The sequence below is a fragment of the Streptomyces sp. NPDC051286 genome, from assembly GCF_044455345.1.
GTDB lineage: Bacteria > Actinomycetota > Actinomycetes > Streptomycetales > Streptomycetaceae > Streptomyces.
In genome coordinates this window covers 1-57,671 of record NZ_JBITER010000016.1, presented here as the reverse complement: position 1 = coordinate 57,671, position 57,671 = coordinate 1, and the positions used below count along the sequence as shown (strand labels likewise).

50 protein-coding genes and 2 pseudogenes (1 of these 52 running past the window's edge) are annotated in these 57,671 nt (G+C 70.4%); 29 read left to right on the top strand and 23 right to left on the bottom strand.

Going from position 1 to position 57,671, the window contains the following annotated elements:
* The 4 genes in view from ACIBB8_RS18195 to gcvPA are tightly spaced (at most 47 nt apart) and all read right to left on the bottom strand, a layout consistent with a single transcriptional unit that may run on beyond the window.
* Positions 1-29, bottom strand: the 5' portion of a protein-coding gene (locus ACIBB8_RS18195; RefSeq protein ID WP_398953210.1) for an SDR family NAD(P)-dependent oxidoreductase. Its footprint begins 718 nt before the window's first position; 29 of the gene's 747 nt are visible here — the first part of the coding sequence; it begins with the start codon at positions 27-29; its stop codon lies off the left edge, out of view.
* A 47-nt stretch (positions 30-76) separates the two neighbouring features.
* Positions 77-1,501 (bottom strand): ATP-NAD kinase family protein, encoded by a 1,425-nt coding sequence (locus ACIBB8_RS18190; protein ID WP_398953208.1) that lies wholly within the window; start codon positions 1,499-1,501, stop codon positions 77-79.
* Positions 1,498-3,090, bottom strand: a complete 1,593-nt coding sequence (gene gcvPB, locus ACIBB8_RS18185; protein WP_398953206.1) for an aminomethyl-transferring glycine dehydrogenase subunit GcvPB — start codon at positions 3,088-3,090, stop codon at positions 1,498-1,500. Before gcvPB ends, ACIBB8_RS18190 begins: the two co-directional genes overlap by 4 nt.
* On the bottom strand, positions 3,087-4,478 hold the full coding sequence (gene gcvPA / locus ACIBB8_RS18180; protein ID WP_398953203.1) for an aminomethyl-transferring glycine dehydrogenase subunit GcvPA: 1,392 nt from the start codon (positions 4,476-4,478) through the stop codon (positions 3,087-3,089). Before gcvPA ends, gcvPB begins: the two co-directional genes overlap by 4 nt.
* Before the next feature lie 217 nt (positions 4,479-4,695).
* Between gcvPA and ACIBB8_RS18175 the strand changes: the two genes are divergently transcribed.
* The 6 genes from ACIBB8_RS18175 (at position 4,696) to ACIBB8_RS18150 (ending at position 15,629) form a co-directional block, all read left to right on the top strand.
* Positions 4,696-5,952: an ABC transporter substrate-binding protein gene (locus ACIBB8_RS18175; protein WP_398953201.1), complete on the top strand. Its 1,257-nt coding sequence runs from the start codon at positions 4,696-4,698 to the stop codon at positions 5,950-5,952.
* Between the two features lie 4 nt (positions 5,953-5,956).
* The gene (locus ACIBB8_RS18170; RefSeq protein WP_398953199.1) at positions 5,957-6,883 is read left to right on the top strand and encodes a carbohydrate ABC transporter permease; all 927 of its coding nucleotides are present in this window, start codon (positions 5,957-5,959) and stop codon (positions 6,881-6,883) included.
* Positions 6,880-7,737, top strand: a complete 858-nt coding sequence (locus ACIBB8_RS18165) for a carbohydrate ABC transporter permease (RefSeq protein ID WP_398953197.1) — start codon at positions 6,880-6,882, stop codon at positions 7,735-7,737. Before ACIBB8_RS18170 ends, ACIBB8_RS18165 begins: the two co-directional genes overlap by 4 nt.
* Positions 7,734-9,767: a beta-galactosidase gene (locus tag ACIBB8_RS18160; RefSeq protein WP_398953195.1), complete on the top strand. Its 2,034-nt coding sequence runs from the start codon at positions 7,734-7,736 to the stop codon at positions 9,765-9,767. Before ACIBB8_RS18165 ends, ACIBB8_RS18160 begins: the two co-directional genes overlap by 4 nt.
* Positions 9,764-11,947, top strand: a complete 2,184-nt coding sequence (locus ACIBB8_RS18155) for an MGH1-like glycoside hydrolase domain-containing protein (RefSeq protein WP_398953193.1) — start codon at positions 9,764-9,766, stop codon at positions 11,945-11,947. Before ACIBB8_RS18160 ends, ACIBB8_RS18155 begins: the two co-directional genes overlap by 4 nt.
* 298 nt (positions 11,948-12,245) lie before the next feature.
* A complete protein-coding gene (locus ACIBB8_RS18150; RefSeq protein WP_398953191.1) occupies positions 12,246-15,629 on the top strand; it encodes a pyruvate carboxylase in 3,384 nt (1,127 codons plus the stop codon).
* A gap of 243 nt (positions 15,630-15,872) precedes the next feature.
* Here the strand turns inward: ACIBB8_RS18150 and ACIBB8_RS18145 are convergent, their stop codons facing one another.
* Positions 15,873-17,093, bottom strand: a complete 1,221-nt coding sequence (locus tag ACIBB8_RS18145; protein ID WP_398953189.1) for a saccharopine dehydrogenase family protein — start codon at positions 17,091-17,093, stop codon at positions 15,873-15,875.
* A 137-nt stretch (positions 17,094-17,230) separates the two neighbouring features.
* Between ACIBB8_RS18145 and ACIBB8_RS18140 the strand changes: the two genes are divergently transcribed.
* Complete coding sequence (locus tag ACIBB8_RS18140) at positions 17,231-17,944, top strand: TetR/AcrR family transcriptional regulator (RefSeq protein ID WP_398953187.1); 714 nt, start codon at positions 17,231-17,233, stop codon at positions 17,942-17,944.
* 84 nt (positions 17,945-18,028) lie between these two features.
* On the opposite strand, the gene ACIBB8_RS18135 is transcribed toward ACIBB8_RS18140, so the two are convergent.
* Positions 18,029-18,451, bottom strand: a complete 423-nt coding sequence (locus tag ACIBB8_RS18135) for an Hsp20/alpha crystallin family protein (protein ID WP_398953185.1) — start codon at positions 18,449-18,451, stop codon at positions 18,029-18,031.
* A 250-nt stretch (positions 18,452-18,701) separates the two neighbouring features.
* Between ACIBB8_RS18135 and ACIBB8_RS18130 the strand changes: the two genes are divergently transcribed.
* From ACIBB8_RS18130 to ACIBB8_RS18120, 3 genes are all read left to right on the top strand, one after another.
* Positions 18,702-19,580, top strand: a complete 879-nt coding sequence (locus tag ACIBB8_RS18130; RefSeq protein WP_398953183.1) for a universal stress protein — start codon at positions 18,702-18,704, stop codon at positions 19,578-19,580.
* Between the two features lie 542 nt (positions 19,581-20,122).
* Positions 20,123-21,169 carry a M36 family metallopeptidase gene (locus tag ACIBB8_RS18125; RefSeq protein ID WP_398953181.1) on the top strand — a complete coding sequence of 349 codons (1,047 nt, stop codon included), beginning with the start codon at positions 20,123-20,125 and terminating at the stop codon, positions 21,167-21,169.
* A gap of 408 nt (positions 21,170-21,577) precedes the next feature.
* Positions 21,578-22,072 carry a lamin tail domain-containing protein gene (locus tag ACIBB8_RS18120; protein ID WP_398953179.1) on the top strand — a complete coding sequence of 165 codons (495 nt, stop codon included), beginning with the start codon at positions 21,578-21,580 and terminating at the stop codon, positions 22,070-22,072.
* A gap of 122 nt (positions 22,073-22,194) precedes the next feature.
* Here ACIBB8_RS18120 and ACIBB8_RS18115 read toward each other — a convergent pair whose 3' ends face one another.
* Positions 22,195-23,118 (bottom strand): pentapeptide repeat-containing protein, encoded by a 924-nt coding sequence (locus tag ACIBB8_RS18115; RefSeq protein WP_398953177.1) that lies wholly within the window; start codon positions 23,116-23,118, stop codon positions 22,195-22,197.
* A 57-nt stretch (positions 23,119-23,175) separates the two neighbouring features.
* Between ACIBB8_RS18115 and ACIBB8_RS18110 the strand changes: the two are divergent.
* The 7 genes and pseudogenes from ACIBB8_RS18110 to ACIBB8_RS18080 all read left to right on the top strand — a co-directional run.
* Positions 23,176-23,484: pseudogene (locus ACIBB8_RS18110) on the top strand (agmatine deiminase family protein); the annotation flags it as partial.
* Between the two features lies 1 nt (position 23,485).
* Complete coding sequence (locus ACIBB8_RS18105; protein WP_398953175.1) at positions 23,486-24,742, top strand: sensor histidine kinase; 1,257 nt, start codon at positions 23,486-23,488, stop codon at positions 24,740-24,742.
* Positions 24,714-25,409 (top strand): response regulator, encoded by a 696-nt coding sequence (locus tag ACIBB8_RS18100; protein WP_398953173.1) that lies wholly within the window; start codon positions 24,714-24,716, stop codon positions 25,407-25,409. Before ACIBB8_RS18105 ends, ACIBB8_RS18100 begins: the two co-directional genes overlap by 29 nt.
* A 149-nt stretch (positions 25,410-25,558) precedes the next feature.
* Entirely contained in the window at positions 25,559-26,497 is a 939-nt protein-coding gene (locus tag ACIBB8_RS18095; protein WP_398953171.1) for an ATP-binding cassette domain-containing protein, read from the top strand.
* Positions 26,494-27,306 (top strand): ABC transporter permease, encoded by an 813-nt coding sequence (locus ACIBB8_RS18090; RefSeq protein WP_398953169.1) that lies wholly within the window; start codon positions 26,494-26,496, stop codon positions 27,304-27,306. The genes ACIBB8_RS18095 and ACIBB8_RS18090 overlap by 4 nt, the downstream gene beginning before the upstream one ends.
* A gap of 431 nt (positions 27,307-27,737) precedes the next feature.
* On the top strand, positions 27,738-28,202 hold the full coding sequence (locus ACIBB8_RS18085) for a zf-HC2 domain-containing protein (RefSeq protein ID WP_398953167.1): 465 nt from the start codon (positions 27,738-27,740) through the stop codon (positions 28,200-28,202).
* A gap of 24 nt (positions 28,203-28,226) precedes the next feature.
* Positions 28,227-28,361 (top strand): hypothetical protein, encoded by a 135-nt coding sequence (locus ACIBB8_RS18080; protein WP_398953165.1) that lies wholly within the window; start codon positions 28,227-28,229, stop codon positions 28,359-28,361.
* Here ACIBB8_RS18080 and ACIBB8_RS18075 read toward each other — a convergent pair.
* The gene (locus ACIBB8_RS18075; protein ID WP_398953163.1) at positions 28,351-28,884 is read right to left on the bottom strand and encodes a SixA phosphatase family protein; all 534 of its coding nucleotides are present in this window, start codon (positions 28,882-28,884) and stop codon (positions 28,351-28,353) included. The two genes, ACIBB8_RS18080 and ACIBB8_RS18075, sit on opposite strands and share 11 nt — an antisense overlap.
* 683 nt (positions 28,885-29,567) lie before the next feature.
* On the opposite strand from ACIBB8_RS18075, the gene ACIBB8_RS18070 reads away from it, so the two are divergent.
* Entirely contained in the window at positions 29,568-30,752 is a 1,185-nt protein-coding gene (locus ACIBB8_RS18070) for an AI-2E family transporter (protein ID WP_398953161.1), read from the top strand.
* Positions 30,753-30,769: 17 nt separating this feature from the next.
* On the opposite strand, the gene ACIBB8_RS18065 is transcribed toward ACIBB8_RS18070, so the two are convergent.
* Positions 30,770-31,732: an aldo/keto reductase gene (locus ACIBB8_RS18065; protein WP_398953382.1), complete on the bottom strand. Its 963-nt coding sequence runs from the start codon at positions 31,730-31,732 to the stop codon at positions 30,770-30,772.
* A 323-nt stretch (positions 31,733-32,055) separates the two neighbouring features.
* Here ACIBB8_RS18065 and ACIBB8_RS18060 point away from each other — a divergent pair, with 323 nt between their 5' ends.
* Positions 32,056-32,187, top strand: coding sequence for a hypothetical protein (locus tag ACIBB8_RS18060; protein ID WP_398953159.1), 132 nt, complete (start codon positions 32,056-32,058; stop codon positions 32,185-32,187).
* 232 nt (positions 32,188-32,419) lie between these two features.
* On the opposite strand, the gene ACIBB8_RS18055 is transcribed toward ACIBB8_RS18060, so the two are convergent.
* The 4 genes from ACIBB8_RS18055 to ACIBB8_RS18040 form a co-directional block, all read right to left on the bottom strand.
* The gene (locus ACIBB8_RS18055) at positions 32,420-32,887 is read right to left on the bottom strand and encodes a DUF5709 domain-containing protein (protein WP_398953157.1); all 468 of its coding nucleotides are present in this window, start codon (positions 32,885-32,887) and stop codon (positions 32,420-32,422) included.
* Between the two features lie 324 nt (positions 32,888-33,211).
* Entirely contained in the window at positions 33,212-34,087 is an 876-nt protein-coding gene (locus ACIBB8_RS18050; protein ID WP_398953155.1) for a metallophosphoesterase family protein, read from the bottom strand.
* A gap of 214 nt (positions 34,088-34,301) precedes the next feature.
* Positions 34,302-34,697, bottom strand: coding sequence for a nitroreductase family deazaflavin-dependent oxidoreductase (locus ACIBB8_RS18045; protein WP_398953153.1), 396 nt, complete (start codon positions 34,695-34,697; stop codon positions 34,302-34,304).
* Between the two features lie 254 nt (positions 34,698-34,951).
* A complete protein-coding gene (locus ACIBB8_RS18040; RefSeq protein ID WP_398953151.1) occupies positions 34,952-35,854 on the bottom strand; it encodes a UbiA family prenyltransferase in 903 nt (300 codons plus the stop codon).
* 42 nt (positions 35,855-35,896) lie between these two features.
* Here ACIBB8_RS18040 and ACIBB8_RS18035 point away from each other — a divergent pair, with 42 nt between their 5' ends.
* The 4 genes from ACIBB8_RS18035 to ACIBB8_RS18020 are packed head-to-tail and all read left to right on the top strand — an operon-like array spanning position 35,897 to position 38,676.
* Positions 35,897-36,964, top strand: a complete 1,068-nt coding sequence (locus ACIBB8_RS18035; protein WP_398953149.1) for a type III polyketide synthase — start codon at positions 35,897-35,899, stop codon at positions 36,962-36,964.
* A 7-nt stretch (positions 36,965-36,971) separates the two neighbouring features.
* Entirely contained in the window at positions 36,972-37,508 is a 537-nt protein-coding gene (locus ACIBB8_RS18030; RefSeq protein ID WP_398953147.1) for an isoprenylcysteine carboxyl methyltransferase family protein, read from the top strand.
* A complete protein-coding gene (locus tag ACIBB8_RS18025; RefSeq protein WP_398953145.1) occupies positions 37,505-38,518 on the top strand; it encodes an NAD(P)/FAD-dependent oxidoreductase in 1,014 nt (337 codons plus the stop codon). The genes ACIBB8_RS18030 and ACIBB8_RS18025 overlap by 4 nt, the downstream gene beginning before the upstream one ends.
* Positions 38,519-38,532: 14 nt before the next feature.
* The gene (locus ACIBB8_RS18020) at positions 38,533-38,676 is read left to right on the top strand and encodes a hypothetical protein (RefSeq protein ID WP_398953143.1); all 144 of its coding nucleotides are present in this window, start codon (positions 38,533-38,535) and stop codon (positions 38,674-38,676) included.
* Between the two features lie 411 nt (positions 38,677-39,087).
* Here the strand turns inward: ACIBB8_RS18020 and lepB are convergent, their stop codons facing one another.
* The 5 genes from lepB to ACIBB8_RS17995 form a co-directional block, all read right to left on the bottom strand.
* Entirely contained in the window at positions 39,088-39,750 is a 663-nt protein-coding gene (gene lepB, locus ACIBB8_RS18015; RefSeq protein WP_398953141.1) for a signal peptidase I, read from the bottom strand.
* Between the two features lie 159 nt (positions 39,751-39,909).
* On the bottom strand, positions 39,910-40,500 hold the full coding sequence (locus ACIBB8_RS18010; RefSeq protein WP_398953139.1) for a hypothetical protein: 591 nt from the start codon (positions 40,498-40,500) through the stop codon (positions 39,910-39,912).
* Positions 40,501-40,837: 337 nt separating this feature from the next.
* Positions 40,838-41,536 carry an HAD family hydrolase gene (locus ACIBB8_RS18005; protein ID WP_398953137.1) on the bottom strand — a complete coding sequence of 233 codons (699 nt, stop codon included), beginning with the start codon at positions 41,534-41,536 and terminating at the stop codon, positions 40,838-40,840.
* Positions 41,537-41,561: 25 nt separating this feature from the next.
* Complete coding sequence (locus ACIBB8_RS18000) at positions 41,562-42,047, bottom strand: Lrp/AsnC family transcriptional regulator (RefSeq protein WP_398953135.1); 486 nt, start codon at positions 42,045-42,047, stop codon at positions 41,562-41,564.
* Between the two features lie 87 nt (positions 42,048-42,134).
* Entirely contained in the window at positions 42,135-43,553 is a 1,419-nt protein-coding gene (locus tag ACIBB8_RS17995) for an APC family permease (protein WP_398953133.1), read from the bottom strand.
* A gap of 652 nt (positions 43,554-44,205) precedes the next feature.
* On the opposite strand from ACIBB8_RS17995, the gene ACIBB8_RS17990 reads away from it, so the two are divergent.
* The 3 genes from ACIBB8_RS17990 to ACIBB8_RS17980 all read left to right on the top strand — a co-directional run bounded on the left by ACIBB8_RS17990 (position 44,206) and on the right by ACIBB8_RS17980 (position 48,610).
* The gene (locus ACIBB8_RS17990; protein WP_398953380.1) at positions 44,206-45,345 is read left to right on the top strand and encodes an MFS transporter; all 1,140 of its coding nucleotides are present in this window, start codon (positions 44,206-44,208) and stop codon (positions 45,343-45,345) included.
* 492 nt (positions 45,346-45,837) lie between these two features.
* On the top strand, positions 45,838-47,352 hold the full coding sequence (locus tag ACIBB8_RS17985) for an FUSC family protein (protein WP_398953131.1): 1,515 nt from the start codon (positions 45,838-45,840) through the stop codon (positions 47,350-47,352).
* Positions 47,353-47,554: 202 nt separating this feature from the next.
* Entirely contained in the window at positions 47,555-48,610 is a 1,056-nt protein-coding gene (locus tag ACIBB8_RS17980) for a lactonase family protein (RefSeq protein ID WP_398953129.1), read from the top strand.
* 100 nt (positions 48,611-48,710) lie between these two features.
* On the opposite strand, the gene ACIBB8_RS17975 is transcribed toward ACIBB8_RS17980, so the two are convergent.
* From ACIBB8_RS17975 to ACIBB8_RS17960, 4 genes are all read right to left on the bottom strand, one after another.
* Positions 48,711-49,634 (bottom strand): sirohydrochlorin chelatase, encoded by a 924-nt coding sequence (locus ACIBB8_RS17975; protein ID WP_398953127.1) that lies wholly within the window; start codon positions 49,632-49,634, stop codon positions 48,711-48,713.
* Between the two features lie 119 nt (positions 49,635-49,753).
* Positions 49,754-50,785 carry an N-acetylglucosamine kinase gene (locus tag ACIBB8_RS17970; RefSeq protein ID WP_398953125.1) on the bottom strand — a complete coding sequence of 344 codons (1,032 nt, stop codon included), beginning with the start codon at positions 50,783-50,785 and terminating at the stop codon, positions 49,754-49,756.
* Positions 50,782-51,459 (bottom strand): uracil-DNA glycosylase, encoded by a 678-nt coding sequence (locus ACIBB8_RS17965; protein WP_358860584.1) that lies wholly within the window; start codon positions 51,457-51,459, stop codon positions 50,782-50,784. Before ACIBB8_RS17965 ends, ACIBB8_RS17970 begins: the two co-directional genes overlap by 4 nt.
* A 34-nt stretch (positions 51,460-51,493) precedes the next feature.
* Positions 51,494-52,582: a WD40/YVTN/BNR-like repeat-containing protein gene (locus ACIBB8_RS17960; protein ID WP_398953123.1), complete on the bottom strand. Its 1,089-nt coding sequence runs from the start codon at positions 52,580-52,582 to the stop codon at positions 51,494-51,496.
* 274 nt (positions 52,583-52,856) lie between these two features.
* Between ACIBB8_RS17960 and ACIBB8_RS17955 the strand changes: the two genes are divergently transcribed.
* Positions 52,857-53,573: a cupin domain-containing protein gene (locus ACIBB8_RS17955; protein WP_398953121.1), complete on the top strand. Its 717-nt coding sequence runs from the start codon at positions 52,857-52,859 to the stop codon at positions 53,571-53,573.
* Positions 53,574-54,030: 457 nt separating this feature from the next.
* On the opposite strand, the gene ACIBB8_RS17950 is transcribed toward ACIBB8_RS17955, so the two are convergent.
* On the bottom strand, positions 54,031-56,766 hold the full coding sequence (locus tag ACIBB8_RS17950) for a SpoIIE family protein phosphatase (RefSeq protein WP_398953119.1): 2,736 nt from the start codon (positions 56,764-56,766) through the stop codon (positions 54,031-54,033).
* A gap of 191 nt (positions 56,767-56,957) precedes the next feature.
* Between ACIBB8_RS17950 and ACIBB8_RS17945 the strand changes: the two are divergent.
* Positions 56,958-57,108, top strand: a pseudogene (locus ACIBB8_RS17945) (hypothetical protein); the annotation flags it as partial.
* Between the two features lie 31 nt (positions 57,109-57,139).
* Positions 57,140-57,520 carry a hypothetical protein gene (locus ACIBB8_RS17940; RefSeq protein WP_398953117.1) on the top strand — a complete coding sequence of 127 codons (381 nt, stop codon included), beginning with the start codon at positions 57,140-57,142 and terminating at the stop codon, positions 57,518-57,520.
* The last annotated feature ends 151 nt before the right edge of the window (positions 57,521-57,671 follow it).

The following is a 57,671-nucleotide window of genomic DNA, read 5'->3' as shown; positions in this document are numbered from 1 at the left end:
AGGGCGCGCTTGCCGTCAAGAGAGATCATCTTGGGCTCCTTCTGGGACGTGGAGGTACGGGTTCAGAGGTGTCGGGTCAGGTCGCGAGCCGGTACAGCGACGTACGCCGCCTGCCGGTGATGACCGGGATGTGGCCGGAGAGTTCCGCATCGAGCGCATCGTCGCCGGTGTCGAGGAGAAGGGGGCGGCCGCCGAGCGCCGACAGTTTCTGTTCGGTGCACAGCACGAGCAGATGATCGCGGCCGCCCGCCGCGCGCAGGACCCGGGGCGAGATCTGCTGGTTGCCGCGGCCGACGAGGAAGCCCTGGCCCCCGATGGGGGAGAGCGCGATCCAGGCCGGACCGAGCGCGAGGAGGGTGTCCTCGGCGGCGTCGCGGGCCACGACGCGCGGCGGCTGACCGATGCGCAGGCTGAGCACGTCGACCCCGGTGAGGGTGACATCCGCGCCGAGCGCGGCCGCGACGGCGCGGGTGGTGCTCCCGGGGCCGAGTACCAGCAGCCCGTCGCCGACGCGCTCGGCAACGTCGGCCGCGATGCCGCCGACCGCCCCCGGCACGGTGGCGGTGCTGCCGGTCTTGCGCTGCTGTACGCGTACCGGCACGTCGGGGACGGGGAGCCAGCCGAAGAGCCGGGATGTGACGCGGCCTTCGCTCAGAGCATCCTCGTCGCGGTCCATCACCTCGGCGTCCCGCAGTCGTACGGCGCCCTTGCGGGTGACCCACGCAGCGGCGACCTCACCCGCGGCGCGCGGGCTGACGGCGAAGACGGCCGAGTGCATCTTCACACCGGTCGGCACGCCGAGGACGGGGCAGGGCGCGTCCCCGAGAGCGGCGAGCACGTCCCGCGCGGTGCCGTCGCCCCCGGCGAAGAGGAGCAGATCGACGCCCTCGGCGACGACGGCGCGCACCGCGGCTGCCGTGTCCGCAGCCGAGGTGTCCCGACCGTCCTCGGCCGCGTACACGACCCGCGCGGGAAGCCCGGCGGAGGCGGCGGAGTCGGCGCCCAGGGAGCCGGCGGCCGTCACGACGAGGATGCGGGAGCCCGGGGGTGGGCCGGCCGTGTCAGGAGGCAGCGCGCCACCGGGCCGGCCGTTGAGCGTGTCCGGCGCGGGATGCGCGGGGAGTCCGGCCATGCCGTCGCGTGCGTGGAGCGCGCCTGGGCGCGCGCCGTCCGGGACGTCGGACGGGGCATGCGCCGCGCCTGCTGACCTATCTCGGCGCCCGCCCGGGATACGGGTCGCCGAATTGGCGCGCACGTTCACCTGTTCGCCTGGGCCGGGGTCGCCGGGCACTTGGTGGGGGCGCCCCGACACCGTCAACTCGCCCAATCGCAGAACCAGTTCACCCAGCGCGGCCACCGCGCGCACCCCGGCCAGAGGGCGCGCCCCCAGTGAGAGTGCCACGCGGGGGCGCTCCGGGCCGTCGGTGCCGCCGAGGCCGACCCGGCCACCGAGGCCGGCGACCGGGTTGACCACCAGGCCGATCCTGGGCAGCCGGGTCAACGGGTCGCCTCGCCGAGAACCTTGCGACGGTAGGCGCGCCAGGAGACCGCCCAGGTCGCAGGGTCGTCGAGGGCCTCGGGGCGTACGCGGTGGATGGTCGAGCGGTGCGGCGCCGTGCGCACGGTCTCCGGGTCCTCGTAGGCCTCGCGGGCGATCTCCGCGAGGATCGCCGCGTACTCGTCGAGGTCGGCGCGCGTGTAGGACTCGGTCGGCTCCAGCGTCATGGGTTCGGGCACGACGTACGGGTGGTGGCTCGTCCAGTAGTGGGTGCCGAAGTCCGCGGCGCGCAGGCCGATGTCCTCGGAGTGCAGTCCGGTGTCCTCGTGAAGCTTCTCCCAGCTGTAGCGGACCTGCTCGACGCGCGGGCGCCCGGCCGCGTAGGGGATCGAGACGCCGGGGATCTGCCGGACCTTGTGGAGGAGGTAGTTGTTGTTCAGGACCGCCGTCTCGGCGGCGGCCCGCAGACCCTCCGCGCCGAGCGACATGATCCACGCGTAGGCGCGGACCAGGTTCGGCACGACCCCGTAGAACGGCCGCATCTTGCCGACCGACTCGGGCCGGTCGTCGTCAAGCCGGTAGGCGGACCCGTCGAACTCGACCGTGGGGCGCGGCAGATACGGGGCGAGGTCCGCGGTGACCGCGCACGCGCCGGCCGCCGGACCGCCGCACGCGTGCGGTGTCGAGAACGTCTTGTGCAGGTTGAAGTGGCACAGGTCGAAGCCTGCGTCCCGCGCCCGCGTGATGCCGAGGATGCCGTTGGCGTTGGCCTGGTCGTACGAGCACAGTCCGCCCGCCTCGTGCACGATCCGTACGAAGTCCTCGATGCGCGGGTTGTAGATGCCCGTGTCTTCGGGGTTGGTGATGAGGAGGGCCGCCGTGCGCGGGCCGACCGCCGCCTTGAGGGCTTCGATGTCCGGGTAGCCGTCGGCGTCCGGGTGGAGGGTGATGACCTTGAAGCCGGCCGTCTTCGCACAGGCCGCGTTCGAGGGGTGGGAGAAGATCGTCGTGATCACCTCGTCGCGCTGCTCCAGCTCGCCGCGCGCGGCGAAGTAGGCGCGGATCATGGCGACGTTCGTGTAGATCGCCGCGGAGCCCGCGCCCGGTTGGAGCGAGACCCGGTCCATGCCGGAGATCTCCTTCAGGAGCTGCTCGAGGCTGTGAATGATCCCGAGGACGCCCTGCACGGTGTCCTCGTCCTGGAGCGGATGCAGCGCGGCGATCCGTGGGTCGCGGACGAACTGGTCGTTGACCTTGGGGCTGTACTTCATGGTGCAGGTGCCCTGGCCGACGTCTATGTTGAGGTCCGCGCCCAGGTTTTCCTGCGACAGGCGCAAGTAGTGGCGCAGGACCTGCTGTTGGGACATTTCCGGCAGGGCGGGCGGCTTCGCACGGCGCAGTGCGGCGGGTATCTCGACCTGGTCGACCGACGGGTCGGCCGCCGGTACGAGAATGCCTCGTTCGCCCGGCGAACCCAGCTCGAAGATCAGTTTCTCGTCCCAGGAGGCCTGCTGGAAACGGCGGAGGCGCGGCTTGTCGGCGACGCGGGCCTCCTCGGGGGAGACGGACACGGGTGCGTGCGGGGCGCTCACTTGACGATCTCCTCGAGGGTCGCGGCGAGTCGGTCGATGTCGGCCTTGGTGTGGACTTCGGTCACGCAGTACGCGGCCTCGTGCGCGCCGGTCGGTGTGCCGCCGAAGATGCCCCGTTCCTTGAGGTCGGCACGGATCTCGGCGGCGGTCCTGTTGCCCGTGTAGCGGACGGTGAAGTCGGCGAAGTGCAGGGCGTCGCCGTAGGGGACCTCGATGCCGGGCACCTCGGCGAGGCGTCGGCGGGCGTACGCGGTGAGCGCGAGGATCGTGTCGCCGATCTCCCGCATGCCCTGCGGTCCCATCAGCGCGAGATAGACCCCGGCGCCGATGCCGTGCAGCGCGGCGGCCGTGCCGACCCACTCCTTGCCCTCCTCGCGCAGTGCGAACGACGTCCGCTCGTAGGCGACGTCACCGAAGCCGTACTCGCCCTCGACGGTCGTCGGCACGAGACCGAACAGGCGTGACGGGTACTCGGCGACCAGCGTCTCCTCGTCCCGTGTGGCGATGAAGCCCGCGTTGCCGCCGCCGAAGCTCTGGTGGAGGCCGAGCGGCTGGATGTCGCCGCACGCGATGTCCGCGCCGTACGCGGAGGGCGGTGCGAGCACGCCGAGCGTGAGCGGATTGCAGCCCACGATGTACAACGCTCCGGACTCATGCGCGAGTTCGGCGAGACGGGGTAGCGCCTCGTCGACGATGCCGAGCGCGGAGGGCGAGTCCGCGTACACGGCGGCCGTGTCGCCGGCGGCGAGCGCGGCGCGTACGGCGTCGAGGTCGGCGCAGCCGGTGTCCGGGTCGACGGGCACGACCGTCACGTCGTGGTCGGGGCGTACGTAGTCGCGTATCCGGGAGAGCTTGTCGTCGTCGACGGCCGTGGCGACGACAATCCGGCGGCGGCCCGTGATCCGGCCGGCCATCCGCAGCGCGGTTCCCGAGGCCTGAAAGCCGTCGTACACCGGGACGTTGACGACCTCCACATCGAGCAGCTCGGCCATCATCGACTGGTACTCCCACAGTGCCTGGAACCGGCCGTGGTCCTCGTAGGGCTCGCCCGCGTACGCCGTGAGGAACTCGCTGCGGTTGACCACCTCGTCCACGACCGCCGGTACGTGGTGCTGGTAGCAGCCGGATCCGAGGAAGCTGAGCACCTGCCGAGTCGAGGTGTTGCGGCCGAGCAACTCATCCATGTGGCGCGTGAGTTCGGTCTCCGAGCGCAGCGGGCTCGGCAGGTCGAGGGGGCGGTGCAGCCGGATGGAGTCCGGGATGTCGGCGTAGAAGTCCTCGACGCTTGCCGCTCCGATCTCATTGAGCATTGCCTGCCGCACGGCGGGGACCGCGTTCGGGATGTAGGGGTGGACGTAGGAGGGGGCGGATTCCTGGGGTGACGTCATGCCGCGCCTTTCGCGTGAGCCGACGGAAATCTGAACCACAGCAGCAAAAGTCTTTGGGTGTACGCCTCTTGACGGCGGGCTCCGTCATTCAGTGTTCTGAATACAGCATTAGGCATTCAGGCTCCAGGAGGCAAGAGTGTCAACGAGACCCACCCGAAGGGTTGTTCTGGCCACAGGTCTGGCAACCGCAGCAACGTCCCTGGTCAGCGCATGTGCCATGGGTGGTGCGGGCGGCGGAGGCGCCCGCGGCATCAGCGGCAAGGAGGGTGACAAGAAGGGCAAGGTCAGCGGAAAGATCACGGTCTGGTCGTGGGACGTGGCCGCCAAGGCCATGAAGCGTCTGGCCCACACCTTCGAGGAGCGCCACCCCGGCACCACCGTCGATGTCGTCGACATCGGATACGACAACGCCTATGACAAGATCACCGTCGGCCTGCGCGGCGGCTCGGGCCTCGCCGACGTCCTCACGGTCGAGGGCAGCTACATGCCGCGCTACACAGGTAACTTCCCGAGCGGCTTCTACGACCTGACGAGCCTCGGCGGCCGCTACGGCGGCGACTTCGACCGCGCCGCATGGCGCACCGTCACCGGCAAGGGGGGCGCCGTCCTTGCCCTGCCCTGGGACATCGGCCCCTGCGCGCTCTATTACCGAACGGACCACTTCCGCGCCGCCGGAGTCGATCCCAAGTCTCTGCTGACCTGGGACGACTACGTGGCGGCGGGTGTACGGATCAAGAAGGCCACCGGCCGCAAGCTGCTCATCACGGACTCCACCGACGCGGGCATCCTGCCGATGCTGCTCCAGCAGCAGGGGCAGTCCTACTTCAAGGGCGGCCGGGTCGCCGTCGACACCCCCGAGGCCGTGCAGGCCATGACGCTGATGAAGACCCTGCACGACAAGGGACTCGTCGACTACGAGAAAGGCTGGGACGGCCTCGTCACCGGCACCAAGGAGGGCAAGGCCAGCACCACGCCCACCGCCGCCTGGTGGACGGGCACGCTCACCGAGGAGATGCCCGAGCTGAAGGGGAAGTTCGGGGTGGTGCCCCTGCCCGGGTTCACCGCCGACGGCATCCGCACCTCGAACATCGGCGGCTCCACTCTCTGTGTTCCCGCGCAGAGCAAGAACCCACGCCTGGCCTGGGCGTTCATCGAGTTCCTGCTCACGGGCAAGGCGAACCAGGTTTCCATGCTGAAGCGCGAGGGCCTGTTCCCGGCGTATCTGCCCGCGCTCGACGACCCATATCTGAGCGCGAAACAGGAGTACTTCGGCGGCCAGGCGGCCCTCGACGTGTTCGCCCGGCTCGCCCGCAACATCCCGCCGGTCGAGAACAACAAGGACGACGCGAAGGCAACCGACATCATGATCTCCGCAGTCAACGGTGTGATGCTGCGAGGCAAGGACCCGCGCGCCACGCTGAGTTCGGCGGCGCGGCAGATCGCCGCGGCTACCGGCCGCGAGAGGGTGAAGTAGCCCGATGGCCGTCCACACCACCCACGACCGGCCGGTCGCACCCGCCCGTGCCCCCGCGGCCACCCGCCGCCGGCGCCCGCGTCCCGTCGCCTGGATCTTCGCCGGACCGGCCGCCGCCCTCTTCGCGCTCTTCTTCGTCTATCCGCTCGGCGCGAGCCTCCTGCAGAGCTTCACCACCGAGGACTCGGGCGCCACCCGCTGGGTCGGCCTCGACCAGTACCGGCGCATGATCCACGACCCCGCCTTCGTGGAGTCCCTGCTCAACACGGGGATCATCCTCGTCGTCCAGGTCCCGGTGATGATCGGCCTTGCCCTCGTCCTCGCTGTCCTCCTCAACCAGTCCTGGCTGCGCTTCCGTGGCACCTGGCGCGCGGTCCACTTCCTGCCCGCCGTCACCACACTCGTCGCGTACGCCGTCGTCTTCCAAGTCCTCCTCAAGACCGACGGCGGCCTCGTCAACCAGATGCTCGGCGCCGTCGGCATCGGCCCGATCGACTGGCTCAACAGCCCCACCTGGGCCCGTGTCTCCCTGATCGCGTCCCTGACCTGGCGCTGGACCGGCTACAACGCCGTCATTCTCCTCGCCGGGCTCCAGGCCATCGGGAAGGAGCAGTACGAGGCCGCAGACATCGATGGCTCCGGCACCCTCTCCACGTACACGCGCGTGATCCTGCCGCAGCTGCGTCCGATCGTCCTGTTCTGCGTGATCACCTCCACCATCGGCACGCTCCAGCTCTTCGACGAGAACTACGTCCTCACGCGCGGCGGACCCGACGACGCGACGCTCACCCCGGTTGTCTACCTCTACAAAGTCGGCTTCCAGCAGCTCGACTTCGGCTACGCCGCCGCCATCGCCTGGGTCGTCGTGGCCCTCATCGCCGCGGTCTCCGCCCTCCAGTACGTCGTCTTCGGAAGGGAGCGCCGCCGGTGACCGCCCTCCAGCAGGCCCCTGTACGCGTCCACCCCGCCCGGCGCGTCGGCCGCTACGCCGTGCGTCTGTTCCTTGCGGCGGGCGCCGCTGTCAGCCTCGTGCCGTTCCTGTGGATGGCGATCGCCGCGACGCACTCCACCTCCGAACTGTTCCACTCGCCGCCACCGGTCCTGCCCGGCGGACGCCTGCTCGACAACCTCGCACGGCTCCAGGACACCATCGGCTTCGGCCGTGTCCTCCTCAACAGCCTCGGCATCGCCGTCGTGCACACCGCGCTCAGCTCGCTGATCTCCGCCATGTGCGGCTACGGGCTCGCCAAGTACCGCTTCCGCGGCCGGGGTCTGCTGCTCGGTGCCGTACTCACCACCATGATGATCCCGTTCCAGGTGCTGCTCGTGCCGCTGTTCCAGATGATGGCGAGCGTCGGCTGGATCGACTCCTACCAAGCCGTGGTCCTGCCGTTCCTTGCCAACTCCTTCGGCATCCTGCTGATGCGACAGGGCTTCGTCGACTTCCCCGACGAGCTCATCGAATCGGCCCGCATCGACGGATCCGGCGAGCTGCGCACCTTCTACCAGGTTGTGCTGCCGTGCGTGCGCCCACAGCTCGGCGCCCTGGTCATCTTCACGTTCATGGCGCAGTGGAACAGCTTCATCTGGCCGCTGCTCATGCTCAATTCCGAGGACAAATACACCGTGCCCGTCGCGCTCAACACCCTCACGGGGCTCTCCCATGTCGACTACTCGGGCCTGATGCTCGGCTCGCTGCTTGCGACGCTGCCCCTCATGGCCCTGTTCCTGGTGTTCCAGCGGCAGTTCGTGGCCGGACTGCTCGGCGGGGCGGTCAAGGGATGAGCCGCCTGACCCGGGTACCGGGCGTCCTCTATGGCGGTGACTACAACCCCGAGCAGTGGCCCGAGAGCGTCTGGGCCGAGGACGCCGAGCTGATGCGCGAGGCCGGCGTCACCATGGTGACCGTCGGCGTCTTCTCCTGGGCGAGACTCCAGCCCGGCCCGGACACCTGGGACTTCGCCTGGTTCGACCGGCTCCTCGACCTGCTGCACGCCCACGGTGTCGCCGTCGACCTGGCCACCGCGACCGCGTCACCCCCCGCCTGGCTCGTGCGCGCCCACCCCGAGATCCTGCCGGTCACGGCCGACGGCGTACGTCTCGAATTCGGCTCGCGCCAGCACTATTGCCCGTCCTCGCCCGTGTACCGCGCCGCCGCCGTGCGTCTGACCCGCACCCTCGTCGAACGCTACGCACACCACCCGGCGGTCGCCCTGTGGCACATCCACAACGAGTACGGGGACCATGTCACCGAGTGCTTCTGCGCCCGCTCCGCCGATCACTTCCGTACCTGGCTCACTGACCGCTACGGCACGATCGACTCCCTCAACCACGCCTGGGGCACGGCCTTCTGGTCGCAGCGCTACGGCACATACGCCGAGATCGAACCCCCGCGCACCGCGCCCGGACCGGTCAACCCGACCCAGCTCCTCGACTGGCGGCGGTTCTGCTCCGACGCCCTTCTGGACTGCCACCGCGCCGAGCGCGGCGTCCTGAGCGAGCTGAGTCCGGACATCCCGGCCACCACCAACTTCATGTCGATGTTCAAGTCACTCGACTACTGGAAGTGGGCCGAGCACGAGGACCTCGTCTCCGACGACGCCTACCCGGACCCCGCCGACCCACGCGCTCACGTCGACGCCGCCCTCAACTACGACCTCATGCGCTCGCTCAAGGGCGGCCGCCCCTGGCTGCTCCTCGAACAGGCGCCGTCCGCGGTCAGCTGGCGCCCGGTCAACCTCCCCAAGAAGTCCGGCCTGCAACGCCTCTGGTCCCTCCAAGCCCTGGCCCGCGGCGCTGACGGCATCATGTACTTCCAGTGGCGTGCCTCCCGCGCGGGCGCCGAAAAATACCACAGCGCACTGTTCCCGCACCGCGGCACAGACTCCCGCGGCTGGCGTGAGACCGTCCGCTTCGGCACCGAACTCGGCCGGCTCGGCGAGGTCACCGGCGCCACCACCCCCGCGGACGTGGCGATCGTTCTCGACTGGGACTCCTGGTGGGCCCTCGAGGCCGACGACCACCCCTCGGCCCGCATGCGCTGGCGCGACCTCCTGCGCCCCTGGTATGCGGCGCTGCACGCCCGCGCAGTCACCGCCGAGTTCGTGCCCCCGCACGCCGACCTCGACGGCTACCGGGCAGTTCTCGCGCCCAACCTCCACCTGCTGCGCCCCGAGAACGCCGAACGCATCGCCGCGTACGTCCGGCGAGGGGGCCACTTCGTGTGCGGACCCTTCAGTGGCGTCGTCGACGGTGTCGATCACATCCACGACGGGGGCGCGCCCGGACCGCTGAGGGACGTACTCGGTGTGAGCGTCGACGAGTTCTGGCCGATCCCCGACGGCGAGGCGGTGCAGCTGGCCTCCGGCGCCGAGGCCACCCTGTGGAGCGAGTGGATCGAGACCGAGAGCCCGGAGACCGAGGTCGTCGACGCGTACGCGGCCGGAGAGCTGACCGGCCGCCCCGCCGTCACCCGGCACCCCTACGGCAGCGGCACTGCCTGGTACGCGAGTGCCCACCTCGGCCACGGCATCGGCGCCGTGCTCGACGCAGCCCTGCGGGAGGCCGGTGTGCGGCCCGTGCTCGACGTCCCCGAGGGGGTCGAGGCGACCGTCCGGACCGGCGAGCAGGGCACGTACCTCTTCGTCCTCAACCACACGGACCACGACACACAGACGCCATTGACCGGCGCCTACGCCGCAGGCGGCACCGATCTGCTCACCGGGACGACCGTCCGTGACCACGTACGCCTCGGCTCGCTCGGTGCCGCGGTCCTGCGCATCGCCACCGACTCCCTGGGAGGGACCCAGAAGTGACCGGAAACCGGCCCCTGAGAGCTCTGACCGCACTCCTGCTTGCCGGTGGCGCCCTCGCCGTGCCGCAAGCGGCCTCCGCCCATGAGCACCCGGCGCCGGCGTCCCCGTACGCCGACGTGCTCGACCTGCACGGAACCCCGGCCGCAGCCCTGCCCGGCGATGACGAGGACAACAACCCTGTCACCGTTTTCGCCGACCAAGGGGCCTGGCATGCCTACGCCCTGCCGAAAGCCGGTGACCAGGACGCATACGGCGGCTTCTCCGGGCCCCTCTACATCGCCCAGGAATACCCCTGGTGGCTCAGTAAGTCCTTCAGCCGTATCCGCCTCACCGAAAATGGCCGCGCTCTCGACCTGGCCGGCGGCGGCACACCCCGGTTCACGTCATTGCCTGGCCGGCTCGTCCAGTCGTACGACCTCGGCCACGGACTGCGCCTCACCCTCGAGCTCCGCTTCGCGACCGACCGCAGCGCCCTGGTGCGCGCCCAGGTCCGTAATACCGGCTCGGCGCCCCGCACGCTGGGCGCCGACTGGACGGGCAGCCTGCTGCGGCCCGCCGACAGACCGATGCGCGACGCGCCCTCGCTGACCGCCACCCGCTCGGGCGTCGGCGTCGACTTCGCCAAGGTCCGTGAGACCTGGAACTACCTCACCGACGGCACGGAACGCTTCGAGGTCACCCACAAGGACCGCGTCCGCACCACAGTGGACGGCGACACGTACCGCACCGAGGCCACCGAGCCGGTGACCCTCGCACCGGGTCGCTCGCACAGCTTCGACTGGACCGAGTCCTACACCTTCACCGCCGCCGAAAGGACCCGCGAGAAGGCGACGGTCCGGGGCGTCCTCGACCACCCGGCGTCGGTCGTCTCGGCGAGCGACGCACGCTGGCACGGCTACGTCGCCGGAGTGACCCGGAACGTGCCCGCGGACCGGCGGCGCGCCGCCGTGAAGTCCCTGGAGACCCTGGTCACCAACTGGCGCAGCGCGGCAGGGCAGATCAAGCACGACGGGATCACGCCGTCGATCTCCTACAAGTGGTTCACCGGCGGTATCTGGGCCTGGGACACCTGGAAGCAGGCCGTGGGCACGGCCCGCTTCGCGCCCAGTCTGGCCGAGTCACAGATCCGCTCCATGTTCGACTGGCAGATCACGTCGGACTCCGCGACGCGCCCGCAGGACGCCGGGATGATCCCCGACGTCATCTTCTACAACGCCCCCTCGCGCGGCGGCGGCAACTGGAACGAGCGCAACTCCAAGCCCCCGCTGGCCGCCTGGGCCGTGTGGGAGGTGTACGCGAAGACGGGCGACAAGGCCTTCCTTCGTGAGATGTACCCGAAGCTCGTTGCCTACCAGGCCTGGTGGTACCGCAACCGCGACCACGACCACAACGGCCTCGCCGAGTACGGTGCCACCGTCGACCCCGCCAACAACTCGCCCGAGGAACGACGCCTTGCCGCTGCCTGGGAGAGCGGCATGGACAACGCGCCCCGCTTCGACGCCGCCCTCGGCGCGAACGTTGTCGCCAACCGCGCGGCCGACGGAACACTCCTCGGCTACTCCCTCAACCAGGAGTCCGTCGACCTGAACTCCTATCTCGCCGCTGACCAGGGCCACTTGGCGCGCATCGCGGGAGCTCTCGGCCGCGGTGCCGACGCCGAGCGGTGGAAGCGGCGGTCCGCCGCGACCTCCTCCGCCGTCCGCACGACGATGTACGACCCTACCGACGGCTGGTTCCACGACACCGCGCTGGGCAGCGGCGCGCCGCTCACGGCCCGCGGCCGCGGCATCGAGGGCGCGGTCCCGCTGTGGACCGGCACCGCGTCCGGGGCGCAGGCCCGCGCCGTGCGCGACAAGCTGATGGACCCGGGGGAGTTCGCGACGACCGTCCCGTTCCCGACCGTGTCGAAGAGCTCCCCCTACTTCTCGCCGACGGCGTACTGGCGCGGCCCCGTGTGGTTCGACCAGGCGTACTTCGCCCTCGGCGGCCTGCGCCGCTACGGCTACGTCAAGGAAGCGAACGCCCTGACGGATCGACTCCTCACCCAGGCGTCGGGCCTCACGGGCAATGGGCCGATCATGGAGAACTACGACCCGACGACGGGAGCCCCGCTCAACTCGCCCCACTTCAGCTGGTCGGCGGCTCTGCTGCTGCCGATGCTGACACGGGACAAGCCGTAGTCCCGCATCAGGCACGTTCACCCGGGACGTGAGCATCGCGATCAAGCAGACGCTCGGCCGAAACCACCCGAAGATCCCGTCCCACAGACGGCAGGTCGCTGGACGTGGCTGATCAGCACCGCGCACACCGAGCCGAGGCATACCCGACCGTTCGATGATGACCTCCGCGAACCTGCAGAAGTAGCGACCGACCGGTGGTGATTCGGCCCGAGCTGCTCTTGTGCGGGTGTAGACAGGGCATCAGTCACGAGGGCGCCCGTCGGGCGCGCACGTCGCGAATGTCAGGAAGGGACTGCGCATGTTCCGGAAGGTACTTGTCGCGAACCGCGGTGAGATCGCCGTCCGCGCATTCCGCGCCGCCTACGAACTGGGCGCGGGAACGGCGGCGGTGTTCCCGTACGAGGACCGCGGCTCGCTGCATCGTCTCAAGGCCGACGAGGCCTACGAGATCGGCCGGAGGGGGCACCCGGTGCGCGCCTACCTGTCGGTCGAGGAGATCGTGGGCGCGGCACGCAGGGCCGGGGCGGACGCCGTATACCCCGGGTACGGCTTCCTGTCCGAGAACCCGGATCTGGCCCGGGCCTGCGAGGACGCCGGAATCACGTTCATCGGTCCCAGCGTCGGGGTGCTGGAACTGACCGGGAACAAGGCGCGCGCGGTCGCAGCGGCCCGTGCGGCGGGTGTACCGGTCCTGGGGTCGTCGCAGCCGTCGACCGACGTGGACGAACTGACGGCGGCCGCGGAGGAGACCGGCTTCCCGTTGTTCGTCAAGGCGGTTGCCGGAGGCGGCGGCCGCGGCATGCGGCGAGTGGACGACCCCGGGCATCTGCGCGAAGCCATCGAGGCGGCGTCCCGCGAGGCCGAGTCCGCCTTCGGCGATGCCACGGTGTTCCTGGAGAAGGCCGTCGTCGACCCCCGCCACATCGAGGTGCAGATCCTCGCCGACGGACACGGCGACGTCATCCACCTGTTCGAGCGGGACTGCTCGGTGCAGCGGCGTCATCAAAAGGTCCTCGAACTGGCCCCGGCGCCCAACCTCGACCCCGCGATCCGGGACCGCATCTGCGCCGACGCGGTCGCCTTCGCGCACAGCATCGGCTACCGCAACGCAGGCACCGTCGAGTTCCTGCTCGACCGGGAAGGCAACCACGTCTTCATCGAGATGAACCCGCGCATCCAGGTCGAGCACACGGTGACCGAGGAAGTCACCGACGTCGACCTGGTCCAGGCGCAACTGCGCATCGCCGCCGGCGAGACCCTGGCCGACCTCGGTCTCGCGCAGGACAGGATCTATCTGCGGGGTGCCGCACTGCAGTGCCGGATCACCAGCGAGGACCCGGCCAACGGATTCCGGCCGGACACCGGCACCATCAGCGCGTACCGCTCGCCGGGCGGCTCCGGCATCCGGCTGGACGGCGGCACCGCCTTCGTCGGCTCCGAGATCAGCGCCCACTTCGACTCCATGCTGGTGAAACTGACCTGCCGGGGCCGCGACTTCGCCACCGCGGTGCGACGGGCCAGGCGCGCGGTGGCCGAGTTCCGCATCCGTGGCGTGGCCACGAACATTCCGTTCCTGCAGGCGGTTCTCGACGACCCGGACTTTCAGGAGGGCCGGGTCACCACGTCGTTCATCGAGGAGCGCCCGCATCTGCTGACCTCGCGCCACTCCGCCGACCGCGGCACCCGCCTGCTCACCTACCTCGCCGACGTCACGGTCAACAAGCCGCACGGTGAGCGCCCGCACCTGATCGACCCGACGACCAAACTGCCGGACATTGCGAACGGCGTACCGCCCGCCGGGTCGAAGCAGCAGCTGACCGAGCTGGGGCCGGAGGGCTTCGCGCGGCGCCTGCGGGAATCACCCGCGGTGGCCGTCACCGACACCACTTTCCGGGACGCCCATCAGTCCCTGCTGGCCACCCGGGTGCGGACGAAGGATCTGCTCGCCGTTGCCCCGGCCGTGGCCCGGACTCTGCCGCAGCTGCTCTCGCTGGAGTGCTGGGGCGGCGCCACCTACGACGTAGCGCTGCGTTTCCTGGCCGAGGACCCCTGGGACCGCCTGGCCCGCCTGCGTGAGGCGGTGCCCAACATCTGCCTGCAGATGCTGCTGCGTGGCCGCAATACGGTCGGCTACACCCCGTACCCCGCGGAGGTCACCACCGCCTTCGTCGAGGAGGCCACGCGGACCGGCATCGACATCTTCCGCATCTTCGACGCGCTCAACGACGTCGGCCGGATGCGGCCGGCGATCGACGCCGTACGCGAGACCGGATCGGCTGTCGCCGAGGTGGCCCTGTGCTACACCTCGGACCTGTCCGACCCGGCCGAGACTCTCTACACCCTCGACTACTACCTCCGGCTCGCCGAGCAGATCGTCGAGGCCGGCGCGCACGTCCTGGCAATCAAGGACATGGCGGGGCTGCTCCGGGCACCTGCCGCCGCGAAACTGGTGACCGCGCTGCGCAGGGAGTTCGAGCTGCCCGTCCACCTCCACACCCACGACACGGCCGGCGGGCAGCTGGCCACCTACCTGGCCGCGATCAACGCGGGCGCCGACGCCGTGGACGGAGCGGTGGCCTCGATGGCGGGCACCACCTCGCAGCCCTCGCTCTCGGCGATCGTCGCGGCCACCGACCACTCCGAGCGGCCGACCCGACTGAGCCTGCGGGCGGTCGGGGACCTCGAACCGTACTGGGAGATCGTGCGCAGGATCTACGCGCCGTTCGAGGCCGGCCCGGCCTCGCCCACCGGGCGCGTGTACGACCACGGGATCCCTGGCGGTCAGCTGTCCAACCTGCGTGTTCAAGCAAGGGAGTTGGGCCTCGGCGACCGGTTCGAGGACATCGAGGCGATGTATGCCGCGGCCGACCGTATGCTCGGCCGCCTGGTCAAGGTCACGCCGTCGTCCAAAGTGGTCGGCGACCTCGCCCTGCACCTCGTCGGCGCGGGCGTCCCACCGGAGCGGTTCGCCGCCGAGCCCGGCGCGTACGACATCCCGGACTCCGTGATCGGTTTCCTGCGCGGCGAGTTGGGCGACCCGCCCGGCGGCTGGCCGGAGCCGTTCCGCAGCAAGGCCCTCAAGGGCCGCGCCGCGCCCAGGCCGGTCGCCGAACTGTCCGCCGGGGACCGCGACGGACTGGAAAAGGACCGTCGGGCCACTCTCAACCGGCTGCTGTTCCCCGGTCCGGCGAAGGAGTTCGAGGCGCATCGGGACGCCTACGGCGACACCGGAGTCCTGCCGAGCAAGGACTTCTTCTACGGTCTGCTGCCGGGGGAGGAGCATGAGGTGGACCTCGAGCCCGGGGTGCGGCTGCTCATCGCACTGGAGGCGATCGGTGAAGCGGATGAGCGCGGCATGCGCACGGTGATGGCCACGCTCAACGGCCAGCTCCGGCCGATCCAGGTGCGTGACCGCTCGGTGGCTTCGGAATTGCCGGCCGCGGAGAAGGCCGACAAGTCCGACCCGAAACACGTAGCCGCGCCGTTCGCCGGGGTGGTGACGCTGTCGGTCGCAGCCGGAGACCGGGTCGAGGCGGGTGCGACCATCGCGACGATCGAGGCGATGAAGATGGAGGCCGCCATCACCGCTCCGGTCGCCGGAGCGGTGGACCGTCTGGCCATCACCTCCGTTCAGCAGGTCGAGGCGGGCGACCTCCTGATGGTGATCGCCCAGCCCCGGTGAGATTGATCGCCCGGGCCCCGGAGCCGTGCAGTCGCCCGCCCGGCTCCGGGACTCCACGGCCGGGAGGTGCGCAGGCCGGGAGGGTCCACCACGCAAGCGACGATCTCGCGGTGAACCCTCCCTGAGGTGCTCCTGGCCGACGCCGACAACGGGGAATACCCCGACAGCGGCGATCACATCGGCCGTCCGACGGCTCGTCCTCACCGAGTGGGGACGTCGGATCCCCTGGTGAGCCGAGGGTGGTCACTGCTCCCGCATCCCCCACGGAGAGCCGTACGCGCTGAGCAGGTCCAGGAAGGGGCGCGCGGGGAAGGCCTCCGGGCCGAGGACTCCCGAGCCGGTCCACGCGCCCGTGGCCAGGAGTTCAAGGGCGACGACCGGGTTGACGGCCGTCTGCCACACCACTGCCTGGGAGCCGTACTCGGCCATCGACCACTGGTTGTCGACCACGTGGTAGAGGTAGACCTCGCGCGGCTCGCCGTCCTTGGTGCCGCGCACCCAGGTGCCCGCGCAGGTCTTGCCGTGCATGCGCTCGCCCAGCGTCGCCGGGTCCGGCAGGCAGGCGGCCACGACGTCGCGGGGCGACACACGCACCGGGCCCGCAGCGCTCGGCACGGTCACCGGGTCGGTGCGGTCCAGGCCCAGGAGGTGCAGCGTCCTGAGGGTCTGGATGAATTCCTCGCCCAGGCCGTACTTGAAAGTCACGCGCCGAGCGTCGACCCAACGGGGGACGAGCAGCACCTCTTCGTGCTCCACGTTCACGCACTCGACCGGCCCGATGCCCTCGGGGAAGTCGAACACCTCCGGCTCACTGAAGGGCGCGGTGGTGAACCAGCCGCGGTCCGCTTCGTAGACGACCGGCGGATTGAGGCACTCCTCGATGGTGGTCCAGATGCTGAAGGAGGGTGCGAATTCGTAGCCGTCGACGGTGAGGTTCGCGCCGTCGCGGATGCCGATCTCCTCGATCTCGTCGAAGAGTTCGTCGGCCGCGTACCGTGCGAAGACATCGGACAGCCCTGGCTCCACACCCATGCCGACGAGAGCCAGCGCACCCGCCTTCTCCCAGTCGGCGGCCTGCGCGAACTGCGTGTCGCCGAGCATGACCCCGCACTCCTCGTAAGGCCGCTCGGGGTGCGGGCGCGACAGAGACATTGCCATGTCGAGGTAGGTTGCGCCGGCCGCGAGCGCCGCCTGGAAGAGGGGCATCACGAACCGCGGATCGGTGGCATTGAGCAGGACGTCGCATTTGTGCCGTGTCAGCAGCGCCGTCACCGCGGTCTGATCGGACGCGTCGACATGCTCGGCACGAAAGCGGCCCGCGGTGCCCGCGAGGGCAGCGACCGCCGCCTCGGCCCGGCTCAGGTCGTAGTCGGCGACGACCATCTCGTCGAAGAACGAGCGCCGGGCCGCGATACGGGTGATCGCGGTGCCCACACCGCCGGCTCCCACAAGCAGAACACGCATGACACGGACTTCCTCTCTGTGGAGATGGGGCATGCCCGCGCGGAACGGAGGCGCGGCGCCCCTGCCGGGAGATCCAACGTTGCGTGCCCGGATAAGGTCAATGGTGTTGGCATAAGGATCGGTGCGAGGAGGCGGCGGTGGCGAAAACGGTGGTACCCGAGGAGAAACGGCGGCGCCGCCGTCCCACCAGGAGCGGCACCGTGCTGTCCGAGCAGCTGATCGTCGAGACCGCCCTGCGGATGCTGCGTGAGCACGGCAGTACGGGACTCACCGCCCGCCGTCTCGGCCTGGCCCTGGACGCCGACCCCAGCACCCTCTACCGGTACTTCCGCGGCATGGACGATCTGACCCTCGCCATCGGCGATGCCCTCATCGGGCAGGCCCTGCAAGGCTGGCGGCCCACGGGGGAGTGGCGGTCGGATCTGCGCGGCCTCGGGTTGCGCATCCACGCCGTGTATGTCGCGCATCCGCAGGCGGCACTGCTGACCGCGAACCGAGTCACCGGCCGGGCTCACGAACTGGCGGCCGACGAGGCCATCCTCGACGTACTCCGCACGGCGGGATTCCCGCTGCCGGACACGGTACGGATCTACCAGGCCTTCATCGACCAGACCCTGGCCTTCGCCGCGCTCGACGCCGCCTCGCTGGCCCTGCCACGCGAAAGCCTCAACGCCGACGAGGACATGTGGCGCTCGACGTACGCCCGCCTGCCGCGCACCACACACCCCCGGATCGCCGAGGCGGCGCCACTCCTGGCGACCCGGATGGTCGACAGCGCCTATCCCACCGCCCTGGACATGCTGCTGGACGGCGCCGCAGCGCAGTGGGAGGCGCGGCGCTCCCGGCGATAGAGCGGCGGGGCCCATGGCCGGGCCCGACGTGGCCGCCCGGACGGGCGGCAGCGCATGTCCGTTCGGGCGACCATCCGGTGCGGGTCACGTGGCGTGCTTGATTTCGATGTGCTTCGCCTCCGCCTTCTCCTCGCCGAGGCCAACGCTGACGGTCAGCATGCCGTCGACGTATTCGGCACGGACGTCGTTCTCGTCCGCGCTCTTGGGCAGGGTGACACTGCGGGTCAGGGACCCGTAGCGGATCTCGCTGCGATGCTTGTCCACCTCGTGCTCGGTGCGCTCGGCCCTGATGGTGAGGCTGCCGTCCTCGACCGTGACGTCCAGATCCTTGACCTCTATGCCCGGCAGTTCCGCTCGAATGACGTAGCGGCCGCTCTCGGTGAACTCCTCGATCCTCATGGTGTACAGATCGGCCATCGCCGGCATGGTGAATCGGGTGGGGAAGGCCTCGAACCAGTCCGGCAGATCCGGGAACGGGAACTTCTGCTTGCGTGCGATGACAGCCATGCCCAGACCTCCTCGGTCCTGCGGTTACGACATGTCCAGTCCACCGCGCCACGCTCCCGGACGCAGGGGCCGAACAGTCCGCACCGGGGGTCCGAAGGTCCCAGGAGCTCGCCCTGGCCCTGGGGAACAGCTCTCTGAACGGGGGCCGCTCGGCCCTCCGCCACGCCGCCCATGTGCGTACCGTGCAGGTATGAGCTGCGGCCGCAGCCCACGACTGCTGCCCCGTGCACGCAGACAGGTGGAGGAAGCCATGACAGCTGCCAGTGAACCACTCCCGATCATGCTCGGCGTCGACGCCGCGGAGCCGGCCGATGCGGCCCTGGCCTGGGCCACCGACGAAGCCGCCCGCCGTGGGCTGCGCCTGCATCTGGTCCACGCCGTGCTGCCCGTGACCCATCACGTACGCGGCGTCGAGGAGACGGCGCACCACAAGGCCTTGCGTCAGCTGGGCGACGAGGCACTCGACAAGGCGACAGCTCGTGCCCATGAGCGGCAGCCGGGTCTTGAGGTGACGACCTTCATCACGGATGGCAATCCGGCCCAGGTCCTGGTACGGAGGTCCGCTCACGCGCGGCTGGTGGTCCTTGGCTCGCGTCGGCTGGGCCGGCTGGGAGAGATGCTCAGTGCTGTCTCAACGACCGTTCCGGTCAGTGCGCACGCCGCCTGCCCGGTGGTCGTGGTGCCGGAAGCCGAGCGCACCGAGGAGGAGCCGCCGTATCTGGTGGTCGGGGTGGACGCCAGCCGGTCAGCCGAGGCCGCGCTGGAACATGCCTTGGAGGCCGCTGCCTCGCAAGGCGCCTCCGTGCGTGCGGTATGGGTGTGGCAACGGCGGCTGCCGGGGTTTTTCGACGAGGACGCTGCGATCGAGGCGTGCCACAGGCAGCTGCATGAAGCAACTGCGGGGCGGTCCAGTGCCTACCGCGATGTTCCCCTGAGCCACGCGGTGCTGCGGGGGCATCCTGTCGAGGCGTTGGCGGAGGCTTCCGAGCATGCGCTCGCTGTGATCGTCGGCCGCCGTGGCCGGGAGGGTTTCACCGGTATGCGGCTGGGCTCCGTCCCTCATGGGCTGCTGCACAGGGCAACCTGCCCCGTGATCACTGTGCCCCCGCCGGCCGACGAAGGGAACTGAGGCCGGGAGACCGGACCGCACCGCATACCGCATCGCATACCGCACCGGTCCGATTGCGTGAGCCTCTCGCCCAGCGACTGCGCACGGCCGGAACGGCGCGTGGTGAGCCGCTGCCGGTCGCCGCGACCACGCCTGCACGAGCCCGGCCATCGCCCGGCCGGGCCCGGTGAACGGGCCCGGCCACAACAGGCCCCGAGGCCGGTAAACACATCGCCCGCAGCGCGTTCGAGGGCGACGACCCGCAGGAGCCGGACGTCTCCGAGCTGCGGCTCGGGCCGTTCTCGGCGCGTCACGGCGCCGACCGTGGGCCGGGGCCCGCTCTGAGCGCCGCGCCGAGTGGCGTTCCACGGCGACCTGACGCCCATCGTCCCGGCACACGAACGCAGCGCCACCGCACGGTGGGGGCCTTCGCCGCTGTGAGTCGCAAACGCTGTTCAGGGCCTGGCCAAAGAAGGGCCCGTGCGCAAGGATCACGCTCGCACCACGCCATCCCCCGCTATTCAACACGCCACCGCACCACATCCCAGCACGGGAGGATGTACATGACTCGCCGCACACCCCGCGGCCTGATCGCCGCGGCCACCGCGACCGTGGCCCTGCTCGGTCCGGCCGGAGCGGCCTCGGCCTCGGGCGCAGTCCCCGCCCCGGCCGAACCACAGGCCCGGGTATTCATGGTCAACCCCGTCCAGTCCTCGGGCGACCAGTCGCTCTCCGACGCCAAGGACTCGGCCGACGCCGTCCCCACCTCGAGCTATGCCTTCGCCGCGTTGCGCAATCTCGACGGCAGTGGCGGACTCTCCGGGCGGTGGGCCTACATCAGGTCGGACACCGGCGCCTCCGCAAAGACCGCCGACGCCGGCACGTACACCCGGCACGACGACCAGTTCGAGCAGGTCATGGCCTACTTCTGGGTCAATGAGGCACAGGAGTACCTGCAGGGCCTCGGCTTCGGCAGCGAACTGCCCGGCGCCAACAACCGCGCGCAGCCCATCCGTATCAACCAGTGGGGTGCGGACAACTCCTTCTTCACCGACAAGAAGGCCGAGATCCGCTTCGGCAAGGGCGGCGTGGACGATGCCGAGGACGCCGAGGTGATCGTTCACGAGTACGGACACGCGGTGCACAACGCCCAGGTGCCCGGCTTCGGCACCTCCCCGGAGGCTGGGGCGATCGGTGAGGCCTTCGGCGACTACCTCGCAGTCGAGGTCGGCGCCCATGCGGACGCCCGGTACGGCTGGCCCCGCAAGGCCGACCTGGCGTGCGTCGCCGACTGGGACTCGGTCGCCTACAGCATCGCCCCGCACTGTCTGCGCCGGATCGACGGGAACAAGGTATACGGGGACCGGGTGGGCGAGGTGCACGCGGACGGTGAGATCTGGTCCCGCGCACTCCTGGACATCCGCGGGGCGCTCGGCGCCAGGGTGGCCGACCGCGTCATCGTCAACGCTCAGTTCGGCTTCGCACCCGACACCAGCTTCCACGATGCCGCGTTGACGACGATTGCGACGGCGCAACGCATGTACGGCAAGAGTGCGGCGGACGCGGTCCGTGCCGCGTTCAAGGCCCGCGAGATCCCTGGCGTCCAGTAGGCAGCGTGACGGCGGTCGCCCCCTTCCCAGGGCGGACCTCAGCGTGGTCTCGCGTCGGCCTTGAGTCCGTTGCGAGGCCACGCGCCGGCCGGATCGATCACCGGGCAATGCTACGGCAGATGTGGCAAGTGATGGCCGGCGCAAGGCAATTGCATCATGGAGACGGCCTTTCTGACGGGGTGCCATCCCTTGGTCCGGGAGGTGCCACGGAGCCGGGGCCAAGTACGAGGCGTCCGGCGTTCGGCCTGCGTGCATCGCCATCAATTCTCCAGCTCTGCAGCTTACTTGAGTGATTCCGGACGTGCGCCGCACGGCTGCCTTCACATATCCATCATGTTTTCTACATCTCTTCATCACGGGTTGTGTATGCTCCAGGCGCTTCATCCGCACCACTGGGGGGACTTCCTCATGCGCATACGCCATGCCATATCCACTGTCGCCGCTGCCGCGGCCATCGCGGCTGTTGCCGTTGCCCCGGCCCAGGCTGCCGAGTACTCGTCGGCGCTGAAGATCAAGGGTGTCCAGTACGACGCGCCGGGCCCGGACTCCAACAAGTGCTCCACCGGGAACGCCAAGGAGGAGTACCTGACGATCAAGAACTACTCGTCGAAGGCGACCGTCAATCTCAAGGGCTACGTCGTCAAGGACGCCACCGGTAACCGCTTCACCTTCTCGACCAGCCACTACCTCGAGCCCGGCGACTACATAAAGCTGCGGGGAGGCCACGGCACCGACTCCGACGCCAAGAACGTCGTCTACCGCCAGAACTGCAACTTCATCTGGAACAACGACAAGGACACCATCTACCTGTACAAGCCGTCAGGCAGCCGGGCGGACGTCCACGCCTACACCAAGAGCGGCTCCGACCCCGACCGCAACGGCTACGTCAACTTCCACGGCTGACGCACCATCACTGCACATCGCAGGGAACGGCGGCAGAGGGTGAGCTCTGCCGCCGGCTCGCCGGCGGCCCCGGGGCGGCGCAGGCACAGTGACGACCGCGGTCGTCGTGGCCCCGCCGCGGGCTACCAGTGTGCGGGACGGGCGAGGGCGGCAGGCAGCTTGGTGGCCGAGTCGCCCTTGGCGGCGTTGAGCTGGGCCTGGGTGAGGAAGATGCTTCCGGTGAGGTCGGCTCCGCTCAGGTCGGCGCCGCGCAAGTCCGCCCCGATCAGGTCGGCCATGCGCAGGTCGGCCTTCTTGAGGTCGGCCCCGATGAGGCAGGCACCGCGAAGGCTGGCACCGCGCAGGTGGGCGCCGCCCAGCCTGGCCCCGATCAGCTGGGCTCCCCGGTGGTTCTTCTTGCGGCCGGGCACCTCGGCCCGCACCAGGTCACTGGTCCGCAGCAGCAGAGCGTTCACATCGTCGCGCAGCGCCGCCACGTCAAGGTCCGTGAGCGATGCGGCATCCCCCCGGGTGAGGCCGTCGACGCGCTTCAGCGCACGGCGCAGGTCCGGGTGGACCGGGCGGGCCGGCGCGAGGTCGAGGGCCTCGGTGACGTACCAGAGCAGTTCGTGGAGCTGCCGCATCACCGGCAGGACCTCGAACATCGGGCGGGCAGTCTCCGGCGCCTGCCGCCAGTCCGTTCCACCGAAGGTGACCTGCGAGACCTTCTGGCCCGCACCGAAGCAGTCGAACACGGTGCAGCCCTGGAAACCCTTCTCCCGCAGACGTGTGTGGATGCCGCAGCGGAAGTCCGTCTGGAGGTTCGCGCACGGCTGCCCGGCGTCCTTGTCCACCGCGAAGTCGGCGGAACGGGCGAAGGGCAGCGCGACGCAGCACAGCCCGAAGCAGCTCGCGCAGTCGGCTTGCAGATCGTTGCGGCCGCTGCTGTCGGACTGGGCCGCGTGCTTCTGGGACAACTGCGTCCTCTCCTGTGACGAGATGAGCATGGCGGTTTCGCCGCGCTCCGAGGCGAGCGCCCATTCTCGCAGACGGCGCGTACCTGCCATCCGTGAGAGCAGGCCCCGGGGGCGGCGGCGGGCTCAGTCCGCAGGCCGGACAGCACCGCCATCTGGGGTCGCGCGCTCAGCGCAGTCCAGGCGGACATTGCACTGATCGCCCGGACCATCGCCGTATACGAACCCGTCGTCGTGTGCGCCGACTCCGCGGGCGACGCCAGGGCGCGGTCGATGTGCGGATCCTCGGTCACGGTCATCAGCTCCCTCCCGGTCGTTGACTACTGGGTGCGTGACACCGGCCCGGTCTTCCGCACCGCAGGCTCCGGCGGCCTGGATGCGATCGGCCTGAACTTCAACCGGGGACTGCCTGCCGAACCGACGCGATGCCTGGTCCGGTCATCGCCCTTACGGTGGTGAGATGGCAGTCATCAACGGTTGGAGGCGAGAAGCACGAGCCAGGCCCGGCTTGGTGGACGCGCTGATGTCGGCCGTGCTGTTCGCGCTGTCGGTTGTGGCTTCTGCTGTTGTGCCGGACGAGCACCGGATCGAGTACCGGTGGCAGGGCGTGGTGCTGGCGGCGGTCGGCTGCTCGGCCCTGATGTGGCGACGCCGTCACCCATTCGGCGTACTGGCTGTCGCGGTCGGCTGCGGGGTGCTTTTTCAGGTGCTCGGATTCCGGGAGAGCCCGGTGGTGGCAAGCCCGGTCGATGTGTCCGTCTACACCGTGGCGGTGCAGACGGACCGGCGCACCACCTGGACCGCGACGTCGGTCACGGCCGCCGTCCTGGTGGGGGCGGCTGTGGTGTTCGCTCCGGGATCGTGGCTGGAGCCGGAGAAGGCGGTGATGCTGGCGTGGACGGCTCTGTCGGCCGCCATCGGGGACGCGGTGCGGTCACGCCGTGCCTATGTGGCAGCCGTGGAGGAACGGGCGGAGAACGCGGAGCGGACCCGTGAGCAGGAGGCACAGCAGCGGGTGGCGGCTGAGCGGGTCCGGATCGCGCGCGAGCTGCACGACGTCGTCGCGCACCACATCGCCTTGATCAATGCTCAGGCAGGCGTCGCCGTCCATCTCGCGGAGCGGCGGCCGGAGCAGACGCTCGCCGCTCTGGAGAACATCCGGGACACCAGCCGGTCGGCGCTGGATGAACTTCGCGTGACCGTCGGCCTGCTACGGCAGTCGGGTGATCCGGCGGCGCCGCGCGATCCGATGCCGGGTCTGACGCAGCTGCCGGCCCTCTTGGCGTCGTTCGAAGGCGCCGGCCTGGCTGTCAGACACAGTCAGCGGGGTGTCAGTGAGCCTCTGGCGCCGGCAGTCGACCTGGCCGCGTACCGCATCGTGCAGGAGGCCCTGACCAATGTGCACAAGCACGCCGGCTCGGACCACGCCCGACTGTTCCTGCACTACCGCCCCGAATGGCTGACGATCACCATTGAGGACGACGGACGCATCGGGCCGGACCACCAGCCGACCCAGGGAACGGGGCACGGGCTGATCGGGATGCGCGAGCGGGCTGCCATCGTCGGGGGCACGCTGTACGCGGGAGCCCGCCCGGAGGGCGGCTTCGCTGTGACTGCCGATCTGCCCCTGCGAGCCGCAACGGCCACGGGCGGTCCGGCAACGAACGGACCGCCGAGGAGAGATGGGTATGACGATCCGCGTACTGCTCGCCGATGACCAGGCCCTGCTGAGGGGCACCTTCAGGATGCTGTTCGATTCTGCGGACGACATGGAGACCGTGGGCGAGGCATCCAACGGCCGGGAGGCAGTCGAGCTGGCCCATGCGCAGCACCCGGATGTGCTCCTGATGGACATCCGCATGCCCGAGATGGACGGCCTTGCCGCGACGCGGCTGATCGGCGAGTCGGAGGACCTCGCAGGGGTGAAGGTCCTCATCCTCACCACCTTCGAGGAGGACGAGTACGTCGCCGAGGCGCTGCGCGCGGGTGCGAGCGGCTTTCTCGGCAAGGGCGCGCGGCCCGACGAGCTTCTCGAGGCCGTCCGCACGGTCGCCGCCGGGGAAGCGCTGCTGTGCCCGTCTGCCGCCCGAGCGCTGATCACGCGATTCCTGACGCAGCCGGAAGCGTGCCCGGCAGCCATGCACGAGCGGCTGGAGTGCCTGACACCACGGGAACGCGATGTCCTGGCGCTCGTCGCGCTGGGCCTGTCGAACGAAGAGATCGCCGATCGCTTGTTCATCAGCCCGCTGACCGCCAAAACCCACGTCAACCGGGCCATGACCAAGCTGGCGGCTCGTGACCGGGCCCAGCTCGTGGTCATCGCCTACCAGAGCGGCCTGGTCAGCCCGGCGATGGAGCCGACTCGCTCAGCAACATCCGCGTAATCTCCGGCAGGGGTACGTGCCGAGTTCCGTCCCGGCTGTAGGCCGGCGGACTCCGTACCACGGACGTGGTACCCCGGAATCGCTGCACGGGGACGATGCGCAAGGGGCCGTCCCCGGGCGAAAGTGAGGTGGTGAACGGAGGTTTCGCAATGATCGAAGCCCACTGCCTGACCAAAAGGTACGGCGACAGAACGGCCGTCGAGGATCTGTCCTTCACGGTCCGCCCCGGCATCGTGACGGGGTTCCTCGGTCCCAACGGGGCCGGCAAATCCACCACCATGCGGCTCATTCTCGGCCTGGATGCCCCCACCGCAGGGCATGTCACCGTCAACGGCCTCCCCTACGCAAGGCACGAAGCGCCCTTGCGCGAGGTCGGGGCGATGCTGGAGGCCCGCGCCATCCACACCGGCCGCACCGCTTACCACCACCTGCTGGCCCTGGCCGCCACCACTGGCATCCCCCGTCGGCGCGTGAACGAGGTCATCGACCTCGTAGGCCTGCGCGAGGTCGCCAACAAGCGGGCCGGTGGGTTCTCCCTGGGCATGGGCCAGCGTCTCGGCATCGCCAGCGCGCTTCTCGGCGACCCTGCCACGGTCATCCTCGACGAGCCGGTCAACGGCCTCGACCCGGAGGGCATCCGGTGGATCCGGAATCTCCTCAAGAGCTTGGCGGGGGAGGGGCGCACGGTGTTCGTCTCGTCGCATTTGATGAGCGAGATGGCGCTCACCGCCGAACATCTCGTCGTCATCGGCCGCGGCCGGCTCATCGCCGACACCTCGGTCGAGGAATTCACCCGCGGCGCGGCCCGCACCGTGGTGCGCGTGCGATGCCCGGAAATCGGCCGTTTGAAACGTCTGCTGGCCGCTCCGGACGTCACCCTCACCTCCTGCGCGCCCCACACCTTGGAGGTAGTCGGCCTGACGAGTGACCACATCGGCTCGGTTGCCGCCGGGCACGGGCTCACCCTGCTCGAACTCTCCCCCCAGAGGATCTCTCTGGAGGAGGCATTCATGGAACTGACCCGGGACGCGGTCGAGTACCGCGCCAACAGCACCGACGAGCCGGTCGGAGTAAGGAGCACGTCGTGACAACGGTCCTTATGTGCCCGCTCGGCTCGACAGCGCGCCCCGGCAAGGTGACCCTGCGGCGGGTCCTCAAGTCCGAATGGATCAAGCTGCGCACCGTGCACTCCACGTCGATCACCTTGCTGACCGCCGTGGTAGCGATGGTCGGGTTGGGCATGCTGGTCAGTCACCTGCGGGCAGGCCACCTCGACGCGCGGGAACTGGCGCACTTCAACGGAGCCGAGGTCAGCCTGGGCATGTACCGGCCCGCACAGTTGGCCATCGGTGTCCTCGGCGTCATGGTGTTCACGGGTGAGTACTCCACTGGAATGATCCACGCCACGCTCACGGCCGTCCCCAGGCGGCTGCCCATGCTGGTGGCCAAGGCCGCCGTCTTCACCGGCGTCGTCCTCGTCCTGATGACCGCAGCCGCTTTCACCGCCTTCTTCGGTGGCCAGGCTGTCCTGTCCTCCGCTCACCTGGACACGCATCTCTCCGCCCCGGGCGTCACCCGTGTGGTTTTCGGAACCGCCCTCTACCTCACTGTCGTCGGACTGTTCGGCGTCGCCTTGGGCGCCATCATCCGCAGCTCTGCGGGAGCCATCGCCACACTGGTGGGCATCCTGCTCGTCCTGCCCGGACTGGGCGCCTTGCTGCCGGCCGACTGGGCTCAGCACATCGACCCCTATCTGCCCAGCAACGCCGGACAAGCCGTGCTCTCCGTCGTCCCCGATCCCGCGATGGCCCCCTGGACAGGTCTGTCACTGTTCGCTGGATACGCAGCCGCCCTCCTGGGCCTCGCGGCCTGGCTCCTCAAGCGACGCGACGCCTGACCAGCACAGGCCGAAGCCACACAGCAGGGCCACAGGTTCGTCCCGGGATTCGCCGACCGCGCACGCCCCGTCCGGAGCAGACCGACACACCGGGGGCGGATGGTGAGGGGCACGCCGGGCCGCGGCCCCAGCGCCCACGGCACCACGCATCATTCGCTGCGCCGCCCGCCCACCGCATACCCGATACACGGCCGAACCTGCTGGATCCTCCCGCTGCCGTTCGCAGCCGCAGTCTTCCTTTCCCGGCGCCGGGCCGGCCCGCAGAGGAGAGGCCCCGCCGATCGAAGGCGACCCGCACCCACCAGGACAGCACCGCCGAACAGACCGCGTCCGCCGTGGACGTCACCGAGCAGGACCAGGATGGCGCCCGCGCCTGAACCCCATGGCCGCACCGACCGCGCGGCCCCCCCCGCACCGAGAGGACACCCGCCATGTTCACCACACCCCAGGAATGCAGCACGATCCGTGAGCTGCTGGCCGGATACGCACTCAATGCCCTCGCCGCCGACGAAACCACTCGGGTCCGCGCCCACCTGACGACCTGCCCCGCCTGCCGGGACGAGCACGACTGCCTCGCAGCGGTGAGCGCGCACCTGCCCCTGCTCCGCGATGCTCTCGCCCGCGACACCGGCCGACGGCAGCACATGTACGTGCCCGCCCCGGCGGAGGGCTGCCACACGCCCCGTCACCAGCCCCGTCGGCGTCGGCCGGCCCGGGGCGGCATGGCCAGGCAGCTCACGCTCACCCAACTGGTGAGCAGGACGCGTGCGTCAGGTGAATCCGGCAAGCGCATAGGCAGGGATGCCCAGGGCCCCCGGGTGACGGCAGACGGCGGGGAGGGGCGGACCGCGCCTCAGACTCTCCGCCTGGTGGCCACACCCCGGCCTGCCGCGTGAGGCCGAGGCGGGACGACCGGGCCTGTGGTCGCATACGCCTCGACCGCCTGGCTGTTGAGCTTCGTTGCCCAGCGCTCCTCCCATGCCCTCGTCAACGACCGGATCGTCGTCGGAGCGCTGGTGTTCGGCCTGCTCGGGGCGGGGGCGCTCAACGCCTGACAGTCAGGCCGCGGGGAATCGCGAAGGCGGTCAGTGCCGCGCTGCCGGGTCCGAGCCGGGCCCACGGGCCCGGGAACAGGAGCACGGCGATGGCCGAGGTCGGGAACTTTCCGTGGACCCGTGCGACTGCCTGATCGTCACCCTCTCCGGCCAAGGACAGGACCAGGTCCTGTACGCCCGGTTGATGGCCGATCAGCAGCACCGTCCGCCGCCGCTCCGGGACCGTACGCACCACATCGAGCAGGGTGGAGGCGGTTGCCTCGTAAACCCGTGGCTCGAAGACCACCTTCGGTACCGCACCGAGTTCCGCCGCGACAAGCTCCCATGTCTCACGGGTACGCCTGGAGGTAGAGCAGATGACCAGATCGGGCACACACCGAGCCTCGCGCAGCCACCGCCCGGCCGCCGGGGCGTCCCGGCGGCCCCGCCCGGCGAGCGGACGCTCATCGTCGGTTACACCCTCCGGCCAGGCCGACTTGGAGTGCCGCAGCACGATCAGCCGGGTGTGCGCGGACCTGGGCACGGTCTCATCTCGCTTCCGCCGACTGCATGCCACCGACTCCGCGCCTGACGTCCGCCGCTGCTTGCCCGGATGCCGGCAGCGCGCCGGGAGCGCTCCGCGGTACGAGCGTGCAGCTCGCGAAGACAAGGAACAGCCGCTTGCCCTGAACGGCTCGCAGAATGGCGAGGACCACGGGTGCTCCCTCAGGCTCGAAGGGTCGGTTCCCTCAATGGCGGGCCGAAAACCGGCCGGCCCTGACGGGACCAGTCTTGGTCGGTATCCGGCACCCAACCAGTCGATTGCTCCACCCGGCGGAATGCGCCAGGGAGCACCCCGGATGCGGACCGGGTTCATGACGGCGGCGCGGTGGGAGGCCCACCGCGGCCGGAAGTGCGGCTCCTGGACGGACAGTTCACCGACGAGGGCGTGACCGGCCGGGCCGCTGCCGCAGTTCTGTCCCGGCCCCGCCTGTTTGACCAGCGACCGTCCTTGCGGGCAATCAGCCTGCGATCTCCGCCGGGAACCAGCGACTGCGCCTGTCGGGTGACTTCGCGAGTGTGCAGCCGCGGGAGCCGGGGGGACGCGACACCGTCTGGTACCAGCAAGGAATGCCCAGGCGATCGCATCTCCAGCCCGACAATCCGGACCCAGGCTCCCGGCCTGGAAAGCGGGGGCATCCGGTCCGTGCGGCGTCGCGCCAGGCGATGCGTGGCACCAGAGGTCCCGCGCCCCGCGACCTGGGCTCGCAGCGCGCAGCGGCCGACCCGACGCAGGAACTGCATGTGCCCCCCGCGCTGCGGACGGCCGCTGCCTACGCCTGGCGGACGCTCGTCGTGGGAGCTTTCGTCTACGCCGTCTTTTCCGTGCTCGGACGGTTCCACGAGGTTGCGGTAGCAGTCTTCCTCGGCCTGGTCGTCACCGCGTTGTTGCGGCCGACGGCCGACCTCCTGGCTCGTGTGATGCCGCGGCCACTCGCGGTGGCGGTGACGCTCCTCGGCAGTATCGTCCTGGTCCTCGGCGTGCTGTCCCTGGTCGGTGAGGCGGTCGCCGGAGAACGTGCCGGGCTGGAGCGGCAGTTCAGCGACGGCCTTGCCAGGATCGAGCGGTGGCTGGAGAAGCCACCGTTCCGGTTGAACCCCGGGGCACTGAGCGACTTGCAGGTCCGGATCGGACAGTACCTCTCCAGCCATCGGTCCACCCTGATCAGTACGGCGCTCAGTGGTGTGGGGCGGCTGGTGCAGGTGATGACCGTGTTCGCTCTCGCGCTGTTCTGCTCGGTCTTCTTCATCCACTCGGGCGACCGGCAGTGGGACTGGTTGTGCGAACAGCTTCCGGCGACGGCGCGGGAGCGAATGGAGATCGCGGGCCGAGCGGCGTGGCGGACGTTCACCGGGTACACCCACGGCATCGTCGTGGTGGCCACTACCAACTCCGTACTCGTGGGACTTGCCCTCTTCGTACTCGGAGTGCCGCTGGCGATTCCGCTGGCGCTGCTGGAGTTCTTCGCCGCCTTCGTCCCACTGATTGGTTCACCTATCGCCCTCGCAGTGGCTGCCGTCGTAGCTCTGGCGTCCAAGGGCCCGTTCGTAGCGGTCGTTGTCATCGCGCTGATCGTCATCATCGGCCAGATCGAGGGGCACCTGCTGCACCCGATCGTGATGAGCTGGGCAGTCCGCCTGCATCCCGTCGTGGTCGCACTCTCGGTGATCGGTGGCGCGATCGCGGCGGGGGTGCTCGGAGCGGTGGTGATCGTTCCGCTGGTTTCCGTCGTCTGGTCGGTCCATCAGGCTCTGCAGCGGGCACGGGGATCCGCGCAGGCGAAGGCACCCCGTACACGGTCGGCGACCGGCATGCGCAGGGGACGAGGGCCGAACCGTCCCGGCGTGTAGCAACGCCCACCCGCGGATCAGGAGTAGAAGTTGCGCTGCCACCGGTGCTTGGCCAGCACGGCGAGCTGGTCGGCGGTGAGCGGGCGCCCGTCGCTCAGGGCCGTGTTGCGCTCGACGTTGCGTACGGTGCGCATGCCGGGGATGACGGTGGAAACCGCCGGCGAACTCAGTACGAACCGCAATGCGGTCTCGGCGATCTCATCGGGGGTGATACCGAGGTCGGCGACGATCGCGGCCACCCGCTGTTCGACCTGTGCCGGGCGGTCATCGCGGAAGTAGCGGTTGCGCCAGTCACCCTCGGGAAACGTGGTGCCCGCAGTGATCCGACCGGTGAGGCCGCCCTCGTCCAGCGCCACCCGTACGATGACACCGACGCCGTGTTCCTCACAGGCCGGCAGCAGTGTGTCGGCGGGTGCCTGGTCGAAGAGGTTGTAGATGACCTGCACGCTGTCCACGGCGCCGCTGCGTACGAGTGCGAGTGCGTTGTCAGGCTGGTGGTCGTTGATGGAGACGCCGAACAGGCGAATCTTGCCCTCCTGCTTCAGTGCGGCGATCGTCTCCAGCCAATCGCCACGGCCGACCCACTCATCACTCCACACATGGAACTGCAGTACGTCGAAGTGGTCCAGGCCGCTGGTGCGCAGACTGGTCTCCAGGCTTGCGCGGATGTGCTCGCCCGGGAATGTCTCGGCCAGGTCGAGGCCGTCGGGCGCCGGCCAAGTGCCGTTCTTCGGCGGCACTTTGGTCGCGACGAGTACCTCGTCGGCCCGCTCGCGGACGACCCGGCCGACGATTCGCTCACTCTCGCCATAGCCGCGCGCGGTATCGATGAAGTTCACGCCAAGGTCGATGGCACGGTGCAGGGCCCGTACGGACTCGTCCTCCGTGGCACCCACCCAGCTGGACTCACCGATGCCCCACGCGCCGTACCCGATCTCGGACACGGACAGTCCACTTCGCCCCAGCTCGCGGTAGCGCACAGTCATCCTCCACGTCATGGTCCTCGTCCTGGCCGATCAGCGGCTTCCACCAGGAATCACGTCGACGATAGGCAATGTGGGTGGCTGGGGCAGGTGGATTTTGCGGGGGCCGCTGTCGTGGTCACGGGTGCGCCCGTCAGCTTGTGTGTGGTGGAACGTGTGCGTCTCGACGAATGTGCTCTCAGGTGTGAACCCTCGCCGCAGGTGGTTGTAGTCGTAGCCCTGTCGCCGTGGAGCTGAAGAAGTCGCGACGTGTCGGCCCGGCAGCGCTCGTACATCAGTGCGGTGATGGTATCGGCATATGCCACTTCGATGATCCGGCCATGGGAAGCCGGTGCCCGGACGGGGCCGTGGTGGACGTCATCGTCTTCCCGTTCATCGGGCTCATTGCGTACTCGGTCGTCCTCGGTGACTGCACGCCCGACGATTCAATCGTCTTCCGGGGCGGAGTCTGACGTTCCTGGAGGCCAGGGCGGAACGGCTGCGAGGGTGCGTGGCAAGATCCATCGGTGAATCGCTGACGATTTACAGGACAGGTTTGAGATGTTGCCCTCCGAGTTCAGCGACCGCGTTCGCTGAACATGGATTGTCTCCCTTTTCAGCGCGACAGGACCGAGCGCGCATGGTCCGAACTCTGCCGAGAGCCCGGGCACGGGCATCAGCGCTCAGGCTGCCCCTACGAGTGGACTACTGCTCGTTCTGGTCGGGGACCACATGTACGGCCGCCTCCTCGGCGGAGGCCGCCGCGCCATCGATTCCCATGTCGAGAGCGATCATGCACCTCTCATTGTCACCGTGTGCGCCCTCGTCGGGCGCGACCAGTCGCCCCGCGCGCAGATCACCTACCTCCCCGTCCCGGAGCTCACCGTCCGTGTCCACGACATCACCGATTCCGTCCCCGTCCGGGGGGTACACGTCCGGCTCCTCCTCGCTGAGGCGCTGGTCGAGACTTTCTCCCTCTCGCTGCTCGGCCGCAGTGACACCATGGTGTTCCACGGCCCATGGCCGCTCAGGGGGCGAATAGCCTGTGTCGAGCGGGTCCTGGCCCGCCCTGTCGTCAAGGGTGTCGGCCGGATCCAGAAGCCCGGCGTCGTCCTGCACTTCCGAGCCGTCCGGCTGGTAGACCTCGTCACCCATCGTGGTGTCGCCGTCCATGGCACCTCCACTGTCGCGAATGAACCGTCGGGACAAACGTGCCATTTCGCGCCATGTCCTCTCTATCATCATCTGGGGTGTCGGCCGTCGGGACGACCGGAAGCGCTCAGGCGTCCCGACGCACCGTTCAGCGGAATGCGCCGTCGACGGGCAGAATCTCTCGCCGAGAGGCGCCGTATGGGGGGCTGGTCGGATACGTGCGGACGCCGCCGGGCCCAAGGTCAGCCGACGTGGGCGCGGGGCCGCAGAGCGGGGTCCGGCTTCCGCCCGGGCAGCACCTCGCGGGTCACCGGGGCGACCTCGCCGCCGTCGTGGCCTCGTCGATCAGCCGTTCTCGTCGGCCGCGCGGGTCCGGTCCGCCGAGGGAGACGACAACGGGACGACCCGCAGCGGGGTGCGTGGCGGGCGGGCCCGCCATTCGCGCGGGTAGCCGATCGACACCTCCTCGAACCGTACGCCGTCGTAGTGAGTCACCCGCGGAATGTGCAGGTGTCCGTAGATCACGGCCGCGGCACGGAAGCGGCGGTGCCAGTCCCGGGTGAGTTCCGTCCCGCACCACTGGGCGAACTCCGGGTACCGCAGCACATCGGTCGGTTCCCGCACCAGCGGATAGTGGTTCACCAGGACCGTACGGTGGTACTCCGGAACGGCGGCCAGTCGCAGCTCGGTCTGGCGTGCCCGCGCACGGCACCAGTCGTCGCGCGTCGGGTACGGGTCGGGCTGGAGGAGGTACTCGTCGGTGCAGACGACCCCGGTCCTGTGGGCATAGGCGAGGGACTCCTCCTTGGTGGTCGTTCCCGGTGCGCGGAACGTGTAGTCGTACAGCACGAACAGAGGCGCCACGGTCACCGGCCCCGCTTCGTCCTCCCACACCGGATAGGGATCCTCCGGGGTGACGACGCCCAGCTTCCGGCAGATCTCGACCAGATGGAGGTACCGCGCCTCGCCCCGCAGCTCCACGGGGTCGCGCGGGTGGGTCCACAGCTCATGGTTCCCGGGGACCCACACGACCTTCGCGAAGCGCTCGCTGAGCATCTTCAGCGTCTGCTCGACATCGGCGACTTTCTCGGCGACATCCCCTGCGACGACGAGCCAGTCGGCGTCGGTGCCGGGACGCAGGGATGACACGATGGCACGGTTATCGGCGTAGGCGACATGCAGGTCGCTGACCGCCAGCAGTTGTCCGTTCAGGGCAAGCACTCCTCGTTCCGTGGGGTTCGCACCCGGCCGTCCCCGGCACTTACCGTCAGTGGTGGAACAGTCCCGGACCGGAGCGGGCGAACGTGACGCCGTGCGCCTGGAGGCCCGTTCGCCCGTTCCGGCTCCGATCGAACCATCTGGCCGTGCAATGTACGAGACGCCATGACGCCGGGCGTGGTCGCCGAACTCCGGCAGGCGGACCGGCCGGTCGCCCTCAGTCGTTGAGATCGACCCGCACGCTCAGCAGGTCGGTGCCGAGCGCCCGGACCGCCGCGCTGTTGAAGCGCGGCAGCGTCCTGAGCCGGGCGTGCGGGTCGTCCTGCGGGACCGGATGGGCGGTTCCGGCGTGCCAGCGCCCCCTGATCCGGACCCGTACCTTCGGGTTCGCCCGGATGTTGCGTACGTACTGCGACTTCTCGCCGTACTCCGAGACCAGCCAGAATTCCGTGCCGGTCCGGCGGCCACCGACCGGGGTCCGGCGGGGCAGTCCGGACGTGCGTCCGGTGGTTTCCAGGAGGGTCTGGTTCGGCAGTCGGCGGAGCACCGGATTGCCGATCCGCCGCTGGAACGTCGTGACCGCCCGGAACTTCATCTCGTGATAGCGCGACATGCGTGACTCTCCCGTCGTCGCCGGTGGTTCTCGCCGGAGCCGGCCCAAGGGCTGTCCCGTCATCCCCGGCGGGTGCGGAACCGACGGCTACGGCACTGTGCCGCGGTGTCGGAACGCAGCGAATACGTCCAGTATGAGGAGGCTCCTCCGCCTCGCGACGCACCGCACCGGACGCCACGACCTGTCCGGCCCCGATCCGCCGGACATCCCTGGTCGAGAAGCCGGGCGGGCTGCGGCGTCCCTGGGACGGGTGATCAGCCCAGCGCCGTGCCGCGCAGGAGCAGCAGGGCGATGTCGATCCCGGCCAGGCCGAGCGTGGCCAGGAACGGCAGGCGGCTGTCTGGCGCGGAGCGCAGCGGGAGGCAGACGGCCACGGCCAGGGTCCCGGTCACGGCGAGACCGGTCCAGCCCGTCGCGTCCGGCCATCCCGGTGGGCCGAGGACGAGGACGGCCGATGCGGCGAGCAGCGCGAGTGCCGCGACGGTACGAGTCCGGCGGCGGCCCAACCGCTGGGGCAGGCCGCGGACGCCCGCGGTCAGGTCGGCGTCGATGTCGGGGAGGACGTTGGTGAAGTGCGCGCCGACGCCGAGGAGCGCGCCCGCGACCACGGGCGTGGCGGCCGGCCAGGGGTGGCCCGGCAGCGCGAGTGTGACGAAGGCGGGCAGGAGGCCGAAGGCGACGGTGTACGGGAGCCAGGACAATGCTGTTCGTTTGAGTCCCAGGTTGTAGGACCAGGCGGCGGCGACACCGATCAGATGGGTGCCGCCCGCCGTCGCGCCGTTCGCCAGCGACAGGGGGACGCACAGGACAAGTGCGGTACACGCTGCCACCGCGACGGTTCGGGCCCTCACGGCACCGTCCACGAGAGGCTTGTCGCGCCGGTTCGCCGCCGTGTCCCGTGCGATGTCGATGCAGTCGTTGCTCCAGCCGACGGAGAGCTGCCCGGTGAGCATGGTCAGAGCGACCAGGCAGCTGCCGGACGCATCGCGTCCCGCGGCCACGGCCAGCGCGGTGATCAGGGCGGAGACGGCCAATGCGGGGGCCGGGTGGGCCGACAGGAACAGGGCCACCGCGACCCGGCCGGGGCGGGGAGCGGCCGCCGGCGTGGCGGCAGGCACCGAGGCGGACACGGAAGCTGCCCGAAAAGTGTGATTCATGACGTTCGATCAAAATACGTTATTCGCCCGTATGGTGATGGAATGACGCGAATCATCGCGATCCATGGTGTGCTCCCGCCACACCGGTACGAGCAGTCCGAGATCACCCATGCCTTCGCCGACATGTGCCTGCCATCGGGCGCCGACCGCGGCGTGCTGGAACGCCTGCACACGTCCGCCACGGTACGCGGCCGCCATCTGGCCCTGCCCCTGGAGCGGTACGCCTCCCTGAGCGGCTTCGGAGAGGCCAACGACGCGTTCATCGAATCCGCGCTCCGGCTCGGGGAGCGGGCGGTGCGCGGTGCCCTGGACCGGGCGGGTCTCGACGCGAGCGAGATCGACCTGGTCATTTCCACCTCGGTCACCGGTATCGCCGCCCCGTCGCTGGAGGCACGGCTCGCCGGACGGGTCGGGTTGCGGCCCGATGTGAAACGCGTGCCGATCTTCGGTCTGGGCTGTGTGGCAGGAGCCGCCGGACTGGCCCGGGTCCACGACTACCTCAACGGCCACCCCGGACAGGTCGCGCTGCTGCTCTCGGTCGAACTCTGTTCGCTGACCCTGCAACGTACCGACGCGTCCGTGCCGAACCTGGTGGCGGGCGCGCTGTTCGGCGACGGCGCCGCCGCGGTCCTCGCGGTCGGCCGGGACCATCCGCACCGTCGGGATCAACAGCGCGGGCCGGAGGTGGTTGCGACCCGCAGCACGCTCTACCCCGGCACCGAACGCAGCCTGGGCTGGGACATCGGCGACGCGGGCTTCCGTATCGTCCTCGGCGCCGACCTCCCCGACCTGGTACGCGAGACACTCGGCGACGAGGTGCGCTGCTTCCTCTCCGGCCACGACCTCAAGACGCAGGACGTGACGGCCTGGGTATGCCACCCCGGCGGTCCCCAGGTCCTGGAAGCCGTACGCGAGACGCTCGATCTGCCCGCCCGAGCGCTGGAACCGACCTGGCGTTCGCTGGCCGAGGTCGGCAATCTCTCCTCCGCCTCCGTCCTGCACATCCTCCGGGACACCCTGGCGCTGCACCCGCCACCGCCCGGATCGCCCGGTCTCCTCCTCGCGATGGGGCCGGGCTTCTGCACCGAACAAGTCCTCCTCCGCTGGTAGCCGCCCCGTGATCCCCTACACCGTCCTCATCCTCGTGGTCGCCGTCGAGCGCCTCGCCGAACTCGTCACCGCCCGGCGCAACGCCGCCTGGAGCCGCCGCAACGCCGGAACGGAGTACGGGCGCGGGCACTACCCCGTCATGGTCGCCCTCCACACCGCGCTGCTGGCCGGCTGCCTGGGGGAGACTTGGCTGGGCGGCCGCCCCTTCCTGCCCGCGCTCGGCTGGCCGATGCTCGTTCTGGCCCTCGGTGCCCAAGGGCTGCGCTGGTGGTGCATCACCACGCTGGGGCCGCGCTGGAACACCCGCGTCATCGTGGTGCCGGACCTGCCCCTCGTCACCGCCGGACCGTACCGATGGATGGACCACCCCAATTACGTCGCTGTGATCGTCGAGGGTGCCGCGCTGCCGCTCGTTCACACCAACTGGCTCACCGCGACCGGTTTCACACTCCTCAACCTGCCGCTTCTCGCAACCCGCGTGCGGTGCGAGAACACCGCGCTGGCCGGGGCCACCCCGGCGCCGGCCCCTGCGGCCACGCCGTGATCGACCTGCTGGTGGTCGGCGGCGGCCCCGCCGGACTCGCCACCGCGATCCACGCCGCGGGATCCGGACTCGAAGCGGTGGTCACCGAACCGCGCCCCACCCCGATCGACAAGGCCTGCGGCGAGGGCCTCATGCCGGGCGCCGTGCACGCCCTGGCCGAACTCGGCGTCACCGTCGCCGGACACCCACTGCGCGGGATCCGATACGTCGACGACCACCACAGTGCCGAAGCCCTCTTCGCAGCCGCCCCCGGCCGCGGCGTCCGGCGCACCGAACTGCACGCCGCCCTGGCCCGCCGAGTGGCGGAACTCGGCGTACCGGTGATCCAGGCGCGGGCGGACGGCATCCGGCAGCGCACCGACAGCGTCCGCGCAGCCGGCATCACCGCCCGCTACCTGGCCGCCGCCGACGGACTGCACTCGCCGATCAGACGTCAACTCGGCCTGGACCGCCCGGATCCGTGGCCCCCCAGATTCGGTCTGCGCCGTCACTACACGATCGAGCCCTGGACGGACTGCGTCGAGGTGCACTGGTCAGCACGGGCGGAGGCCTACGTCACGCCGCTCGGCCCGCGCCTGGTCGGCGTCGCCGTCCTGACCGCGGAACGCGGACCGTTCGACAGCCACCTGGCCCGCTTCCCCCTCCTCTCACGTCATCTGCCCGCGAGCACCACCACCCCTGTGCGCGGCGCCGGACCGCTGCGCCAGCGTGTCGGCTCCCGGGCGGCCGGGCGGGTCCTGCTGGTCGGGGACGCCGCGGGATACATCGACGCGCTCACCGGCGAAGGAATCTCCCTGGCTCTCGCCGGGGCCGCGCAACTGGTGCGCTGCATCCGGGACGACCGCCCGTTGGCATACGAGCAGGCGTGGCGCAAGGTCTCCCGGCGCCACCGCCTGCTCACCGAATCGTTGCTCAGGGTCCGTCAGCACCCGCGACTCGCCCGTCGTATCGTCCCGGCCGCGACCCGCCTTCCTGCGGTCTTCACCGCCCTGGTCAACCAGTTGGCGTGACCGACTCTCCGGGCGTGGCTGTCTCAGCAGCTTCCTCCCTCACCGCTGACGGCAGCCTGCTCAGTCTGCTGACCGGTGAGACGACGAGCCCGATCACCACGGCGGCGGAGCCGATCGCTCGTCGCCTCGGCGCGGCGGTGCGAGGCGCCGAACGCTGAGAGCCTGTCGGGTGACCTCTGATCGGGCGGCCACGCCCTGGCACGCACGCTTCCGGCGTTGCCGAAATGCCCCCTAGGGCCTGTTCTGAGTTCCCCGCCTGCGCCCCGACGCCCGGCACGCACGCTCGCCGCACGGCCCCGCAGGACAGGTGGCTCCGCCACATGACCTGCGACACCGCACGCCGATCGCACGCACCGATCGCCGCTGCGCCCGCGCTTCGCGCGAACGACGGGGAACTCAGAACAGGCCCTAGCAGCTCCTTCCCCAAGCTCTCAACTTCGTTCGAGCAGGGGAGATCCCACCCAAGGCCATCCCGGCGCCTTGGAATCGCACGCACCATGCCGCGTCCGCTCTCCGATCGAAGGTCACCCGACAGGCTCTGAGGGCCACGCGTCACATGGCGCCGCACGTCAGGGGCGCTGGAAGGGCGGCGGACCCCCGGGAGCGGGATATCCGACACCTGCGTACCCGGTGAAGGGCGGGGGCACGGTTGCCCGGCGCCGCCGTGTCAGCCCGCCCACCAGAGCACAGACGGCACCCGCGAGGGCGAGAGCCACACCGAGCAGGGCGCCGAGGCCCAGCACCGTCGGCACGGTGGCATCGTCAAGTGCCCGGCCCCGCACAGCCGTCACGGGCACGGTTCCGGAGTCCTCGCCGGGGAAGTAGCGCGAATCGTTGGAGTTGCCACGGTTGTCGCCGAGAAGGAACACCCGCCCGGCCGGAACCTTCACGTCGTACGGGCCGTGCCCGCCGTCGACCTCCGCCCCTTTGAGATACGGCTCCTTGAGCGGTGTCCCGTTGACGGTCAACCGGGTCCCGTCGAAGACCACATGGTCGCCTCCGAGCCCGATGACACGCTGCATCACGGCCTCGCCCTGGTAACGGCCGGGCAGGCTGAAGAGGACGACATCGCCCCTCCGCGTCTTCTCGCCACCGGTCTTCGCGATGAGGACCCGGTGACCCGGGGCGTATGTCGGCGCCATGGACTCGCCCCTGGGCGTGACCGTCGTGTAGCCGCTTCTGATGGTCCAGAGGGCCCCCGCGGTCAGCACGATCCCCAGGACGGCAAGCACGGCCCCCGTGATCAACAACCCACGTCCAGCGCGTCGCATCCGCCGATCCCCCCTTACAGCCGTCATCATCACCCGAACGTGCAGCGACACCGTAGAGGGTCCCGGCGGCCGGGCATGCAGCGGGGGACCGTGACGACGGGACGGCAGGCCCGAAGGCCCCTACTCCAGACCGGAGACCTCGAACACGGTCCGGGCGGTGCGACGGTCGATACGGTCTCCGAGCTGCCGCAGCGCCGTTGCCCCGCAGAGCAGCGTTCCGCGCTCCATACAGGTGCGCGCGTCCTCGTCCAGCCGGTGCCACAGGGCCGGGTTGGCGACGAACACCCGGGGGTCGAGCTCGACCCGGCAGCCGTGGGCGTCCCGGAGCAGCAGGCGTTGCGCGACGCCGTCGGACCAGCGTACGGACACCAGGAGGTCCGTACGCACGGTCGTTCTGCGCAGCAGGCCGCGGGAGGAGAGCCACCCGGTCCCCGCGCAGACCCGCGGCGGCACCAGGACCGCACACAGCACCGCGGCGATCGCCGCCCACAGCAGGACACGGAGCCAGGTGAGCCGGCCGATGGCCGCGTCCACCGCCAGCAGGAGGCCCAGCAGCGTGACGGAGCAGCCGCCCGCGAAGCGGACGTCCCCGGACCACTCGCGGTCGTACACCGTCCTGCCCGGAGTCGGGAGGGCATGGCCGGAACAGCTGACGCGGCCGGCAGGGCGCGCGTGGGGATCGGGGGCTGCCCCGGGCACAGGTCGTTGCATGGTGCAGAGGCTACGGAGAGCGGGACGGGTGGTCGGCGCGCCTTGACGAACCGCTGACGCCGGAACCGGATCTCCTGACGGACGCCTGACGACCAGCGAGGGCCGGAGCTCACCGTCCGCGCCACGACGCGCATCGACCGCACCGAATCCGGGGTGACCGCGGCCCGCGGGATGGCCGGGCGCCCTCTCGACGTATCGGTGGAGGGCCGGTGCGTACGCGGTCAGGGGATCCGACCGCGGCCTCGGGACGAGTCACTCCATGCCCGGTGGGACGGCTCGGCCTGTGGTGAGACGGGTTACCCGTTCAGCGCACCTGACGCCGGACCAGCTCGCAAGATCAGGAAGGCTGAGCTCCGGCCAGCCAGTCGTACGCGGTCTGCGCCGTGAACTCGCCATGACCACCGCGGAAGAGCAGCCCCGCCGTGGTGAACGCCGGATCGTCGGCCGTCGACGCCACATAGGGAACCGCGATGCAGCGCATGCCCGCCGCATGCGCTGCCACCACGCCCGGCGTCGCGTCCTCCAGCACCACGCAGTCGCCGGGCGCGGTGCCCAGCCGCAGCGCGGCTTCCAGGAACACATCCGGCGCCGGTTTCCCGTGCGCCACCTCGTCGGCGGAGACATACGTCGTGACGTACGCGCCGAGTCCGGTGCCCGCGAGCACCGCCTCGATCGCGGCCCGGGACGAACCCGATGCCACGGCCGTCGCGATCCCCTCCTGATGCAGCCGTTCCACGAACTTCCGCATCTCGGGGAACACCTCCGTCGAGGATCGCGCCAGCTCCAGATAGAGAGCGTCCTGGCCGGCGAGGAGTTCGTCGACGGGCGTCGCGATCCCGTACTCGGCCCGCAGCGCCGTCAGCGTCTCACGGGTGCTGATCCCGATGTACCGGGTGTGATGCTCCCAGGTGAAGTCCGGCACGCCATGACGGGCGAGGAGCCGGCGCCCCGCCCGGTAGTAGTTCGGCTCGCTGTCCACGAGCGTGCCGTCGAGATCGAAGATGACCGAAAGGACAGGGGTGGGCCGAGTGCTCATGGCACCCAGCATGCCAAGGCGGTGATCAGTTCGACGGTCCGGCCGTGGCGAGGCCGATGGATTGGACCAACGGAAGCAGCCGGTGCGGAACCCGCTCGCGCAGGGCCACTTCGGTGCGGGTCCGCACCACGCCGGGCAGCTGGATCAGCAGCTGGATCACATCCTCCAGGTGCTCGTTGTCGCGGGCCACGACCCGCGTCAGCAGATCCCCGCCGCCGGTGGTCGAGAACGCCTCGACGATCTCCGGCACGGCGGCGAGGGCCTCGCCCACCTCGTCCAGACGCCCTTGGGTGACCTCCAGATGGACGAAGGCGAGCACCGGGTGGCCGAGCGCGGCGGGGGAGAGGACCGGGCCCGTACCGGTGATCACACCGTTCCGCTCCAGCCGGTCGATACGGGCCTGCACGGTGCCCCGGGCGATGGAGAGGATCCGGGCGTACTCCCGCACGCTGGTCCGGGGCTGCTCGATGAGCAGCCGCAGGATGCGGGTGTCGAGCGCGTCCACCGCCATGGTCCGTCGGCCTCTTCCTGGTCTGCTGATACGGACTCCGACTGTACCAATGGCCCAGTGGACAGGCATGGGCCCGTCCACGTGGGGTCAGGGACGGGCATCCTCGGGGAGGGTGACCAGCCAGCGGGTGTGGGGGCGGGGGCGGAGGTAGAAGGCCCAGTAGAGGGTGGCCGCCGCCATGATGCCGCCGGTCCACAGCAGGTACGTGACCTCCTGCTGGCTGAGGATGTAGACGAGTACGACCATCAGCGCCACCGGCACCGCCGGCCAGAGCGGCATCCGCCAGGCGGGCAGCTCCTTGTGGTCGGTGCGGCGGGCGGCGAGCGCGGCGACGGCGACCAGCAGGTACATACCGGTGACCGAGACGCCGGTCACGCCGTACAGGGTGTCCAGGTTGACGAAGCACAGCGCCGCGCCGGGAACTCCGACCACCAGGGTGGCGACCCACGGCGAACCGAAGCGGCCGAGGCGGGCGAGGGCGTTGTTGACCGGCTCGGGCCACGCCTTGTCCCGGGCGGAGGCGAACAGCACCCGGGAGTTCTGGATGACCATGACGATGCCCGCGTTGATGATCGCGAGTGCGACGCAGAGGCTCACGAACGTACCGACGGCCGAGTTGCTCCAGGCAGTGACCATGCCGCTGATGTCACCGGAGGTGAGCGCCGCGAGGTCGGGTGCGCCCATGGTGATCGCGACCACCGGGACGAGGATGACGGCTGTCGAGATGGCCAGGGTGGCGAGGACCGTGCGGGCGACGTTGCGCCGCGGGTTCTCCATCTCCTCGGAGAGGTAGACGGCGGTGGAGAAGCCCTGGGTGATGAAGAGTGCGATGGCCAGACCCGAGACGACCAGCATCGCGGTGACCGGGCGGGACGCTCCGCTGTCGCTCGCGACCACACCATGGATCAGGCTGCCCGCGCCGCGCTCGGTGTGGGCGAAGCCGAGCACGGCAACGACGGCCGCCGCGATGACTTCCAGAACCAGGAAGACGCCGGTGATCCACGCGTTGGCACGCAGGTCCAGCAGACCGGCCAGGGTGGCGAGCACCATGACCCCGGCCCCGGCGGCCTCGGCCGGGATGTGGACCAGCGGAGCGAGGTAGTCCGCCGTGCCCATGGCGATCACGGGTGGGACGATCATCACGACCAGCAGGGACAGGACGAACACCAGCCACCCGGCCAGCCGACCGGTCAGGGTGGTGACCATGGCGTACTCGCCGCCCGCGCTGGGGATCATGGTGCCCAGCTCCGAGTAACAGAACGCCACTGCGATACAGAGCACCGAACCGATGGCGATGGTGAGCGCGGTGGCGGAGCCGAGGTCGCCGAACAGGTCGGGCACGACCACGAAGAGCGTGGATGCGGGCGTCACGCAGGAGAGGGTCAGCAGGGTTCCTCCGACGACGCCGATGGAGCGCTTGAGCGTGCGAGGGCCGTCCTGGCCGTGGGGATCGGCCTCCGCCGGTGCGGTGCCGGAGGTGACGGGCTGGCTGAGCATGTCGGTCATGGAGCGGTTCCGATCGACTGGGTGTGACGGGTACGGCGGGAGCGCTATCGCCTCCGTGGCTTGCTGCGCTGTTGGTTTCGTCTGCTCCCGGCGCGTTATGGAAACCTGTGGGATCCGTCACGTCAACCACCTAATACCTACGGAATTCGTTGCCGCCAAGGGTGTGGTTGGCGGTATTCGTAGATTGGTTGAGAGTTGGCCTCTTATTGGCAACTTGATGGTTCGGCGCCCGCGTTTATTTGATGACCTTCGAAATGAAGGCGTGTAGTCGCTAGTGCCTTTGATGTCCGAGACAGCGGTGAGGGGTTCGAGCGCGGCGAACCGCGGTCGGACCGCAACGGGATGCGCAGCGTGTTACCGGTCACGTTGTGCGGATTTTTTCCTTGGGAGGCGCGTGGAGGGTCCGGCCCACCGTCGCCGGCTGCCCGCGGCGCAGGTCGCGCCCAGCACGTGACGCCCGCTCCTCATGACGTGACGACTGTTACGTTTGCTCGGTGGGTGAGGAGTCTTCGGCGTCCCCGCTGCGCTGGGCGGTGCTGATCGTGCGGCTGCCGACGAGGTCGTCCCGGCACCGGGTCGTGGTACGGCGGCAGCCGTGACCCCCGAGCCTGCCCAGGAATCGAGGCTTCTGCCCACGGGGTCGCGGCGTCGGATGTGGCCGCTGTACGGAGCCGGGTTCACCACCGCCTTCGGCGCGCACGGCGTCGCGGCCAATCTCGGCCAGGGCGATGCCGGTCTGGCGCGTTCGGTGCTGTATCTCGGGCTGTTGCTCGCGCTGTACGACGGGGCCGAGGTGGTGCTCAAGCCGGTGTTCGGGACGCTCGCCGACCGGATCGGCGCCCGGCCGGTGCTGCTCGGCGGGCTCCTCGCGTTCGCCGCCACCTCCGCGGTCTTCGGGGTGGTCCGCGATTCCGGCTGGCTGTGGGCCGCCCGCCTCGGACAGGGCGCGGCCGCCTCCGCGTTCTCACCTGCCGCCTCCGCGCTGGTGGCCCGCCTCAGCCCGCAGGCCCGGCACGGCCGCGCATTCGGCTCGTACGGATTCTTCAAGGGCATCGGCTACACCGCAGGCCCCTTGCTCGGCGGCGTGCTGGTCTGGTCCGGCGGCCTGACGCTGCTGTTCGCGGTGCTGGCCGCGCTGGCCGCCACAGTCGCCCTGTGGGCCGCGTTCGCGGTACCTGCCGTCCCGCCTCTGCCCAAGACCCGCCAGACCGTCCTGGGACTCGTCCGGCGGCTGACCGACGGTGCCTTTCTGCGGCCGGTGGCGGCCCTGGCCGCCGCCACCGCCGCGCTGTCCGTCGGGGTCGGGTTCCTGCCGGTGTCCGGGGTGGCTGCCGGTCTGTCGCCGGTGGCCACCGGCGCGGCCGTCTCCGTCCTTGCCCTGTGCGCCGCGCTCGTACAGCCGTGGGCCGGGCGGGCCCTGGACCACGGGCGCCTCGGCACCGGCGGGGGACTGGCGGCCGGACTGCTGGTCACCGCGTGCGGACTGGTCGCCGCCATGCTGCCCGGCCTGCCCGGCATCCTGTCGGCCGCCGTGCTGATCGGGGCCGGAACCGGGCTGATCACTCCGCTCGGCTTCGCGGCCCTCGCGGGCACCACCCCGCGGGAACGGCTCGGCCAGACCATGGGAACGGCCGAACTCGGACGTGAAATCGGCGACGCCGGAGGCCCGTTGCTGGTCGCCGCCGTCGCCGGTGCCGCCACCTTGAACTGGGGCTTCGCGGTACTCGCCGCAGCGACCGCCGTTCTGCCGCTTCTCCTGCGTGCCCGCCGCACACCCCCGGAGCGCGGCTGACCTTCCCGGCGGTTCAGCGCGCCGCCGCCACCCGGGGGATGTCGCGCAGCCCGAGGCGCAGGTGCCCGACGTGGCAGAGGGCCTGTTCCAGGAGTTCGGCCACGGGCGGCCCCGGCGTTCACCGGTGCCCAGGCCGAAGTTACGCAGGAGCCGGAGCGCTTCCGCTCGGTGTCCTCGGCCATGGGCGCTCCACTGTGATCGTCGGCCTCAACGGTCTGCGCCTGCTGCGGGACGGCGCCGGGAAGCGCGCCCGTGCCGAGGCCGGCGCATGCATCGCCCGGAGGGTCTTTCTTCGGCCCGACGGCTGCCCAGGGCGTAGTCCATTGGCGCTCACCTGGCACATCAAAGACACATCGGGCTGCGCCAATGGCTCAACTGTGTCAGCTCGACTTGAGCCAGATGGTGGCAAGATGCTCTGATTGGGTCAGTCGATGGCGCTGCGGATCCCGCGGCGCCTTTTTCATGCCCGGACAGAACAGGGAGTGGTAATCGGTGCTGAAGCGGATGTTGGTGGCTCCGGACCCGGGGCGGCTGCGGCTGCGCAGCTCGGCCCGGGCCGTTCTCGGCATCGGTCTGGCCGTGACCCTTTCGGGCCTCGTCAGTCACTCGCTTCCCGTGACCGTCGCCGGCGGCCTCGCCGCTCTGCTCGCACTCTTCACAGTCACCGACGCCCAGGTCCGCGACCAGGCGCTCACCACCGCGCTGCTGCCCGTCGTCGGATTCCCGGTCCTGGCACTCGCTACGGCGCTGCACGACTACCCCCTGGCGCGCGACGCCGCGTTCCTCGCCGTTGTCTGTGCGGGCGTGTACGCGCGCCGCTGGGGTCCCCGCGGGCACGCCCTGGGGGTTTTCGCGTTCATGGCGTTCTTCATGGCGCAGTTCCTGCACGCCGTGCCGGGCCAGCTGCCCGAGCTGTACGCCGCCGTCGCACTCTCGCTCGTCACCGCCTCGGCCGTCCGCTTCGGCGCCTGGTGCTACGAACGTGGGCTGCCCACGCCCGTCGTACCCACACTCCAGGGCAGTCGCGGGCTGGCCCGGACGACCACGCGGCAGGCGCTCCAGGCGACCGCCGCCAGTGCTTTCGCGCTCGGCATCGGGCAGCTGCTGTCCGCCGACCGCTGGTACTGGGCCGTCGGCACCGTCTGGTGGGTCTTCGTGAACACCGCCTCGCGCGGCGAGACGCTGGTCCGCGGCTTCCGCCGCGTCCTCGGCACGGTGGCCGGGATCGCCGCAGGGCTGCTGGTCGCCGTGCCGCTGCACGGTGACACGGTCCCCACCGCGGCCCTCGTCGCCGTCTGCGTTTTCGGCATCTTCTACACCGCCGCGGTCTCGTACAGCTGGATGGTCTTCTTCGTGACCGTGATGGCCGGACTGATGTACGGCCTGCTCGGCGTCCTGAATCCGGGGCTGCTCGTGCTCCGCCTCACGGAGACCGGGGCCGGAGCCCTCAGCTCGACCCTCGCCGTCCTCCTCGTACTGCCCGTCACCCTCCACGCGACCACCGACGCCTGGATCCAGCGCGCACTGCGCTGCGTGCACGCCTGCACCGCCGGGGCTGCCGCCCGTCTGGCCGGTTCCCCGACCGCCGACCCCGGTCCGCAGGTGACCGAACTGGAGGCGCTGCTCGGCCGGGTCCGGCTCTCGCTCGCCCCCCTGGTGCATCCACTCAACCCGCTGCGGGCCCGTAAGGCGCGCGCCCGCCAGGTCCTCGCCCTGCTCGACCTGTGCGTCCGCGAGGTGCGTGGTCTCGCTGCGGTCGCCGCCGATCCCGACGCCTCGCACGACGCCCGGCTCGGAGCGGCCTGCCGCCGCGTCGAGGCCGCGGTGCTCGCCCTGGCGCAGCCGGGACCCGCCCGTACGGAACTGAACGCCGCGCCCGCTCACGCGCCGCACCACCACCCCGGCGCCGAGGCCGCACTCGCGCATCTGCACGCTCTGGAGCGGGCCCTCGCGGAACTCGCCACGCCCCTGCGCACCTCGCCCCGCGCCCCGCTCGTCCCGGCCTGACCTGCGGCCCGCGGCAGCAGGCGGTGGTGACACGGCCCCGGTCCAGTACCCCTCCCGGCTCTGCACACACCGGACGACGCTCCTCATGGGCATACACCGCCGGTCACGGCACAGGACCGCGCAGGGTGCACTGCTACCGTCGCCCCGGAAGATCACGGCGGTCCGAGCCGTCGTGATCAGTCGGCGGAGAGGGGCAGAAGCGGTGAGCAGCAGCGGTGCGGGACGGGCATACATAGGGTCGTTCACGTCGGCGGGCGGTCGGGGAGTCACTGTCGCGGCCGTGGACCGGGAGACCGGGGCGCTGACCGTCCTCGGCGCCACGGACATCGTCCCCGATCCTTCGTATCTCGCCCTGGGCCCCGGCTCTACCACCCTCTACACGGTCAGCGAGACCGAGTCCGGCGCGGCCGCCGCCCTCGACATCACCGGCGACGACCTGCGGCTGCTCGGCGGGATCCGGCCGGTGGACGGCAGCGGACCCACCCACCTCGCACTGACCGGCGGACACCTGATCACCGCCAACTACGGCTCCGGCAGCGTCACCGCCCTCCCCGTGTGCGCCGACGGATCGCTGGACGCCGCCACTTCCGTGTTCCGGCACGAGGGAAGCGGACCGCACCCGGCCCGTCAGCAGGCCCCGCACGCCCACCAGGTGCTCGCTGACCCGTCGGGCGCCTGGGTGCTGAGCGTGGACCTCGGAACCGACTCCGTACGCATCTGCGCCCTCGACCCGAGCACCGGCACGCTGCAGCTGCACGACGAGACGGCGCTGCGACCAGGCGCCGGACCGCGCCACCTGGCCTTCCACCCCGCAGGCACCTACGCCTACGTCCTGAACGAGCTCGAACCGACCGTCACCGTCTGCCGGTGGGAAGCCGCCGTCGGAACCCTCGCATCGGTCGGCGAAACGACCGTCGTGCCCGAGGACGTGGCCGCCGACGCGGACGCGGTCGTCCACCCGTCCGGGCTCGTCGTCTCGCGCGACGGCCGCTTCCTCTGGGCCGCCAACCGAGGACACGACAGCATCGCCGTCCTCACCCTCGACGCAACGGGCGAGAAGGCGTCCCTGGTCACGACCGTGAGCTGCGGTGGCCACTGGCCCCGCGATCTCGCCCTCGACCCCACCGGGCAGTGGCTGTACGCGGCCAATGAGCGGTCCGGGAACGTCAGCTGGTTCGCCGTCGACCCGAGCACCGGCATCCCACGGCACACGGGCTCCCTGACCGCTCCTGCCGCCTCCTGCGTGATCTTCGGCTGACCCGGCCCACCGTCCGCCCCGGGGTGCCGGAGACGGCAGACACAGCGGGCCCGTACCGGTCGAACGTCCGGTACGGGCCTGCTGCTCCGTGCTGATCAGGTCAGTGGGCCGGGGCCCCCTGCGGCGTCACCGGGGCGATGCCGAGCGCCGTCGTGTACAGCGACAGGACGAGCTTGCCGATCGCCGGGTACGCGCCGAGCGGCTCGGCCGTCGCGCAGCCCGCCTCCTTTGCGGCGGCGTCCAGCAGCCCCTCGGTCACCTCGGGACCCACCAGGTACGGCGCCACGGCCAGTTGCACCGAACCGGAGGCCTTCAGCTGGTCGGCGATGGACGCGACCGAACCCTCGACATCGAGAGCAGCGGCCATCACCGGCACCGCGAGGCGGGCGGCCAGCAGCATGCCGGTGATCCCCGCGGCCTGCACGGCCTCCTCGCCACCCACGGTGGCCAGCACGATCCCGTCCGCGGCCGTGGCCACGGTGAACAGCCTGGCGCGGTCGGCGCGGGCCAGACCGGCCTCGGAGAGGCGTACGTGCAGCGCCTCGGCGAGCAGCGGGTGCGGGCCGAGCACATCGGTCAGCTCGACCGGCGCACGGCTGTCCATGACGGCTTGACGTATCCGCCGGAGCAGGGCGTTGTCCGGTCCCGCGAGCAGCGGCACCACGACGGCGGCCGGGCCCTCGGGCTCGGCCGCCTCACGGCCCGCGGCCTTCGCCTGCTCGAAGCGCGCGACGCGCTCGGCGGCGGAATCCGCGAGTACGGAGACGAGCGTGGGGTACTCGGCATCGTCGCCGTCGAGGTAACCGATCCGGGCATGGAGACCGGGCAGCTCGGAACGGGCAATGCTGATCACCTCTTCGGCCAGACTGCGCGTGGCCGAAGAGGGGGTACCGGGAACAGCGAGAACGAGCGCGGCAGCGCCCTCGGGTGCGACCACGGGCTCCGGGCGGCGGTGCCGTCCGGACTGGCGAGGTCGCGGCATTCGTACAGGCAGGCCGGAAGCGGGCCCAGTGGGGGTGCTCATGGCGCCGCATGCTACTGGTTTTGGGTGTCTCACTGTTCGGGGAGGGCCCAGTCGGGCGTTATCTGTCCGCTTTTATCCGATCAATGGCTTACCGGTCAACTGCCCTGCTCTGTCACCCCTTACGGTCGCCCTCGCCCGGGCCCGTACGCGGGTACGCACAGCAGTGTCGGGTGGAGCGGCAACCGCAGCTCACCGGTGGCCATCGCCTCGGCGATGCGCAGCGAACCAGTCAGCGGATCACCCGAACCGGGGACCGTCCGCGCCTGCGGCAGTTGCCGGGCGAGCTCTTCACGCAGGGGTACGAGCAGTGGATCGCCCATCCGGAACAAGCCACCCGTCAGGGCCACTTCGCGCGGCTCGTCGGCCGCCCCGCGCTCCGGGCACACCGCGGCGGCCGCCTCCGCGATATGACCGGCGGCGTCCCGCAGAATGCCCGCGGCGACCGGATCGTCCCCAGCGCATGCGGCCACCTCGGGGGCGAACGACGCCAGCAGCGCCGGGCGGTCGGTACGCGGATAGAGCAGACCGGGCAGCTCCGGCGCCGGACCGAACACCGCCTCCAGCCGGGCCAGTAGGGCGACCGAACCGCCGCGCCGCCCGTCATGGGCGCGCATCGCCGCGTCGAGCCCGGCCCGCCCGATCCAGGCACCGCCGCCGCTGTCGCCGAGGAGATGACCCCAGCCGTCGGCCCGGCGCCAGCTCGTCAGATCCGTCCCCAGCGCGATCATGCCGGTGCCGCCCGCGACGACGGCTCCCGGCCGCTGCCCGACCGCTCCCGCGTACGCCGTCACCGCGTCGGCGGCCAGCGCCAGCAGCTGCACCCCGAGTGCCCGCTCCAGTGCCGCGGGCAGCTCCGCGCGCAGCTGGTCCCCGAGCGTCGCCATGCCGGCGGCGCCGATCGCCACGGCGACGACGGACAAGCCTGCGGCCGTCTCCGCTCGCTCCCCGGCCTGCGCCCGCAACTCGTCGACGGCCGGAAGCAGCTGCTCCAGCAGGTGTCCGGCATCGATTCCGGCCGGACCGGTCCGCACCGGCTCGGCGCAGACCGCCGTCGCCACCGGCTTCTCGGCCCCGATCGCGCCGAGCGCCACCCGGAGCCCGGAACCGCCCGAGTCCACTCCGAGGACGTACGACCCCGTGGCGGCGGTCACGGAAGCTGCCAGTCGACCGGCCGTGCGCCCTGGCGCTCCAGCAGTTCATTGGCCCGGCTGAACGGCCGCGAGCCGAAGAACCCGCGGTCCGCGGACATGGGGGAGGGGTGCGAGGACTCGATCGCCGGGAGGTCGCCCAGCAGCGGCCGCAGATTGCGGGCGTCACGCCCCCACAGGACGGACACCAGCGGTGTTCCGCGCGCCACCAGCGCCCGGATCGCCTGCTCGGTCACTTCCTCCCAGCCCTTGCCGCGATGCGCCGCGGGCTTACGGGGCGCCGTGGTCAGCGCCCTGTTGAGCAGCAGGACCCCCTGACGGGTCCAGGGCGTCAGATCACCGTTGGACGGCCGGGGCAGCCCCAGGTCGGTGTGAAGCTCCCGGTAGATGTTCTCCAGGCTGCCCGGCAGCGGCCGGACCTCCGGCGCGACGGCGAAACTCAGTCCCACCGCATGTCCCGGTGTGGGGTAGGGGTCCTGACCGACGATCAGGACCCGCACCTCGTCGAACGGCTGCTGGAACGCCCGGAGCACATTCTGCCCCGCGGGCAGGTAGGTGCGCCCCGCGGCGATCTCGGCGCGCAGGAAGTCGCCCATCGCGGCGATGCGTTCGGCCACGGGTTCCAGGGCCTGCGCCCATCCCGGCTCGATGATTTCTTTCAACGGTCGTGCTGCCACGGGCCGCACTCTACTGCTCATACGACCGGGGTGATCAACCGCCGACGACCGCCGCCCGTACACAGAGGACGTCCGGCAGGTGCGAGGCGAGCTGCTCCCAGCTGTCCCCGTCGTCCCCGCTCGCGTACACCTCGCCGTTGCGATTGCCGAAATAGACCCCCGCCGGATCGGCGTCGTCCGTACAGAGGGCGTCGCGCAGCACTGTGCCGTAATGCGTCTCCTCGGGCAGTCCGGTGGACAGCGGCTCCCAGCTGTTGCCCGCGTCACTCGTACGGAACACCCGGCAGCGGTGGTCGGCCGGCACGCGGTCGGCATCCGCGTTGATCGGGAAGACGTACGCCGTCTCCGCCCGGTGCGGATGCGCGGCCGCGGCAAAGCCGAAGTCGGAGGGAAGCCCCCCGCCGATGTCCGTCCAGTTGTCCCCGGAGTCGTCACTGCGGAACACACCCCAGTGGTTCTGGAGGTAGAGCCGGTCCGGATCGACCGCATCCCGGGTGATTTTGTGGACGCACTGGCCGAACTCCGGGTTCGGATCCGGCAGGAAGACCGCCGACACCCCCTTGTTCGACGGGGCCCAACTCGCCCCGCCGTCCTTGGTGCGGAACACCCCGGCCGTGGAGACCGCGACGGTCACCGCCTGCGCGTCCCTCGGATCGGTCAGGATCGTGTGCAGCCCCTCGCCGCCCCCGCCCGGGACCCACTTGGAGCGCGTCGGATGCTCCCACAGCGGGCGCACCAGCTCGAACGATTCCCCGCGGTCCTCGGAGCGGAACAGTGCGGCCGGCTCCGTCCCCGCGTACACGACATCCGGCGCCTCTGCCCCGGCCGGGTGCAGCTGCCAGACCCGCTCCAGCGAGGCGCCGGTGAACTGGGGGAATTTCACCGCCGGTTGCTTCGGCTCGACCCAGGTCGCGCCCAGATCGTCGGAGTGGAACACCGAGGGTCCCCAGTGCGCGCTGTCCCCGCCGACCAGCAGCCGGGGGGCCTGCCCGCGGGTGTCGATGGCGATGGAGTAGATCGCCTGCGCGTTGAAATGCGGCTCGCCGAACTCCCATGTGCCACGGCGTCTGCGGCCGATGAAGAGTCCTTTGCGGGTTCCCACAGTGAGCAGTACGTCGGGCATCGCCGACACCTCCCGAAACGCCTTTGTGACGGATACGGGCCAGTCTGCACCCGGTCACTGACAGTGGCGGGCAGAGCAGGCGTTTGCACAGGTCGGACGGCGAGTGCGGGGCCGGGCGGCGATCCGGCACCCCGGGGCGCGGCCGACATTGTCGGGGCACCCTTGACCGCCGTCCCGGGCGGGCCGTAACTTCCTCGCAGAAAGCGCTTGCCCATTCGGTGGGCCCTCGATCGGCCCCCGACGAACAGCCGACGAACCGGACCGAGGAGCGCCCGTGGAGACCTTCGAAGGACTGCCCGGCGCCGTGGCCGTCTCCCACCTCAGGGTCTACGACTGGCCCACCGAGGACGGACTGCGCGGCGGCACCCCCCACCTCCATCTCACCTGTTCCGAAGGGTATGTGGTGGTCGGGGGCACGGGCTCGGTGCAGACGCTCACCGCGTCCGGCTTCCGGCAGACGCCCCTGGCCGCCGGTTCGCTGGTGTGGTTCACCCCCGGCACGGTCCACCGGCTCGTCAACGACGACGACCTGCGCATCGTCGTTCTCATGCAGAACAGCGGACTGCCCGAGGCGGGCGACGCCGTGCTCACCCTCCCGCCCCGCTTCCTGACGGACCCCGAGACGTATCGCGCGGCCGTTGCTCTGCCCGCCGACGGCTCCGTGCCGGAACAGGAAGGCGCCGCCCGTGCCCGCCGCGACCTCGCCATCCAGGGGTTTCTGGCGCTGCGCCGGGCCACGGAAGCGGGCGACACCGAGGCGCTCGCCGCCTTCCACCGGGCGGCCGCCGCGCTCGTGAGGCATCGGACGCGCGACTGGCGGGGGCGCTGGGAACAGGGTGCCGCAGCCGCGTCCCGGGCAACCGGCGACCAACTGGACGCCTTGGCACGGGGGGACGGCAGCCATCTCGCGGCCGCCTGCTTGCATGCCCAGCAGCCTTCGGCATACGGAAAGTTCGGGATGTGCGGCCGTCTCGACGTCTACTGCGGCTGAGTGTCCGTGGCGGCGGGCGCGGTAAGGGCCCAGGCACCGCTTCCGCACGGCCGCCACCGAGGTGGAACCGGTCCCGGCGAAGCCGGTCCACCACCGTGGATACGAGGCACCCGCCGGGGTTGTTGCCGCGCGTGCCCTTCCGCGGCCGCGCGACGGACAGCGCTCCGTCCGCCAGTGCCGTGACCAGCAGTGTGTGCCCCATGAGGGGCATCGTCCGGTGCGTGCGATCGCAAGGCGGCCGGACGTCCTGGGGTGGGGTCTCCCCTGCTCGAACGGAGCTGAGGGCTTACGGCCTGGTGCACGATAGAGAGTGGATCAGGCCGTTAGGGAAGGAGCTGCCGGGGCTTGTGGCCATCGCGGCGAGCGTGCGTGCCCGCCGGTGCGACGGGGCAAGGTCTGCCGGGAGGGGCACTGGGTCGTGCCAAACGGCGTGGCGACGGCTCTGGTGGTGGCGCGCTCAGAGGCCCAGGGCCTCATCGGTCCACTCGAATGCCGACGCACCACTCGCGCCCGGTGTCTGTTCGGACCAGATGACCTTGCCCTCGGCTGTATAGCGGGTGCCCCAGCGATCGGCGAACTGGGCGACGAGATAAAGTCCGCGGCCACCCTCGTCCGTCGTCGACGCATAGCGCAGATGCGGTGCGGTGCTGCTGGAGTCGGACACCTCGCAGATCAGGGCGCGGTCGTGCAGCATCCGGACCCGGATGGGAGGGACGCCGTAGCGGATGGCGTTGGTGACCAGCTCACTGAGGATCAGCTCGGTGGCGAAGGTCTCTTCCTCCAGCCCCCGGTCGATGAGCCACTGGGACACGTCCTTGCGGACCCCGGCGACGGCCGACGGGTCGGGCTCGACGTCCCATTCGCCGACACGGGAGGGGGCGAGGATGTGGGTGGCGGCCACCAGGAGGACGGCGTCGTCACCCGGAGGTGTGGGCAGGAGCGCAGAGATCAGGTCGTCGCAGGTCTCCTCCGGAGTCCGGTGCTGTCCGGCCAGCGTTTCGCGCATCGTGTCGAGTCCGGTGGCGAAGTCCCGCTCGCGCGACTCGACGAGACCGTCCGTGTAGAACACCATGCGGCTCCCCTCCGGCAGGGACAGCTCCATCGCCTCGAAGGGCAGTCCGCCGATGCCCAGGGGCAGGCCTGCGGGTACCTCGGGGAACTGCACCGTGCCGTCGGGCAGCACCAGGACGGGGCCGGGATGACCGGCCCGGGCGGCGGAGCAGGTGCCGGTCACCGGGTCATAGACGGCGTACAGGCAGGTGGCCCCCGTGATCTCCGCGCGACCGCCGTCGGTGTTCTCCGTCCGGTCGATGCGCGCGACCACTTCGTCGATGCGAGCGAGGAGCTCGTCGGCCGGAAGGTCCAGTGCGGAGAAGTTGTGGACCGCCGTGCGCAGGCGGCCCATCGTCGCGGCGGCGTGCAGACCGTGCCCGACGACGTCACCGACGACCAGGGCGACGCGGGCACCGGGCAGCGGAATGACGTCGAACCAGTCACCGCCCACCCCCGCCTGAGCCGGCAGATAGCGGTAGGCGACGTCGAGAGCAGCTTGTTCGGGCAGGCCTCGGGGCAGCAGGCTGCGCTGCAGCGTCACCGCCATCTTGTGCTCGCGGGTGTAGCGGCGGGCGTTGTCGATACAGACGGCCGCCCGGGCGACCAGTTCCTCGGCGAACGTCAGATCGTCCTCGTCGAAGGGGTCCGGATTCTCCGAGCGCCAGAAGTTCGCCATGCCCAGGACCGCACCGCGTGCGTGCAGCGGAACGGAGATCAGGGAGTGGACACCGTACGCGATGATCCTCGCCGCCCGCTCGGGGTCGTCCCCCAGCCAGCCCCGTTCGGCGGACAGGTCCGGCACCAGCTTGGTGTGCCCACGGATCAGTCCCAGGGCCGCCGGGCTGGTGGGAACGAACCCGACGACCCGTCCGATCGGGTAGAAGGGGTGGCCGGCGCGCATGCCTGCCACAGCTGTACGCCGCAGGTCCAGCACGGTGCCGAGCGGTATCGACGGTTCCTCACCGCGCAGCACGGGCTCGGCGAGGTCGACCGAGGCGAAGTCGGCGAAGCGGGGGACCACCACGTGTGCCAGTTCCTCCGCGGTCCGGGGCACATCCAGCGTCGTACCGATGTGCGCACTGGCCGTGTGCAGCAGAAGCAGCCGCTCCCGTACCTCTGTGGCCCGGTCGGCAAGTGCGGCCAGTTCCGTAGTGTCCCGCAGGGTTGCGACCGTTCCTGCAGGTCCGCCATGTTCGTCGGTGGGCCGCAGATTGACGGCCAGGAGCCGGTCGCCGGCCATGCGCACCTCGTCGGAGGCGCTGCGGCCGGAGGCGAGCAGTTCCGCGAGGGGAAGAGGCAGGCCGATGTCCGTCACCGGAAGTCCCTCGGCGTTCGCGGGCAGGCCCAGCAGCCGCCGGGCCTCGTCGTTGGCCAGGAGCAGCCGCCCGTCGCCGTCGATGATGAGGACACCTTCGCGCACGGAGTGCAGCACCGCGTCGTGATGCTCGTACAGCCGCGTCATCTCGGCGGGGCCGAGGCCATGCGTCTGCCGCCGCAGACGTCGGCTGATCAGTGCCGCACCGCCGGAGGTGAGGGCAAGTGCGGCCACCGCGGCGCCGACCAGCACCGGCAGTTCGCGGTCGGCCACTTTGTTCACGTCATTGATCGCGATGCCCACGGACACCAGGCCGGCGGTCGAACCGTCGGCCCTCGGTATGGGCACCACCGAGTTCACGGCCGGCCCCCGGCTCCCCGTGAAGGTACGGGTGAAGCCATGCCCGAGAACCGCCTCCTTGTACGGGCCGACGAGATGCTTGCCGATCAGTGCGGGATCGCGATGTGTGATGCGGATGCCGTGTATGTCGGCCACGACGACGCTGTCGACGTGGGTGGTTTTCCGGATTTCCTCAGTGAGCGGCTGCAGTACTGCGGTGGGATCATGGCTGTCCAGCGCCGCCACGATGCCGGGGGAGTGAGCGAACGTTTGGGCGACGGCGTGCGAGCCGCTCTCGGCTTCGTGAACGGCGGCGCGCCGGGCCTGAACCACGAGCGAGAACGCCGCCGTGGCGACGAGCAGCACCACGAGCACCAGCTCCAGCAGCAAGACTTCCCCGGCCACGGTGCGCACGCCGAGCAGGGTGCGGGAGCGCCCAGTGTTCGATCGGCGGAGCCTTGAAATATGTCTGCCAAAGCCTCCCATAGCTCCTGTTTACCCGCTATGTCCGCACAAAATGTCGCACGTGTAGTGCCGGTGCGGGTCAGGCTGCGGCTTCTTCTGTGAGCACGCGCGGCCGTCTCGGTGAAAGCGTCGACGCTGGAGCGTGGAAGGAGGTCGGACCGCTCCGGACCGCGTCGTCGTCCGGGAGAGCTTCCCCGTCTACGTCCCTCATCGGTACGGTGCACCACATCGGTCCGAGCCGGTGTGCGTGTGCTGAAATTCTGGATGGTCCACACGGCGGCGGTGCTGCAGAACCTGGTGGTCGACACCGGCGGCCTCAAGCCCAGCTACCTGGGCCCGCCGGAGAGCCTCCGGCTGAAGTGAGCCGGGGGACGAGCAAGGGGAGAGCAGGGCGATGAAGAGTGAGATCGAGGACACCGACGGGCGCGGTGCGATCCCGGGCGTGACCCCCGTTGCGGGTGGGGTCGAGGTCCGGGCGGCGGGTCCTTCGGGGGAGTTCTCGCTGATCTTCACCCCTGCCCGGGCCCGGGAGCTGGCTGCGGCTCTCGTTCGTGCGGCGGACGAGGTGGAGAGCGCGCAGTCGGCTGAACCCGTGACGGTCAAGGCGGGGGAGCTGCGTCGCGGCGATGTGCGGGACGGCGACCGGGCCATGACCGTGGAAGCGGTCAGGGTCGACGGGGCCGCGGCCCACATCACCTGGAAGTCAGGCGCCGGACGCAGCTGGACCCAGGGTTACGACGCCGATGCGGAGATCGCGCTGCGGCGCCGCGGCTGAACCCTGAAGGACCGACGCAGACGTGCATGAGGCCCCTCTCGAAGCAGAGAGGGGCCTCAGGGCCTGTTCTGAGTTCCCCGCCTGCGCCCCGACGCCCGGCACGCACGCTCGCCGCACGGCCCCGCAGGACAGGTGGCTCCGCCACATGACC

Coding starts and splice junctions, on each gene's coding strand:
- ACIBB8_RS18145 (WP_398953189.1), bottom strand. CDS start 17,093: ATGCGTGTTCTGCTTGTGGGAGCCGGCGGTGTGGGCACCGCGATCACC.
- gcvPA (WP_398953203.1), bottom strand. CDS start 4,478: ATGACGTCACCCCAGGAATCCGCCCCCTCCTACGTCCACCCCTACATC.
- ACIBB8_RS18040 (WP_398953151.1), bottom strand. CDS start 35,854: ATGAATCACACTTTTCGGGCAGCTTCCGTGTCCGCCTCGGTGCCTGCC.
- ACIBB8_RS17960 (WP_398953123.1), bottom strand. CDS start 52,582: ATGCCCGACGTACTGCTCACTGTGGGAACCCGCAAAGGACTCTTCATC.
- ACIBB8_RS18125 (WP_398953181.1), top strand. CDS start 20,123: ATGACTCGCCGCACACCCCGCGGCCTGATCGCCGCGGCCACCGCGACC.
- ACIBB8_RS18070 (WP_398953161.1), top strand. CDS start 29,568: ATGCGTGGCACCAGAGGTCCCGCGCCCCGCGACCTGGGCTCGCAGCGC.
- ACIBB8_RS17950 (WP_398953119.1), bottom strand. CDS start 56,766: ATGGGAGGCTTTGGCAGACATATTTCAAGGCTCCGCCGATCGAACACT.
- ACIBB8_RS18160 (WP_398953195.1), top strand. CDS start 7,734: ATGAGCCGCCTGACCCGGGTACCGGGCGTCCTCTATGGCGGTGACTAC.
- ACIBB8_RS17975 (WP_398953127.1), bottom strand. CDS start 49,634: ATGAGCACCCCCACTGGGCCCGCTTCCGGCCTGCCTGTACGAATGCCG.
- ACIBB8_RS18175 (WP_398953201.1), top strand. CDS start 4,696: ATGGGTGGTGCGGGCGGCGGAGGCGCCCGCGGCATCAGCGGCAAGGAG.
- ACIBB8_RS18120 (WP_398953179.1), top strand. CDS start 21,578: ATGCGCATACGCCATGCCATATCCACTGTCGCCGCTGCCGCGGCCATC.
- ACIBB8_RS18170 (WP_398953199.1), top strand. CDS start 5,957: ATGGCCGTCCACACCACCCACGACCGGCCGGTCGCACCCGCCCGTGCC.
- ACIBB8_RS18005 (WP_398953137.1), bottom strand. CDS start 41,536: ATGAGCACTCGGCCCACCCCTGTCCTTTCGGTCATCTTCGATCTCGAC.
- ACIBB8_RS18135 (WP_398953185.1), bottom strand. CDS start 18,451: ATGGCTGTCATCGCACGCAAGCAGAAGTTCCCGTTCCCGGATCTGCCG.
- ACIBB8_RS18055 (WP_398953157.1), bottom strand. CDS start 32,887: ATGGACGGCGACACCACGATGGGTGACGAGGTCTACCAGCCGGACGGC.
- ACIBB8_RS18045 (WP_398953153.1), bottom strand. CDS start 34,697: ATGTCGCGCTATCACGAGATGAAGTTCCGGGCGGTCACGACGTTCCAG.
- ACIBB8_RS17940 (WP_398953117.1), top strand. CDS start 57,140: ATGAAGAGTGAGATCGAGGACACCGACGGGCGCGGTGCGATCCCGGGC.
- ACIBB8_RS18100 (WP_398953173.1), top strand. CDS start 24,714: ATGACGATCCGCGTACTGCTCGCCGATGACCAGGCCCTGCTGAGGGGC.
- ACIBB8_RS18130 (WP_398953183.1), top strand. CDS start 18,702: ATGACAGCTGCCAGTGAACCACTCCCGATCATGCTCGGCGTCGACGCC.
- ACIBB8_RS18000 (WP_398953135.1), bottom strand. CDS start 42,047: ATGGCGGTGGACGCGCTCGACACCCGCATCCTGCGGCTGCTCATCGAG.
- ACIBB8_RS18095 (WP_398953171.1), top strand. CDS start 25,559: ATGATCGAAGCCCACTGCCTGACCAAAAGGTACGGCGACAGAACGGCC.
- ACIBB8_RS18150 (WP_398953191.1), top strand. CDS start 12,246: ATGTTCCGGAAGGTACTTGTCGCGAACCGCGGTGAGATCGCCGTCCGC.
- ACIBB8_RS18010 (WP_398953139.1), bottom strand. CDS start 40,500: ATGCAACGACCTGTGCCCGGGGCAGCCCCCGATCCCCACGCGCGCCCT.
- ACIBB8_RS17995 (WP_398953133.1), bottom strand. CDS start 43,553: ATGACCGACATGCTCAGCCAGCCCGTCACCTCCGGCACCGCACCGGCG.
- ACIBB8_RS17990 (WP_398953380.1), top strand. CDS start 44,206: ATGTGGCCGCTGTACGGAGCCGGGTTCACCACCGCCTTCGGCGCGCAC.
- ACIBB8_RS18115 (WP_398953177.1), bottom strand. CDS start 23,118: ATGGCAGGTACGCGCCGTCTGCGAGAATGGGCGCTCGCCTCGGAGCGC.
- ACIBB8_RS18105 (WP_398953175.1), top strand. CDS start 23,486: ATGGCAGTCATCAACGGTTGGAGGCGAGAAGCACGAGCCAGGCCCGGC.
- ACIBB8_RS18035 (WP_398953149.1), top strand. CDS start 35,897: ATGACGCGAATCATCGCGATCCATGGTGTGCTCCCGCCACACCGGTAC.
- ACIBB8_RS18060 (WP_398953159.1), top strand. CDS start 32,056: ATGGGAAGCCGGTGCCCGGACGGGGCCGTGGTGGACGTCATCGTCTTC.
- ACIBB8_RS18085 (WP_398953167.1), top strand. CDS start 27,738: ATGTTCACCACACCCCAGGAATGCAGCACGATCCGTGAGCTGCTGGCC.